This window comes from Kitasatospora sp. NPDC001540 (genome assembly GCF_042894345.1).
GTDB lineage: Bacteria > Actinomycetota > Actinomycetes > Streptomycetales > Streptomycetaceae > Kitasatospora > Kitasatospora phosalacinea_C.
Genome location: NZ_JBIAVO010000020.1, coordinates 47,531 through 102,415 on the forward strand (window position 1 = coordinate 47,531; position 54,885 = coordinate 102,415).

Consider the following 54,885-nt stretch of genomic DNA (forward strand, 5'->3'; position numbering starts at 1 on the left):
ACCGCCCAGCACGCGGGGCAGGCCCACAACACCGGGCCGCCCGGGGAGGGCCTTAATCGCAGGGGCGGACCGCCAGCGGGTGCGGGGGGTCCGGGCCGCCGCGGGCGGCCCGGACCCCCTTTCGCCGTTTTTCTCCGCCCTCCGTGTCACACCCCGGGGGATCCGCCACTCTCGGGGTGCAACCGGAAGCGGAAGACGGAGGAGACGGGCGCGATGGACGAGGCCACCGAGGTGTTCACCGACCACCGGGAACTGCTGTTCTCGATGGTCTACAACCTGCTCGGCACGGTCGCCGACACCGAGGACGTGCTGCAGGAGACCTGGCTCGCCTGGTCCCACCGGCACCGCTCCACCGGGGCCGGGCCGATCCTCCACCCGCGCGCCTACCTGGTGCGCACCGCCGTGAACACCGCCCTGGCCCGGCGCACCGAGATCAGCCGGCGGCGCGAGAGCTACTTCGGGCCCTGGCTGCCCGAGCCGCTGCTGGCCCCGGCCGAGGAGGACCCGGGCGAGCGGGCCGAGGCGGTCTCGATCGCGCTGCTGGTGGTGCTGGAGACGCTCACGCCGCTGGAGCGCGCGGTGTTCGTGCTGCACGAGGTCTTCGGGTACGGCCACCCCGAGACCGCCGCGATCCTCGGCCGCACCCCCGCCGCCGTCCGCCAGCTCGCCCACCGGGCCCGCGAGCACGTCCGCGCCCGGCGCCCCCGCTACCGGGCCGACCCGGCGGTGCGGCGGCAGGCCACCGAACGGTTCGCGGCGGCCGTCGGCGGCGGCGACCTCGACGCGCTGCTGCGGCTGCTCGCCCCCGACGTCACGCTCTGGGCCGACGGCGGCGGCAAGGCGACGGCCGCCGGGGCGCACCCGGTGCACGGCCGCGAGAAGGTCGCCCGGCTGCTGGTCGGCAACGCCGCGCGGGCCCAGGGGGTGCGGGTGCGGTGGGCCACCGCCAACGGCGACCCGTCGGCGGTGCTGTTCATCGGCGAGGCCCCGTTCGCGGTGCTGGTGCTGGACCTCGCGGCGGACGGCGAGCAGGTCGAGGACATCTACTTCGTGACCAACCCGGACAAGCTGCAGGGCGTGAACTCCGTTGCTGCGGAAGAGAACTGAGCGAGACGAGGAGAGAGCGATGAAACTGACCGTGGTGGCCGCGTCCGGAGGGATCGGACGGCAGGTGCTGGAGCAGGCGCTGGCGGGCGGGCACGAGGTGACGGCGGTGGTGCGCGACCCCGGCAAGCTCGGGGAGAGCGGCGCGCGGGTGGTGCGGGCGGACCTGGCGAGCGCCTCCCCGGACGAGCTGCGGGCGGCGGTGGCGGGGGCGGACGCGGTGCTGTCCGGGCTCGGGGCGGTCGGGAAGGCGGGCGTCGGCGTCGCGGAGGCCGGTACGCGGGCCGTGACGGCGGCGATGCGGGCGGAGGGGGTGCGGCGGCTGCTGGTGGTCAGCGCCGCGCCGATCGGCACGGTGGCCTCGCCGCAGCGGCCGCACCCGCCGCGGCACGACCCGGGCGAGGGGCCGGTGATGCGGTACGTGCTGACCCCGGCGATCAAGCGGGTGCTGCGCGCGCACTACGCGGACCTGGCCCGGATGGAGGACGTGGTGCTGGCCGGCGGGCTGGACTGGACGGTGGTGCGCCCGCCCCGGCTCACCGACGGGCCGCTGACCTGCGACTACCGGGTCGCGTACGGGCAGAACCTGCGCGGCGGGTCGAAGGTCTCGCGGGCGGACGTCGCGCACTGCATGCTGCGCGCCGTCGACGACCCGGAGACCGTCGGGCGGATCCTCGGGGTCGCCTACTGACGGCGCCTCACCAGTGGGCGCGGTCGTCGAACGGTTCGAAGACCGCGTACTCCGCCGGGTCGTCGTCCTGGTCGAAGGCGGGCAGACCGGGGGCGTGGAGGGTGCGGCGCAGCCAGGCCAGCAGGACGTCGACCAGGCCGCCCGGCAGGGGCGGGCCCTGGTCGACGTGCCGGGGCAGGACGGTCAGCGGCCAGCGGTCCGGGGCCGGGCCCTCGGTGAGCCAGCCCAGGACGTCGCCGTAGGTGCCGGTGGCGAAGGGCAGGAAGCCGCCGGGCTCCGGCCAGACCGCGAGCGGGTAGTCCTCCGGGAAGTCCTCGCGGAAGATCGGGTAGTCCTCGCAGGTGGTCCGCACGTGTGCGAGGAAGTCGTCGCCCCCCTTGCGCAGCGGGGTGTGGAAGCGCAGGTGGCCGCCCCACTGGCCGGAGCCGTACAGCTCCATCAACGTCCGGTACTCGGCGGGCAGTTCGGTGCCGAGGTCGGCGGCGAGCGAGGCCCAGGTGCGGCCGCTGCCGAGGTAGGGGCGCTCCGGCGGGGTGACCAGGACGCGCAGGGCGGCGAGGCCGGTGCCGGTCTCCAGGGCGAACCGGCGCTGCTCCGGGTCGAGCCGGGGCGGCAGCGGCGGCGGGGGCGTCCACGGGGCGGCGCCGGGGAGGGCGGCGGCCCGGACGGCGGGGCGCGGGCCGATCGGCGGGACGTCCCGTCCGGCGGTGAGGGCCTCCAGCAGGCCGCCGAGGGTCAGGCCGGTGCGGTACCAGCCGGGCGGGCCGCTCTCCCCGCTGCCGTCGTCGACGCACCGGACGACGACCGTCCAGCGCTCCGGGTCGGGGTCGGCGGTGTCCCAGAACAGCCGGCCGGAGCCCCCGGTCTCGCCGAGGGCGAGCAGTCCGCCGGGCTCGGGGTGGACGGCCGGGCGCCGTTCGCCGTGCAGCTCGCGCAGCTCGATCCGGGCGTCGCGGTGCAGCCGGTGCAGCCACTCGCCGTAGTCGAACCGCCCGCCCTGGACGTACGGCCCGAGCACCCGCAGGTGGTCGCCGAGCAGCACCGGCCCGTGCCCGTCGAGCAACTGCCGGTAGTCGGACGGCAGTTCGCGACCGAGCCAGTGCTCGACGGCCGCCCAGTCCACCGGGACCGGCCGGGTCGGGCAGCCGGGCGACTGCTCGGTGCGCGCGGTGACGTGCGCGGCGATGTCCATTCCCGTCCCCTTCCGACGCTGCCCGGCGAGGCTACGACACGGCACGGACGGCGCCTACCCTGTGGGGGTGTCAGCTCCTCGTCTGCGCCGGGTGGCCGTGCTGGTCCTGGACGGCGCCAAACCGCTCGACGTCGGGATCCCCGCGCAGGTGTTCTCCACCCGCGGCAGCATGCCGTACGAGGTGCGGGTGTGCGGGGCCGCGCCCGGGCTGGTCGCGGGCGGGGACGGCCTGTCGTACCACGTGGCGCACGGGCTGGAGGCGCTGGAGTGGGCGGAGTCGGTGTTCGTCCCCGGCTACCGGCACCCCGACCGGGACGACCCGCCGCCCGCCGTGGTCGCCGCGCTGTGCGCCGCGCACGCGCGCGGGGCCCGGCTGGCGGCGATCTCCACCGGGGCGTTCGCGCTGGCCGCGACCGGCCTGCTGGACGGCCGCCGGGCCACCACGCACTGGCACTACACCCGGGCGCTGGCCGCCAAGTACCCGAAGGTGCGGGTGGACGAGAACGTGCTGTTCGTCGACGAGGGCAGCGTGCTCACCTCGGCGGGCGCCGCGTCCGGCATCGACCTGTGCCTGCACGTGCTGCGCGGCGACCTGGGGGTGGCCGCCTCCAACCACACCGCGCGCCGCCTGGTCGCCGCGCCGTACCGCAGCGGCGGCCAGGCGCAGTACGTGCCGCGCAGCGTGCCCGAGCCGGTCGGCGAGCGGTTCGCGGCGACCCGCGAGTGGGCGCTGCACCGGCTGGACGAGCCGCTGACGGTGCGGACGCTGGCCCGGCACGCCGCCGTCTCGCCGCGCACCTTCTCCCGCCGCTTCGTCGAGGACACCGGCTACACCCCGATGCAGTGGGTGCTGCGGGCCCGCGTCGACCTGGCCCGTGAGCTGCTGGAACGCTCCGGGCACAGCGTCGAGCAGATCGCCGCCGAGACCGGCCTGGGCACCGGCGCGAACCTGCGGGCGCACTTCCAGCAGATCCTCGGGACCACGCCCAGCGAGTACCGGCGGACCTTCACCAGGGGCCGGTGACCGCCCTTCCACGGCTGGCACGATCCTTGCGAACAGTGGCACGGGCGCCACTGCCACCGGCCCTCCCGGCGAGCGACAGTGGAAGCACCACCCGGCGGGAACGCCGCGCAAGAGCCGCAGAGAAGGGCACCACCCATGACCCGCATCGCCGTCAACGGATTCGGCCGCATCGGACGCAACGTGCTGCGCGCCCTGCTGGAGCGCGACAGCAAGCTGGAGGTCGTCGCCGTCAACGACCTGACCGAGCCGACCGCGCTCGGCCGACTGCTCGCCTACGACACCACCTCGGGCCGGCTCGGCCGCCCCGTCACCGTCGAGGGCGACACCCTGGTGGTCGACGGCCGCCGGATCAAGGTCCTCGCCGAGCGCGACCCCGCCGACCTGCCCTGGGCCGAGCTCGGCGTCGACATCGTGCTGGAGTCCACCGGCCGGTTCACCTCCGCCGAGGCCGCCCGCGCCCACCTCACCGCGGGCGCGAAGAAGGTCCTGGTCTCCGCCCCGTCCGACGGCGCCGACGTCACCCTCGCCTACGGCGTCAACACCGACGCGTACGACCCGGCCCTGCACACCGTCGTCTCCAACGCCTCCTGCACCACCAACGCGCTCGCCCCGCTGGCCGCCGTCCTCGACGAACTCGCGGGCATCGAGCACGGGTTCATGACCACCGTGCACGCCTACACCCAGGAGCAGAACCTCCAGGACGGCCCGCACCGCGACCCGCGCCGGGCCCGCGCCGCCGCCGTCAACATCGTCCCGACCACCACCGGCGCCGCCAAGGCGATCGGCCTGGTGCTGCCGCAGCTGGACGGCAAGCTGTCCGGCGACTCGATCCGGGTGCCGGTGCCGGTCGGCTCGATCGTCGAGCTGAACACCACCGTCGCCCGCGACGTCACCCGCGAGGAGGTGCTCGCCGCCTACCGCGAGGCCGCGGCGGGCAGGCTGGCGGGCGTGCTGGAGTACTCGGAGGACCCGCTGGTCTCCTCCGACATCACCGGCAACCCGGCGTCCTCGATCTTCGACTCGGAGCTCACCCGGGTCGACGGCCGCCACGTCAAGGTGGTCGCCTGGTACGACAACGAGTGGGGCTTCTCGAACCGGGTCATCGACACCCTGGAGCTGCTCGCCGCGAGCTGACGCCGTTGGTGGGCGGGGGCCCGGGCCGGGAACGGTCCGGGCCCCCGCGCGTCACTTGCCCAGCAGGCCGACCGCGTTGCCGTCCGGGTCGGTGAACACCGCCAGGCGGTCGCCGCCCTGCACCGGCTGCGGCTCCAACCGGCGGGCGCCGCCCAGCTCGACGGCGCGCTCCAGGGCCGCGTCCAGGTCGTCCACCCGGAAGTAGACGGCGAAACCGGTGTACGGGGCCTCCGGCCCGGCCTGCCCGATGCCGCCGGTCGGCCGGCCCTCGCCGTCGTCGCCGACCAGCGCGTACGTCCCGTCCAGGACGTGCACCGGCCAGCCGAACAGCTCGCCGTAGAAGGCGCGGGCGCGCGGCGCGTCGGGGGAGGACAGGTCGAACCAGGCGGCGGTGTGCGGGGGGTTGGTCATCGGTAGCTCCTTCGTTCGGGAACGGAAAGCCGTTCGAAGAGGAGACCGGCGCGGTGCGGCAGAATCGTCGCCCATGAGCGAGGTTTCTCCGGAACGGGACGACCTGGCCCTGGCCCGGGCCGGGGACGGCGCCGCGTTCACCCGGCTGCTGGCCCCGCTGCGCCGCGAGCTGCACGCGCACTGCTACCGGATGCTCGGCTCGGCGCACGACGCGGACGACGCCCTGCAGGAGGCGCTGCTGCGGGCCTGGCGCGGCATCGACCGCTTCGAGGGCCGCAGCTCGCTGCGCGGCTGGCTGTACACCGTCGCCACCCGCACCTGCCTGGACGCCGTCGAGCGGCGCGGCCGACGCGCGCTGCCCGTCGACCTCGGACCGGCCAGCACCCGGGTCGTCCTGGACGGCCGGCCGGACACCGAGACCGCCTGGCTCGGGCCGTACCCCACGCCGGAGGACCCGGCCGAACGCTACGAGCGGTACGAGGCCGTCGAGTTGGCGTTCGTCGCCGCGCTCCAGCAACTGCCCGGCAACCAGCGGGCCGCGCTGCTGCTGTTCGACGTGCTCGGGTTCACCGCCGCCGAGATCGCCGCGCTGATGGACACCACCCCCGGCTCGGTGAACTCCGCGCTGGCCCGGGCCCGCCGCCACCTCGCCACCGCCGCGCCCGCAGCCGGGCAGCAGCACGTCCTGCGCACCCTCGGCGACGCCCGCGTCCGGGAGACCGTCGCCGCGTACCGCACCGCCCTGGAGCGCGGCGACGCGGACGGCCTGGTCGCGCTGCTCACCGAGGACGTCACCTGGGCGATGCCGCCGCTGCCGCACTGGTACCGCGGCCGGGACGCCGTCATGGAGTTCGCCGTCGCCGTCCCGCTCACCCGCTGCCCCAGCTGGCGGACCGTCCCCGTCAGCGCCAACTCCCAACCCGCGGTGGCCTGTTACGTGGGCACCTCGGACGCGGCCGTGCACACCGCCTGGTCGGTCACCGTCCTCGACCTGGCCGCGGACGGCCGGATCGCCGCCCTGACCTCCTTCCTCGGCGCCGAGCACGTCACCGCGTTCGGCCTGCCGGAGCAGTGGGCCTGAGCCGCCACCGGCGCGGGCTGCGGGCCCCGGCCCCGGCCCCGGATCAGGCCGCGGGACGGCGGCGGCTCGCGTACAGGGCGCCGCCCGCGGCGACGGCCAGGCCGACGGCCAGCGGCGTCGCGCGGGGCGGGACGCCGCCGGTGTCGTACGAGGAGCCGTCGACCAGCACGCAGGAGAAGCCGACCACCGGGAACAGGTCGACCCGGTAGTCGACCACCTGCTCGGCGGGCTTCCCGTCGATCCGGCAGGGCAGGGGCGGGGAGGAGTTCGTACCGCCCTCCTCCGCCGAGACGATGCTCCCCAGCAGGGGATCCAGCAGCTGGCCCAGTGCGACGACGGCCGCCCCCGACAGCACCAGGGCCGCCGCCCGCGGCCACCGCCGGTCCCAGGCCGCGCCGACGGCGAACACCAGCAGCGCCAACAGGACCATCCAGGTGGCCGGTGCGAGCAGGATCAGGGCGATGATCTCCACGGTGCGGCCTCCGGGCGGTCGGCGGGAACTCGTCGCCGACAGGACCGCGGGGGAGGGCGGTTCGGTTCCGCGCAGGGTGGCGCGGACCGCCCGGCGGAGCCCGGAACGGAACGGTGCGAGGGCTGACAACCTTTCACCGGGGCCCGGACGTCTGGTCGGTGTGAGCCGAGAAACCGAGGACGACGCCTACGCCGCTTTCGTCGCGACCGCCTGGCCCCGGCACCTGCGCACCGCGATCCTGATCGCGGGCGACCGGCACCGGGGCGAGGAGCTGCTCCAGGACTGCCTGGTCAAGCTGTACGTGCGCTGGCGACGGATGCGGACCGACGATCCGCACGCCTACCTGCGGCGGATGCTGGTCAACAACCACATCAGCTGGTGGCGGCGTCGCCGCCGGGAACTGCTCATCGCCGAACCGCCGGACGGGCCCTCCGGCGGTGCGGCGGGGACGGAGGACTCCGACGAGCTGTACCGCGCGCTGCGCGAACTCGCGCCCAGACAACGGGCGGTGGTCGTGCTGCGGCACTTCGAGGACCTGACGGAGAAGGACACCGCCGCGGTCCTCGGGTGCTCGGTCGGCACCGTCAAGAGCCAGCACTCCCGGGCGATGGCCCGGCTGCGCACCGTCCTGGCCGGCAACCCGTCCGGGGACGAGGAGAGCTCCGAGGACCCGGCGGGGAGCCACGCGCCGTATCAGCCGAAGAACCGATGGAAGAACCAGGAGAGTGCCGCCCGATGAACGACACCGAGCACCAGGAGATGTCCCGCGCGCTGCGGGAGCTGGCCGACCGGCACGGCCCCGCCGGACCCGCCCCGGTCACCGAACTGCTGCACCGCGGCCGCCGCCGCCGCGGGCTGCGCACCACCGCCGTCACCGGCAGCGTCGCCGCCGTCGCCGCGGTCGCGGTGTTCGGCGGGATCGCTCTCTCGGGCGGGCCGGCCACGACCGGCGCCGGTCCGGCCGCGTCCGCCTCCGCCTCCTCCGCCTCCTCCGCGTCCGCCTCCGCCTCCGGGGCGTCCGGCGGGGCGGTCCGGCCGGGGCCGGCCAGCGGGGCGGAGATCGCCGCGCTGCTCAAGGACCGCCTCCCGCAGGGCTACCGGGCGGACGGCGAGCCGTCCGTGATCGAGGACAGGGCCGCCGACCTGAGCCAGATCGAGAAGCAGCTCACCGAGGAGCAGAAGAAGCGGGCCGCCGAGCAGGGCGGACTCCCCGGGCGGCTCCTGGGCGGCGGTCAGATCGGCGCCGGGTACACCGTCGTCAAGGGGTCGAAGACCGGCACCGTGCAGCTCACCATCAACCGCGGGACGGGCCACCGGGCACCGGCCGCGTGCGACATCAAGGGCTGCAGCATCACGAAGCAGCCGGACGGCGGCACCGTGGTGCTCTACCTCCCGCCCGCCGCGGCGGGCGGCGAGCAGGTCTGGCAGGCGACCCTCTACCGCACCGACGGCACCATGGTCGAGGCCGGGTCGGGCACCGTCCCGCTGCCCGGCCGCGGCCAGGAGCTGTACGCCGGACCGCCCGTGCTGGACGGCCAGCAGCTCACCGCGCTCGTCCTCGACCCGGTCTGGGGCCAGGGGGCGTCCGGCCACTGATCCGGGGCCGGTCAGAGCCCCGACTCCCACCAGCGGTGGGGCGGGCCACCGGCCGGAACCAGGTACCGGCGGCGGAGGATCTCCTCGTCCAACGCCCGTACCAGCAGCAGTAGTTCATGTGCGGCACGAGTCGGCAGCGCATGCACCGCCCGCTCCAGGACATCCCGCGCCTCTGCGGGCTCGGGGCAGCAGGCCGGTTGACCGCAGCGGTCCCGGTAGAGCGGCGGCAGGCTGAGCCCGGGCGCCCGGGCGATCGACTCCCAGCGCCGCAGCGCCACCTCCACGGCACCCGCCTCCCACCGCTCCCGCTCCAGTCGGGCCGGCGCGGCGTGCGCCGGGCCGGAGAGCCGGCCGATCCGCGAGTACCCGCGCGGCGGGCCCCAACCCCGCGGCGGCACCCGGAGGTCCGAGGGGCGCCTACGCGGCACGGCCCTTTCGACGGTTCGTCATCCCCTCACCTTGTCGGACACCAGTGGTGTCGGACAAGCGGTTTGACGTGCCGTCGAAAGGGCCGGGGGCGGTGCGGGGAAGGGGGTTACTTCGGGTCGCGGTCGAACTGGGCGCGGGACCAGCGGTAGCCGAGGACGGTGAGGCCGAGGCACCAGAGCAGGGCGATCCACCAGTCGTTGCCGATGTGGGTGCCGAGCAGCAGGCCGCGCAGGGTCTCGATGGCGGGGGTGAAGGGCTGGTACTGGGCGATCGGCTGGAACCAGCCGGGCATCGAGTGCAGCGGGACGAAGGCGCTGGAGATCATCGGCAGCAGGATCAGCGGCATCGCGGCGTTGCTGGCGGCCTCCGCGTTGGGGCTGCCCAGGCCCATGCCGACGGCGATCCAGGTCAGGGCGAGGGAGAACAGGGCGAGCAGCCCGAACGCGGCCAGCCACTCCAGGGCGGTGGCGCCGTGCGGGCGGAACCCGACGGCCGCTCCGACCAGGCCGACCAGCACCACGCTGGCCACCGACTGCAGCACGCTGCCGGCCACCCGGCCGAAGAGCACCGAGTCGCGGTGGATCGCCATGGTGCGGAAGCGGGCGACGATGCCCTCGTTCATGTCGGTGGCCATCGACACGGCGGTGCCGATCACGGTCGAGCCGACGGTCATCAGCAGGATGCCGGGCACCAGGTAGGAGACGTAGGCGGAGCGGCCCGCGCCGCCGCTCATCGCGCCGCCGAAGATGTAGACGAACAGCAGGAGCAGCATCACCGGGGTGAGCAGCAGGTTCAGGGTGAGCGACGGGTAGCGGCGGGCGTGCAGCAGGTTGCGCCGCAGCATGGTGGACGAGTCGCGGACGGCGAGGGCGAGTTGGCTGCTCATCGGGCGTTCTCCTCAAAGGCGTCGGTGGCGGTGCCGGTCTGCGCGGGGATGGCGGGGGCGCCGGTGAGGGCGAAGAAGACGTCGTCGAGGTCGGGGGTGTGGACGGTGAGTTCGTCGGCCTCGGCCCCGGCGGTGTCGAGGCGGTCCAGGACGGAGCGCAGGGCGCGCTGGCTGCCGTCGCTGGGGACGTCGAGGGTCAGGGCGTCGTCGTCGCGGGCGGCCTCGGGCAGGGCGTCGGCGGCGGCGCGGTGGGTGGCGGGGTCGGTGAAGCGCAGGCGGACGTGGCCGCCGGGGACGAGGCGCTTGAGTTCCGCGGCGGTGCCCTCGGCGGCGATGGTGCCGTCGTGCAGGACGGCGATCCGGTCGGCGAGCTGGTCGGCCTCCTCCAGGTACTGGGTGGTGAGGAAGACGGTGGTGCCGTCGGCGACCAGCTGCCTGATGACCTGCCACATGGTGTGGCGGCTGCGGGGGTCGAGGCCGGTGGTGGGCTCGTCGAGGAAGATGATCCTGGGGTCGCCGACCAGGGTCATGGCGATGTCGAGGCGTCGTTTCATGCCGCCGGAGTAGGTGGAGGCGGGCTTGCCGGCGGCGTCGGTGAGGTCGAAGCGGGCCAGCAGCTCGGCGGCGACCCTGCGGCCCTCGGCCTTGGGCAGGTGGTGCAGGTCGGCCATCAGCAGCATGTTCTCGGTGCCGGTGATCAGGCCGTCGACGGCGGAGAACTGCCCGGTGACGCCGATCGCGGCGCGGACCTGCTGCGGTGCGGTGGCCAGGTCGTGGCCGCCGACGCTCACCTGTCCGGCGTCGGGGCGGACCAGGGTGGAGAGGATCTTGACGGCGGTGGTCTTGCCGGCCCCGTTCGGGCCGAGCAGGGCGAAGACGCTGCCGGTGGGGACGGCGAGGTCGACGCCGTCCAGCACGGTCTTGTCGCCGTAGGACTTGCGCAGCCCGCTCGCCGCGATGGCCAAGCCGGTCATGGGGTGCTCCCTGTGGAGGTGGGGTGGTGGGGTGGGTGGCGCAGGCGGTGCCGGTGCTGCGGGGCGGGGCGGCGCCGCCTCGGCGGGCGGCGCCGGTGCCGCGAATGGACGGATGGGGCGGGCGGGTCAGGCGGCGGTGGCGGCGGAGATGTCGCCGTGCGCGGTGGTGGCGCGGATGGTGACCGCGGGGGCGTCGTCGGCGTTGCGCAGGGCGTTGTGGATGCGGCCGTGGCCGGTGCCCGCGTCCAGCGCGGCGGAGACGCCGCGGGCCACGCCGACCGAGATCGAGCCGGACCGGGTGGTGAGGTCGAGCGGGCCGCGCACCGCCTCGGTGACGGTCAGGTCGCCGCGCTGGGTGCTGAGGCCGCCGGGGCCGGTGAGGCGGCCGACCTCGATGCTGCCGTCCTGCAGGGTGAGGCTGGCGGCGGAGGCCTCGTCGAGCTTCACGCTGCCCCGGGCGCTCTCGAAGGAGACGTCGCCGAGCCGTCCCACGCCCCGGAGCCGGGCGTCCGCGCTCTTCGCCTCGACCTTCGAGCCGGAGGGCAGCCGCACGGTGACCTCCAGCGCGCCGGACGGGCCGATCAGGCGGTGCGCGGCGGAGTCGGTGACGATCCGCAGCACGCCGTCGACGTAGCTGACCTCGGTCTGCTCGACGGCCTTCGCGTCGCGGCCCTTGGCCGGGTCGGCGGGCCGCAGGTCGACCACGGTGTCGGTGCGGTCGGCGGCGATGAAGTGGACCAGACCGGCCGGGACGTCCAGGACGACGGTGACCGGGGCGGGGGTGTCGAACTTCTGCACGGTGTGCTCCCTGTGGGTTCCGGGTGGTGCGCTGCTTCGTTTCTGACGTTGGAAACGCTACGTTGCGTTCAAGGATCAGGCAACGTGCTTGTTGCAATTGAAATGCATAACAGCAGGTGGGAGCGGGTAAATCGTTGCAATGATTCTGAAGATAACGCAACGTCAGAAGTGCGATTCGTTGCAATGGAGTGAAGCTGAACGCTATGCTGGACGCGGAAACGCCACATGTCGCAGAAGGGGGCCCCGATGCCGGGAGGCAGGCTCACCCAGCAGGAACGCCAGCAGATCGCCCTGGGCCTGGCCGAGGACCTCGCCTACGCGGAGATCGCCCGCCGGATCGACCGTCCGACCTCCACCGTCACCCGCGAGGTCATGCGCAACGGCGGCCCGACCGGCTACCGGGCCGACCTCGCGCACCGCGCCGCCGAGCGCCGCGCCCACCGCCGGGCCGCACCGGCCCGCGGCCCGCTCCCGGCCGACCGCTCGGCCGACCGTCCGGCCGACGGGCGCGACCCCGCGGCGGTGGACGCCTTCGAGGAGGCGATCACCACCGTCTTCATGCACTCCGGCATGAGCCGGATGCCCGCCCGGGTGCTGGCCGCGCTGCTGCTCACCGACTCCGGCAGCCTGACCGCCACCGAACTCTCCCGGCGCCTGCAGGTCAGCCCGGCGTCGGTGTCCAAGGCGGTGGCCTTCCTGGACGAGCAGTCGATGGTCCGCCGGGAGCGCGACGAGCGCCGCCGCGAGCGCTACCTGGTGGACGACGAGATCTGGTACCAGTCCGCGGTGGCGAGCGCCCACGCCAACACCGCGGTGGCCGCCACCGCCCGCCAGGGCGTCGCCGTCCTCGGTCCGGCCAGCCCCGCCGGGGCGCGACTGGAGAACGTGGCCCGGTTCCTCGACTACCTCTCCGAAGGACTGCTGCGGGCGGCCGAGCAGGCGCGCGAGGTGCTCTCCAGCAAGCCGGCCGGGGCGGAGCAGGCCGACCGCTGACCTCCGACACCGCGTCCGAGTGCTACCCGGCGGCTGTTCAGCGGTGGCTGCGGTGCGCGGTCGCCGGGCCGATCTCCCGCAGCCGGGCCAGTGCGTCCAGGCTGCCGGTGGCGTCGGGCGGGGGCGTGAACAGGCGCAGCCGCTGGTCCGCGGCCTGGGTCTGCAGCAGCTCGTAGTCGAACTCGATCGGCCCGACGTCCGGGTGGCGCACCCGCAGCCGACTCGTCCGGCGCACCGCGACCTCGTGCCGCTGCCAGAGCCCGGCGAACTCCTCGCTGGCCGCGGTCAGCCGGTCGACCAGGGCGCGGGCGGGCGGGTCGAAGCCGCGGCGGGTGGCGGCGGCGCGCAGCTCCGCGGCGTGCAGGCGGCCGAGCGGTTCGCGCTCGTCGGCGGGGTACGCCTCCCGGACGGACGGCTCGGTGAACCACCGCCAGACGATGTTGCGGTCCGGCGCGGCGACCGTGCACACGCAGCCGAACAGGGCCTCGGCCAGGGCGTTCTGGAGCAGCAGGTCGCCGAGGTCGGTGAGCAGTTGGGCGGGCGTGTCGCCGAGCCGGTCGAGCAGGTAGCGCAGCGCGGGGCGGACGTGCTGCCCGGCGGTCGGGCCCTCCGGCGGGCGGTGGCCCGCGAGCAGGTGCAGGTGGTCGCGCTCGTCGCCGGTCAGCTGCAGGGCCCGGGCGAGCGCGCCCAGCAACTGGGGCGAGGGCTGCGAGCTGCGGGCCTGTTCGAGCCGCATCACGTAGTCGGCCGACACCCCGGCGAGTTGGGCGAGTTCCTCCCGCCGCAGGCCGGGCGTGCGGCGCCGGGGCCCGTCGGGCAGTCCGGCGTCCTGCGGCCGCAGCCGTTCGCGGGAGCGGCGGAGGAAGTCCGCCAGTCCGACCCGGTCCATCTGCATGCCGTCCATCCTGCGCCGCCGGGGGTGCTCTCCGCAGCACTCCGGCGGAATGTGCTCCGCCGGGATTCGTTCCGGCGGGTCTTCGGCGGTGCGGGCACCGGGAGTTGCGGGGACGCGGCCGGGCCCCGGCCGCGGGGTGCGGTCGGGGCCCGGACGGTGAGCTCGGTGGCGGTCCGTCAGCAGGGGAACGTCCCGCTGTAGAGGGCGTGCCCGTACGCGGGGGTGCCGGAGCCGGAGCCGTAGATGCCGTCGTCGCTCCAGACCGCCTCGCGGAAGCCGTTCGCGCAGGTGGAGGTCGGTGCGAGGGCGAAGCCCTCCAGGTTGTCGACCGGCATCACAGCGGGGTTGGTGTAGGTCACGTCCGGGACGATCGCGCCGGAGGCGTTGACCTTCAGGAAGGTGTGGGTCTCGCCGCAGGTGTTGTCGCAGGTGGCGACGATGCGCTGGGTGCCCGCGTCGTAGGTCACGTCCATCACGCCCGGCTTGCCGGTGGAGACGGTGCCGAAGGTGGTGAAGCTGCCGTCCGAGTTGAGGCCGTAGACGTGCAGGGTGCCGTCGTACTCCAGACCGGCGAAGAACAGGCCGCCGCCGTGCAGCGGGTAGTCGGCCGGGTCGTAGGCGGCGCCGGTCAGCGGGTCGGTCCAGCCGTTGGCGGTCAGCCAGCCGTCGGGGATGAAGCCGACGCCCTCGAAGCCGAGGTTGGCGTCGTCCTTGCTGCCGGTGTTCAGCTGCGGGAACTGCGCCGTCATGTCCCACTGGTGCAGCGGGGTGAGGACGCTGCCGGTGGCGGCCGGGTCGAACTCCATGACGGTGTCCTTCGGCACGGTGTTGTTGCTGTTGTCGCGCTCGGAGGTCACGTAGAGGTGGCCGTTGCCGCCGACGGTCAGGCCCTCGGAGTCGGGCTGGCCGGTACCGCCCGCGAAGCGGATCTGCTTGCCGGTCGCGCTCCAGGTCGCGTCCGGGACCCACTTGCCGTTGATCTTGACCAGCTTGTACAGCCAGTTCTTGTTCTTGGCGGCCCACAGCACGGACGGGTCGGCCGGGTCGAAGGCCAGCCCGCTGACGTCGCGGCCCTCGGGGCCGGTGGAGGTGGTGAACGCGCAGACGTTGTCGGCGATGGTGACGTCGAGGCCGCCGGGCCAGGACAGGGTGCCGGACGGGGTGGCGCCGGTGCCGCTCGGGGCCTCCGGGGTGCAGCCGCTGGTGAGCGAGCCGCCGCCGCCGAGCAGGTGGCCGGTGCCGCCCGTGCCGCCGCCGCCCGTGCCGCCGCCGGGGGTGCTGCCGGAGCAGGAGTTCACGGCGCCGAAGGTGGCGTTCGCGGAGGTCTGGAAGCCGGTGGCGCAGCGCTCGTCGGAGGGCGAGGCGCCCGCGGCGGCCCAGGTGGTCGAGTCGACGGTGTTGCCGCTGCCGTCGAGCAGGAACAGCGAGTCGTTGCCGCCCAGGCCGATGGTCGAGTTGAACGTGACGTAGCCGCCCGCCGGGATGCTGGTCGCGCTCGGCGCGGAGGAGGAGATCGACGCCGCGCCGTGCGAGGTGTCGCCGTCCACGTACTTCCACGAGCCGATGCTGACGGCGCTGGTGCCGCCGTTGTACAGCTCGACGGTGTCGGAACCGTCCGAGCCGACCTCGTTGACCACCACCTTGCTCGCGGCCGGGACGCTCGCCGGGCAGCCCGCCGCGTTCGCCGCACCGAAGGTCGTGGCGGTGGTGGTGGTCACCCACGCGCCGGTGCCGTCGCCGCCGCAGCGCGCCATCGCGGGCTTGGCCGCGTTGGTGGCCCAGTCGACCCGGTCGACCACCGTGCCGCCGGAGGTGTAGATCACCACCTTGTCCGAATCGCCCAACCCCTTGGGCGAGTTGAAGGTGACGAAGCCGCCCGCCGGGATGCTGCTCGCGGACGGGCTGAAGGACTGCGGGGAGAAGCCGTCGTCGGCCATCTTCCAGCCGCTGATGCTCACCGCCGTCGGGCCGCTGTTGTAGAGCTCCACGGTGTCGTTGCCGGAGGAGGTGACCTCGTTGATGCGCACGTTCTGGTACCCGGCCGGGTCCGCGGCAGCGGCGGGCTGCGCGGCGAGCAGGCCGGTGACGAGCAGGCCGGAGAAGGTCAGGGACGCGGCGCACACGGAGGCGACGCCGACACGCGAGTGTGAGTTGGGCACGGGCCGGAACTCTGGCGACCCGACGTGGAAACGGCGTGTACGCGGGCTGAATCCCGGGCCCTCCCCGCCGGAACGCCAGGTGCGCGGGGAACGGTTCGCGCCAATCCTCTTCGGGAGCTTCCGCACAACTTTTGGTTGTGTAGGTGGCGGGCGTTTTCGCAGTTCGTTCCACCCGGGACCGAGCTGGCCACAACCTGGCATTGTTCAGTAGGGTGGCCGCCATGGACCTCGAAGCCGTGCGCACCTACGTCGCCGTCGCGGAGGCGGGCCAGTTCCAGAAGGCCGCGACCGACCTGGCGATCACCCAGCAGGCCGTCTCCAAGCGCATCGCGGGCCTCGAACGCGACCTCGGCGTCCGGTTGTTCGCCCGCACCCCGCGCGGCGCCGAACCTACCGTCGACGGCCAGGCCTTCCTGCCGCACGCCCGCGAACTGCTCCGGGCCGCCGAGCGCGCCGCCGCCTCCGTCCGGCCCGGCGGCCGACCGCTGCGGGTGGACGTGATCAACTCGCGCGGCGCGGCCTCCCGGCTGATGCGGGCCTTCCACCGCGCCCACCCCGGCGTCGAGTTGGACATCGTCATGCTGCTGGACATCGAGAGCGCCGTCGCCGCCCTGCGCTCCGGCGCCGTCGACGCCTCCTTCCGGGCCGTCGCCGCGCCCGGCCTCCCGCTGCCCGAGGACCTCACCGCCACCCGGGTCGTCGACGAACCGCTCGACCTGCTCACCGGCCCCGGCCACGCGCTGGCCGCCGCCCGCTCGGTCCGGCTCGCCGACCTCGCCGGGCACCGGATCTGGATGCCCGGCATCCTCCCCGGCAGCGAGTGGGGCGCCTACTACGCTGCGCTGGCCGCCGAGTTCGGCCTCACCATCGAGTCCACCGGCCCCAACTTCGGCTCCGACGCCCTGCTCGACACCATCGCCGACACCCCCGCCCTGGCCACCTTCATGGGCGAGGACACCCGCCTGGTCTGGCCCACGACGTACGGACTGCGCCGCATCCCGGTCACCGACCCCGTCCCGGTCTACCCGCACTCGCTGCTCCAGCACCGGGACAACCCGCACCCCGCCCTCCCGGCCCTGCACGCCCACCTGGCGGCGGCCGCGAGCCCGGCCGCGCCCGGCGCCTGGGTTCCGGACTGGGTCCCGAACTGGGGTCCGAACTGTGTTCCGGGCTCGGCGAGTTGAGGGCCGCTACGCGGTGGCGCCGCCTGCGCGGAGGGTCAGCAGGGTGATCTCGCTCGGGGCGAAGACCCGGAACGGCGGGCCCCAGAAGCCGGTGCCGCGGCTGGTGTACAGCTGGGTCCGCTCGCCGTGGCGGCTCAGGCCCTGCACCACCGGCTGGTCCAGCCGGACCAGGTAGCGGAACGGCCAGATCTGGCCGCCGTGGGTGTGCCCGGAGAGCTGCAGGTCGATCCCGGCGGCCGCGGCCCGCGGGACGTACTTGGGCTGGTGGGCGACCAGCAGCACCGGTAGCTGCGGGTCGGCACCGGCCAGGGCGGCGTCCAGGTCGGCCCGGTGCCCGGTGAGGCCGGAGGAGGCCGCGGTCACGTCGTCCACCCCGGCCAGGACCAGGGCGTCCCCGTCGCGCCCGACCAGCACGTGGCGGTTGTGCAGGGCCTCCCAGCCGAGCTCCGCCATCCGGTCCAGCCAGCCCTGGGCCTCGCTGCCGTACTCGTGGTTGCCGGTCACGTACACCCGGGCCAGCCGGGCCCGGACCGCGCCGAGCGGGGCGGCCTGCTCGCGGCGCTGCTCGGGCGTGCCGTCCGCGATGTCGCCCGCGTGCACCACCACGTCCGGGTCCAGCGCGTTGACCGCCGCGGTGACCCGAGCGGACCAGGCCGCCCGGTCGATCGGCCCGTAGTGGGTGTCGGCCAGCAGCACGACCCGGGTGCCGTCCAGGCCGCGGCCGAGCCGGGGCAGGTGGACGTCCAGCCGCCGGACCCGGGGCACCCGCATCGCCTCGTGGTGGCCCCAGGTCAGCAGGACGGCCGCCAGCAGGAGCACGGCCGCCGCGACCAGCCGGGCCCGGCCGGTGCCGCCGACGCCGAACCCGGCCAGCAGCGCGTCCGCCAGGGCGCCCAGCACCGAGCAGGTCCACAGCACCCACACCACGCCGAGGCTGGTGTCCGCGATCCGCGCGGCCCGGTCGTTGCGCGAGCGCGAGCGGTGCCCCGCCACCATCAGGAACGGGAAGCCCACCAGCCAGGCCGCCAGCACGGCCGTGCCCGCCAGCACCACCGGCAGCGGCCAACCGGTGCCGGCCGCGAGCAGCGTCCACCACGGCGGCAGGCACAGCACCACCAGCACGAGCACCAGCACCGCCAGCCGCCGCGCCACCGCCCGCCGGGGCGTCCCGCCGCGGCCCGGGCCCGGCCTCGCGGCGGCCGTTCGCTGCTCGGGGAGCTGCGTGGTGCCGGGGCCGGGACCGGGGCTGATGTCGGGGCCGGGGCTGGTGCCTGGGCCGTCGACGGTCTCGCTGTTCGCCACTGCGGTGCCTCCTCCTGTGCCGTGCCGTGCCGTGTCGTGTCGTGTCGTGTCGTGTCGTGCGCTGCGCCGTGCTGGGCGTTTCTTCCCGTCCTCCGGTGCGGGCCGGGTCAGAAGGGGATCCGGGCCAGTTCCGTACGGGAGGCGATGCCGAGTTTCGCGTACGTGTGGGAGAGGTGGTAGCCCGCGGTGCGGGGGCTGATGAACAGGCGGCTGCCGATGTCCTTGTTGCTGAGGCCCTCCGCGGCCAGCCGGGCGACCTGGAGTTCCTGCGGGGTCAGTTGGTCCAGCGGGCCGGGCGCGGCGGCCTGGGCGGTGCTGTCGCCGGTGGCGCGCAGTTCGCCGCGGGCGCGTTCGGTCCACGGGTGGGCGGCGAGTTGCTCGAACGCGTGCAGGGCGGCCCGTAGTTGGGTGCGGGCCTCGGTGGTGCGGCGCAGGCGGCGCAGGCGCTCGCCGTACAGCAGCCGGGTACGGGCGAGGTCGTAGGGGGAGCCGCCGCCCTGCCCGTGCAGTCGGACGGCCTCCTCGTAGTGCGCGACGGCGGTCTCGGGGTCGTCGGCGAGCAGTGCGCGGCAGCGCAGCGCCAGGGCCTCGGCCCAGGGGTGGCCGCCGAGGGCGGCGTGGTCCCGGTACCAGGTCGCGGCGTCCCGGCCGTGGTCGGGGCGGTCGAGGCGGGCGGCGGCTTCGACGAGGTCGGGCAGGGCGGCGATGATGCCCTGCCGGTCGGGGGAGGCGGCGAGGGCGGTGAGCCGGTCCAGGGCGGCTTCGGTGCGGCCGAGACCCAGGTCGAGGAGGGCCAGTGCGGTGCCCGCGTGCACGGTGGACGGGGCGATCCCGCGGGCCAGCGCTTCTTCGGTGTGGGCCCGGCAGGCGTCCTCGTCACCGCGCACGGCGGCCAGGTGTGCCAGGACGGTCGCGAGGTAGACCCGGACCCGGGTCTGTCCGCTGTCCTCGGCCGAGCGCAGTCCGTCGGTAGCGGTGCTGAGCGCGTCGCGGTGTCGTCCCAGCATCAACTGGGTTCGTGCCAACAGCATTTGGGCCACCGCCAGGACGCCGAGCGCTCCGGTCTCCCGGCAGCGGCGCTCCACCGCGGCGGCCAGGTCGCGGGCCTGCTCGATCCGCCCGTCGAACAGGTGCCACCAGCCCACCCGCACGGTCTCGCGCAGGACGGCGGGGGAGTCCGACCCGTCTGCGGCGCGAGTGGGTTCGACGTCGGTGGAGGCGGTGGGCGGGGTGCCGGACCCGTCCGTGCCGTCGAGGAGTTCGCGGACGGCGGCGGCGCTGTCGGCGAGCGGGGAGCGTTCCAGGCGGTGCTGTCCGGCGGCGAGCCGGGCGAGTGCGGCGATCCGGTCGGCGCCGGGCAGGGCGAGTGCGGCGGCCCGTTCGGCGCTCCGCTCGATCGCCTGCTGGTCGCCCGCGTGCCAGGCGGCCTGGGCGGCCTGGAACAGCAGGGCGCCCGCCAGTTCCGGGTCGGCGGTCCCGGCTTCCCGGGCGGCTTCGGTGAACATCGCGTGGGCTTCGCGGGAGCGGTCCTGCTCGTCGGCGACGAGGGCGCGCAGTCGCACCGCCCGGGCCCGGCGCACCGGGTCGGCCAGGTGCGCCACGGCTTCCAGGGCCAGGGCGTCCGCCAGTTCCAGCTGTCCGGAGTCGGCGGCTGCGGAGGCGGCCTCGAACAGGCGGCGGCCGCGTTCGGCGGGGTCGGCGGTGAGCTCGGCGGAGCGCCGGTAGGTGGCCGCGACGGTGGCGAACGCACCCCGGGAGCGGGCGTGTTCGGCGCTCCGCTCCAGCAGGCGGGCCGCCTCGGGATCGGGCCCGGTCGCGGCCGCGGCCAGGTGCCAGGCCCGCTGCCGGGCCCGGTCGGGGTCGTCCGGGTGCGTCCCGGCGGGCCCGACGGACTCGGCGAGCGCCCGGTGGGCGGCGATCCGGCGGCCCGCGGTGGCGCCCTGGTAGACGGCGGCGCGGATCACCGAGTGCCGGAACCGGACCCGTCCGTCCTCGACCGTCACCAGCCGGGCCCGTTCCGCGGCCTCCAGGTCGTCCAGTCCGGCGTCCAGTCGTCCGGCCGCGGCCAGGACGGCGTCCAGTCGGCCGTTCTCGTCGGCCGCCGCGATCAGCAGCACCGTCCGGGTGGCGGGCGGCAGGGCGGCCACGGTCTCGGTGAACGTCCGCAGCAGGCGGCTGTGCGCGGGCAGGCAGGCGACTCCGTACGGGGACGCGTAGTGCTCCGACTGCCTTTGTGCGGCGGGGAGTTCGAGCAGGGCCAGCGGGTTGCCCAGGGCCTCCCGGAGTACCAGCGCCCGGGCCGGGGCGGGCAGTTCGGCCGCTCCCGGGGCCGCGGCCAGCACCAGTTCCGCGGCGGCTCCGTCGAGCGGGCCCACTGGCAGCTCGGGGAGCCCCGGCGCGTCCGGTCCTTCGCCCTCGCGCCCGGCCAGCAGGACGGCGACCTGCTCCGCGCCGAGCCGCCGGGCCGCGAACAGCAGCACCTGCAGTGACTCCGCGTCCAGTTGGTGCGCGTCGTCCACGATCGCCAACACCGGTTGCTCGGCAGCCAGTTCGGACAGCAGGGTGAGCACCCCGAGCCCGGCCAGGAAGCGGTCGCCGGGCGCCGGGCCCGTCTGCAGGCCGAGTGCCCCCCGCAGGGCTCCGGCCTGTGCCCCGGGCAGCGAGCCGATCCGGTCCAGTGCCCCCGAGAGCAGCAAGTGCAGCCCGGAGAAGGGAAGTTCGCTCTCACCTTCGACGCCCGCGCTGCGCAGCACCCGCATGTCCCGCTGTCCGCCCCGCTCCGCGGCGTAGTCGAGCAGCGCGCTCTTGCCGATGCCCGGCTCGCCCCGTAGAACCAGCGCCCCGCCGCGCCCCTCCCGGGCGTCGTCGAGCAACCGGTCGATCGCGGCGGTCTCCGTCGTGCGTCCGTGCAGCATGCGAAGCAGCCTAGTTGGCGCTCTGCGCGGCCTTCGTGCGGTGCGTCGCGGTCGAGTGGGTGCCGGTGGCCGGGTGGGTGCCGGTGGCCGGGTGGGAGCCGGTGTTCGGGCGGCCGTCAGGGCGCAGCAGGGTGGCGACGGCGGCCAGGGCGAGGGCGACCAGGGCGGCGACGGCCCACAGGACGGTGTGCCAGGCGGAGGTGAACTGTGCGGCCAGGAAAGCCCGTTCGCCACCGGCCAAGTGGCCGGAGACCACCTCGGCGGCCACCTGCGCGGAGCCGACCCGGGAGGTGACCAGGGTGAGCAGCGCCGCCCCGAGCGCGGCGATCACCATCGCCTGTCCGCCGCCGCGCACCGTGTTGAGCAGCCCGGCGGCCATTCCGGCCCGGTCCGGGCCGACCCGGTTCATCGCCTGCCCGTCGACGATGCCGTTGGCCAGCCCGGTGCCGATGCCGACGGCCAGCAGCGGCCCGGCCAGCCGGGCGGTGCCCGCGCCCGGTTCGAGGACGGTCAGCCAGGCGTTGCCGGCCGCGACCAGCGCCAGGGCCCCGGTGATGACGGCCCGGGCCGGGACGCCGCGGTTCAGCAGCCGACCGCCCAGCAGCGGTGCGACCAGGACGGGCGCGGTCAGCCAGAGCATCGCCGTACCGGCCCGCCCGGCGGAGAGCCCGTCGACGCCCTGGAAGTACGTGGGCAGGTGGGTCAGCGATCCGGCGAACCCGACGGCCGCCGCCAGGCCCGCGACCGTCCACGCCAGGTAGTGGCGGTCGCGCACCAGGGTCAGGTCGAGCAGGGGGTGCGCGGTGCGGGCCTGCCGCACCGCGAAGGCCGCCAGCAGGGCCGGACCCGCGATGAGGGCGGCGAGCACCGGAGGGTCGGTCCAGCCGTTGGCGGGGCCCTGGGTGACCCCGGCCATCAGCAGGCCCAGTCCGAGGACGAACAGGGCGGCGCCCGCCCCGTCCAGTTTCGTCCGACCGGCCGCCCGGACCTCGTCCGCGGCCCCGGCGCCGACCGCGACCAGCAGACCGACGGCGGCGAACAGGCCGAACGCGACCCGCCAGCCCACCGACCCGACCAGGGCGCCGGTCAGGGTCGGACCGAGCGCCAGCCCCACCCCGCCGGTGGTGCCGAGCGCGGCGAACGCCCTGGTCCGGGTCGCGCCCCGGAAGGCCGAGGCGAGCAGGGCCCCGCCGCCCGCCATCACGCCCGCCGCGCCCAGTCCGGCCAGCGCCCGGGCCGCGTCCAGGAACCCGATGCCGGGCGCGAGCGCGCCCAGGCCCAGGCCGAGCGCGAACAGCACCGCGCCCGTCCGGTAGGTCCGGCGCCGTCCGACCAGGTCGCCCAGCGAGCCGAACAGCAGCATGAAGCTCGACGCGGTCAGGAAGTACCCGGTCACCACCCACTGCAACGCGGACCCGGACGCGCCGAGTTCGGCCCCGATGTCGGCCAGCGCCACGGTCGTGCCGGACATCGACATCGACAGGGTGAGCATGCCCAGCAGCACCACCCCGAGCGTCAGTGACTGCCGCCCGCTCCCGCTCCTCGTCCGGTCGGTTCCGGCGGCTCCGTCGATCCGGTCGGTTCCGGCGGTTCCGTCGGTCCGGCCGCTCCCGGCCCGTCGCATCCGTGTGGTGTCGTCCATGCCGCCGACGCTACGAACCGCCCCCGCCCCGCCGCATCCGTCGGACGACCGGGTCGCCGCCCCCGCGCCGGACCTGGTCATCCGACGGATGCGGGCCCGGCGCCCGCCTCCGTAGCGTTCTCGACGTCAACCCCGGCCGCCGCAGACGGCCCGACCACGGAGGGACCGCCCGACCATGACCGCCACCGCCACCCCCGCACTCCTGAAGCTCGCCGTCGTCATCGGCTCCACCCGCGAGAACCGCTTCGGCCCGACCGTCGCCCACTGGTTCGCCGAACAGGCCCGCGCCTACGGGGAGTTCGACGTCGACGTGATCGACCTCGCCGACGCCGACATTCCGCACCGCCTGACCGGCGAGCCCACCCCCGGCGTCGCGGCCCTCACCCCGCGCATCGAGGCGGCCGACGCCTTCGTCGTCGTCACCCCCGAGTACAACCACTCCTACCCGGCCTCGCTGAAGGCCGCCATCGACTGGCACTACAGCCAGTGGCAGGCCAAGCCGGTCGCCTTCGTCTCCTACGGCGGCATGGGCGGCGGCCTGCGCGCCGTCGAGCACCTGCGCCAGGTCTTCGCCGAGCTCCACGCCGCGACCGTCCGCGACAGCCTCAGCTTCCACATGGCCTGGGAGAAGTTCGACGCCGACGGCCGACCTCACGACGCCCCCGCCGCCAACGGCGCCGCCAAGCGCATGCTCGACCAACTCACCTGGTGGGCCCGCACCCTCCGGGCCGGCCGCGAGCACACCCCCTACACGGCCTGACCCCCCGCCCGGGGTCCCGCTGCCCCGTCACCGATCCGGAAGGGGACCGGGAGGGGACCGGGAGGGGAGCCGGAGAAGGGGAGCGGAAGGGGATCAGCCGCCGCCGTAGGTGGCCTGGGTGACCGCGAAGACGTTGCGGTTGCCCGGGGTCTCCTGCAGGGACCAGAGCAGGTCGGGTTCGGTGCTGTCCTCCCAGTAGGAGATGCTCTCGCCGCCGCCGACCCAGGCGAAGGTGGACGGGCCCGCGGTCGGCGTCCAGTAGTAGAGCTGCTTCTGGCCGGAGGAGTTGAACCACCAGCGGCCGTTGTGCGAGGCGACGCCGTTCAGCTTGTACCAGGGCAGCCGGAGGGCCTGGCTCGCGGTCGTCGTCGCGGCGAAGGTGGTGGCCCCGGAGGCGAACGGGAAGCGGACGGCCCGCGGCGGGCGGTTCGGGTAGGAGGTGCAGCCGGAGCCGGCCGGGCAGGTGTACTCCGTCATCACGATCGACTTGCTGACCCGGTCGAGCGAGATCGACGACCACGCCAGCTTGTCGGGGTCGGTGGTCTGCGCGGTCACGGTGCCGACCTGCGGCAGCACGTACGCGTAGTTGTGCGCGTAGTAGACCGAGCCGTACCGGCCGATCTGGTCGGCGGTGCCGCCGGTGTCGGTGTTCAGGATCCTGCGCATGTCGAAGACCCGCATGCCGACCCCGGTGTCGGCGACGTACAGGTGGTCGCCGTACCAGGAGACGCCGCCCGCGTGGATCGGGATGTCCTTGAAGCTCGGCGCCGCGGTGGTGCCGGTCGGCTCGACCAGCAGGACCTTGCGGTACTTGTTGGGGTAGGTGGCGTCCCAGTCGACCAGGGTGATCCGGCTGCGCTCCTGGTTGCCGCCGCAGGCGTCCTTGGTGTACCAGCTGACCAGCACCAGCTGGTGGCCGTCGTAGTTGCCGCTGTTCGCGGTGCCGACCGCGTCCCGGCTGGTGGTGATGCCCTGGGGGTAGCTCTGGCAGTCGGAGTCGTCGCCGTCGTCGAAGCGGAAGCCGGTGGACAGCCCGGCGACCGAGAAGCCGGAGGCCAGGCCCTGCCGGTCGTGGTTGGCGTTGTCCATCACCGTGTGGACCGGGGAGGTCCCGAGCGTCGAGACCAGGGCCGAGTCGAGCGCGTCGAACTGGTGGTAGTCGGCGCTGAGCGTGTACGCGGACGCGTTCAGCACGGCCGGTGCCGCGGCGGCGGCCGACGCGCCCGGCGCCCCGGCCAGCGCGCCGGTGACGAGCAGTCCGGCGGCGAGGGCCGCCCGCAGGGTCGTTCTGACGTGACGGGTCATCAGGTCGTGCCTCTCCATGCCGAATGGATCGCTCCACGTGAATGGATCAACAGCCGTTCACGCTAGGCGCGTTGTGGGCATGTCCGCAACACTCGCGGCCCCCTGTCCCGGGCGCGTCGCCAACGGCCGGAATTCGACCGGCCCCCACCCGGGCCCGCCCGGACGGTGCTTGGCTGGTGCGTGCGCGCAGCGTGGCGGGAGCGTGGGAGCGGGAGGGAGGGCGGGCGGATGGGGACGGACGCGGACGCGGACGCGGGACCGCACGTACGGGGCGACGCCTCTCGTACCGACGCGCCGAGCCGTACCGGCGCGCCGGGCCGTACCGGCGTGTCGGCCCGTGGTGGCGCGCTGGCCAGGATCGGGCAGCCGTTGCGCACGCCCGCCTTCCGCTGGTGGTTCGGCGCCCAGGTGCTGTCCGCCTCCGGTGCCATGACCCAGACCGTGGCGCTGTCCTGGCTGGTCCTCCAACGCACGCACAGCGCCTGGTGGTTGGGCGTGGTCACGATCGTCACCTGGGTGCCGCTGCTGCTGCTCGGACCGTGGACCGGTGCGCTGGCGGACCGGGCGGACCGGCGCCGGATCCTGATCGCCACCCAGGCCGCCTCCGTCCTCCTGGGGCTGACCCTCGCCCTGCTCGCCCCGCTCCGGCCCCCGCTGCCCGTCCTGCTCCTGCCGACCTTCCTCGGCGGCGTGGTGACGGCCTTCGACGCCCCCGCCCGGCAGGTGTACGTGGTCGACCTGGTCGGTGCCGGGCGGATCGCGGGCGCGGTGAGCCTCTACGAGGTGACGATGAACGCCTCCCGCGTCCTGGGCCCCGCGCTCGGCGGCGTGCTGCTGGGCACCGTCGGCGCCTGGGCCTGCTTCCTGGCCAACGCGCTGGCCTACGTCCCGCCGCTCGCCGTCCTGCTGGCCGTCCGGCCCGCCGCCGTCACCCCCGCTCCTGCGGCGCGGGCCCCCCGGGTGCGGGGCGCCGTCCGCGACGGGTTGCGCTACGTGCGGGCGGACCCGCCGATCCGGGCCTGCCTGCCGATCGCCGCCGCCTCCGGGACGCTCTTCAACCTCGGCGTCGCCCTCCCGGTGTTCGCCTCCCGGGCCCTGCACCTGGGCGGGGGCGGCTACGGGGCGCTGATGGCCGCCTTCGGCCTCGGCGCGCTGCCCGGCGCGGTGCTGGCCGCGGGCGGCGGCGACCCCACCGGGCGGCAGGTCCGGAGGCTGGCGCTGGCCACCGCCCTGCTGACGCTCCTGCTGGCCGGCAGCCCGAACCCGCCGGTCGCCTTCGCGGCCGTCGCGGCGGCCGGGTTCGCCGGGATCCGCTTCGTCACCGCGGCGAACACCCTGGTCCAGCTCCGCTCCACCGACGCCGTCCGCGGCCGCGTCATGGCGGCCTGGTCGATGGCGCTGCCCGGCACCCTGCCCGTCACCGGCCTGCTGGTCTCCGCCGCCGTCCAACTCGGCGGCCCCCGGGCCGGCCTCCTGCTGTCCGCCGCCGCCCTGGCCGCCACCACCCTGCTCGGCTGGCGCGCCCTCCGGGACGGGACCTGAGCGGGGCGGCGGCCGGGTGGTGGCGGGCCGGGTGGTGGTGGCGGGCCGGGTGGTGGTGGCGGGCCGGGTGGTGGCGGTGGCGGACGGTGCTCACGCCCGCCGCCGCCGTCGCAGGCCGCGCAGCGCGGCGCGGGCGGGGAGCCAGGTGCCGAGCGCGGCCAGGGCGGTGGTGCCGAGCAGGACCAGGGCGAGTTCGGTGAGCGGCGCGGCGGCCCCGGCGGTGCCGCGGGTGATGCCCTCGGCGTACGTGCCGAGCACCGCGAAGGCGACGGCCAGGCCCAGCCCGCCGGCGAGGACGACCGCGACCGCGGTCTCCCAGCCGAGCATCCGCCGGATCTGGCGGCGGGTGGCGCCGATCAGAGCGAGCGCCGCGAACTCCCGGCGGCGGTCGGCGATGCCCATCGCGAGGGTGTTGAGGACGGCGATCGCGACGAAGGCGACGATCAGCCCGAGGGAGACGTACCCGACCTGGGCGCCGGTCCGGTTCCCGGCGGCGGACGCGGCCGTGGCGGAGGCGTGGTCGAGCACCCCGAGCCCGGGGGCGCCGGGCAGCGCGGCGGTGAGCGCCGAGCGGGTCAACCCCTGGCCGCGGACCAGCAGTTCGTCGTCCAGCGGCACGTCGACGTGGGCGGCGACCAGGTCGTGCGCCAGGGTGAGGTCGCCGAAGCCGAGGCCGCGGGCGTACAGCGCGACGACCGTCACCTCGGTCGGCGTGCCGTCGGCCAGGGTCAGCCGGACGCGCTGGCCCAGCCGGTAGCCCAGCCCGTCGGCGGCCGCTGCCGTGCCGTCCGTCAACCGGTCGAGGTCGCCCGCGGTGACGTCCAGGTCGAGGGTGTCGGCCAGCCGCCCGGGGGTGACCGCCTGGACACTGCGCCTGGTCAGCCCGTCACGGACCTGGCTGTGCAGGACGCGGGTGACGGTCCGCACGCCGGGGGCGGCGGCGAGCGCCGCGGCGGCGTCGGCCGGGACGCGCGGACCGACCGTGAAGTCGGCGACGGTGCCCCGGTCGCGCTGGACGGCGGCCGCGTGGTCGGTGGTGGTCTGGGTGAACAGGACGGTGCAGGCCATCGCGACCAGCAGCGTCAGCGGTGTCACCACCGAGGCCAACCGATGTGCTCCGGCCCGCAGTTGGTGGACGGCCAGGTATCCACCGACCCGGGACGCCCGCAGCGGCAGGCCCAGCACGGCCGTCCCGGCCCGGGCCACCGGCGGGCCGAACAGCGCGAGCGCGGTGCACCACAGCAGGACGGCGAGGAAGCAGACCGGCGTCGCGGCCTGGTCGGAGTGCAGGACGGTCAGCAGCGCCGTGAGCACCACGGCCCCGGCGGTGGCGAGCACCCCGAACCCGGTCCGGGCCGCACCCGACCGCGGCGGCCTGAGCTCCGCCCCGCCCAGCGCCTCGACCGGCTTGACGGCGGTGGCGCGCCGGGCCGAGACCCGGGCCGCGCCCCAGCCCGCCAGCAGGGTGCTGGCCGCGGCGGCCAGCACCGGGAAGGGCGAGAGCACGACCGGCAGGTTCGCCGGGACGACGTCCAGGGCGACGAACCGCCCGTGCAGCCAACCGCCCAGCGGCAGACCGGCGGTGGCACCGAGGACACCCGCAGCCAGGCCGACCGCCAGCGCCTCGCCGCCGATCATCTTCCGGACCTGCCGACCGGTGGCGGCCACCGCCCGCAGCACCGCGATCTCCCGCTGCCGCTGCTGGATCGACAGGCCGAAGGTGCCGACCACCACCAGCAGCGCGACCAGCAGCGAGGTGCCGGCCAGCACGGCGCCGGTGCTGACCAGGCGCACCCCCGCACCCGCCGCGTCGGGGAACTCCGCCCGGCCGCGGTCGTCACCGGTGCGGACCACCGCGGTCGGAGCGGTGGCGGCCGGGCCGGACGGGCCGGCGGGGGCGTCGGCCAGCAGCGCCCGTACGTCGGCGGCGGTCCCGGCCGCGGTCGCCCCGTCGGCCGGGAAGACGCCGATCGCGCTGACCAGCCCGTCGTGCCCGGCCAGCGCCCGGGCCCGGTCGGGGGAGAAGAACACCGCGGCCTGGCTGTCGAACCCCTGGGCGGTGACGCCGACCACCCGCAGGTCCAGCGCCCCGGCGGCCGTCCGGGCGGTGGTGGTGGCGCCGGGCGCCAGGTGGGTGCGGACCGCGGTGGCGGCGTCCAGGACGACCTCGTCGGCGGCCGCGGGCGCCCGTCCGGCGGCGAGGGTGAGCCCGGCCAGCGGCGCGGACTCCCAGCCGTGGCCCCAGGAACCGTCGGTGGGACCGCCGGGCAGCAGCACCGGGAACGTCACCTCGGTGGCCACGCCGCGCACCGACGGCAGGGCCGCGATGCGCTCGGCGAGGGCGGCGGGCACCCAGGCCCGTCCGGCGATCGGCTTGGCCTTCTCCTTGGTCTTCCCCTTGCCCTTGTCGACGGTGGCGTGCACCTCCTGGTCGCCGGAGACGACGACCGGCGCGGCCGCCCAGCGCTCCGGCCGGACGGTGCCGAACAGGCCGGTGACCAGCAGCGTCCCGCAGCCGCAGACCAGGGCCGCGGCGCAGAACAGGGCGACGAAGGCGCCCGCGAAACCGGCCCTGCGGTGCCGGAGGGTGGCGAGGGCGAGTCCCAGCATCATCGGTTCCACGCTCCCAGGCGGATCATCCGGTCGGCGACCTTCGCCGCGGTCGGGTCGGTCATGGTGTCGGCGACCCGGCCGTCGGCCAGGAACAGCACCTCGTCGGCGTAGGACGCGGCGACCGGGTCGTGGGTGACCATCACGACGGTCTGGCCGAGCTCGTCGACGGTCTGCCGCAGCAGCGCCAGCACCTCGCGGGCGGTCATGGTGTCCAGCGCGCCGGTCGGCTCGTCGGCGAACACCACCTCGGGGCCGGGCAGCAGCGCCCGGGCGATCGCCACCCGCTGCTGCTGGCCGCCGGACAGCTGGCCCGGCCGGTGGCCGGTGCGCTCCTGCAGGCCCACCCGGCGGACGAGTTCGGCCAACCGCCCGGCGTCCGCCCGCCGCCCGGCCAGCCGCAGCGGCAGGGTGATGTTCTGCTCGACCGTCAGCGCGGAGATCAGGTTGAACGCCTGGAACACGAACCCGGCACGCTCGCGGCGCAGTTCGGTCAGTTCCGTCTCGCTCAGCCGGGACAGGTCGGTGTCGCCGAGGCGCACCGTGCCGGAGGACGGACGGTCGAGGCCCGCCGCGCAGTGCAGGAAGGTGCTCTTGCCCGAACCGGACGGCCCCATCACGGCGGTGAAGCCGCCCCGGGGCAGCCGCACCGTCACCTCGCGCAGGGCCGCCACCGCGCCCCGCCCCTTGCCGTAGACCTTGCTCACGGCGTCCAGAGTGATCGCTTCGCTCATGCCTCCAGCCTGCCGACCTGCGAACTCCCTTCCCAGGGACGGGAACACGCGCCACCCGTGACCTCGTCACGGGTAGGGTCGGGACATGATCAGACTCCTGCTGGCCGAGGACCACCACGTGGTGCGCGGCGCCCTGGTGGCCCTGCTCGGACTGGAGCCCGATCTGGAGGTCGTGGCGGAGGCCGACTCGGCCGACGACGTCGTCCCGCGGGCGCTGGTCTTCCGGCCGGACGTGGCGGTGCTGGACATCGAGATGCCCGGACGGCTGGACGGTATGCAGGCCGCCGCCGCGCTGAAGCAGCAACTCCCTGACTGCCGCACGCTGATGCTGACCTCGCTCGGCCGCCCCGGACTGCTGCGCAGGGCCCTGGACGCCAAGGTCGACGGCTTCCTGCTGAAGACCGCCCCGCCCGCCGACCTGCTCGCCGCCATCCGCCAAGTCGCCTCCGGAGGACGGGTGTTGGACCCCACGCTGGCCGTCGCCGCCTGGGACCTGGCGGACAACCCGCTCACCCCGCGCGAGAACGACGTCCTGCGGGAACTCGCCGAGGGCGCCGAACCGCCCGAGATCGCCGCCCGGCTGCACCTGTCCACCGGCACGGTGCGCAACGTGCTGACCGCCGTCGTCGGCAAGCTGAACGCCCGCAACCGGACGGACGCGGTACGGATCGCCCGGGACGCGGGCTGGCTCTGACCTGCCCCGTTCCGTTTCGTTTCGCCGCATTCCACCGCATTCCGCCGGGTCAGTGCGGCGGGGCCCCGGCGCGTAGTGGCATCTCGGCGCGCGGTGGTACCCCGGCGCGGAGCGGTACTTCGGCGCGCAGCAGGTACCAGCCGTCGTCCGGGCCGGCCGTCAGGGTGCCGCCCGCCTCGGCGAGCCGGACCGACAGGCCGCCGATCCCGGACCCGGGCGCGGTGACACCCTCCGGGACGCCGTCGTTCTCCACCTCCAGGCGGACCGCCCCGGCGGCCGTCGAGACGGCGATCCGGACGTGCGCGGCCCGGCTGTGCCGCAGCACGTTGGTCACCGCCTCGCGCAGCACCACACCCAGCACCGCCCCCGTCTCGGGCGGTACCGGCTCCTCCTCCAGCTCCACCGTGATCGCGGCCGCCTCCAACACCGCTGCCGCCGAAGAAAGTTCGCTGCCGAACGTCAGCCGAGGGCCGTCGCCCGCCAGCGCGCCGAGCTCGGCCCGCCCGCGTTCGGCCAGCCGCCCGATGTCCGCCAACTCGGCCCGGCAGCGCGGCGGATCGGCCTCCACCAGCCGCCGGGCCAGCTCGGCCTTCAGCAGGATCGCGGCCAGGCCGTGCCCCAGCAGGTCGTGCAAGTCCCGTGCAGCGCGCAGGCGTTCGGCGACCACCCCGGCGCGGGCCAGCCCGGCCGCGGCCCGCTGCAACTCCCGCACCAGCCGGACCAGTCGCAGCACCGCGTACACCACCGTGCAGGTGACCAGCGCGCTGACGGTGGTCAGCAGCACGGACCGGATGCCGTCCCCGCCGACCGTTCCGCCGATCACCCCGGTGGCCACCGCCACCGCACCGGCCGCCGTCGCCCCCGCCCGCAGCGGCAGCGCGAACAGCAGCGAACCGGCCAGGATCCCGGCCGCGCCGATCCAGTTCCGGCCCAGCCACGGCAGCGGCAGCAGGGCCAGCGCCGTCGAGGCCAGCAGGGCCGGGCGGGCGTACCGGGTCGCGTCCAGGATCGAGAAACGGACCTGGAAGGCGCAGAACAGCGCCGTGCACACCACGCCGAGGGCGAGCCGCGACGACGGGACGAACATCAGCACCCGGAGGCAGAACACGGCGAGCAGGAACCAGTACAGGCCGAGCGCGGTCCGCAACTCGGGCGGGTCCACGGGCGGCGGAGCGGGCGTCGCGACCACCGACGCCTCCACGGCGAAGCGCCCGTCCGCCTCCAGGCCCGCCGTCAACCGGCCACCGACCGCCCGGACCCGCTCCGCCAGACCGTCCAGCAGATCCGCACCGAGCGCCGCCGTCGGCACGCCGTCACTCACCACGCGCAGCACCACCCGCCCGGCCCGCTCCTCGGTCGCCACCTCGCACCGCCGGGCGTCCCCGACCCGCACCACCGCCGTGACCGCCTCACGCAGCACCGTCGCCAGCACCGTCCCAGCCGGACCGAGCGGCTCACGGTGCCCGATCCGCAGATCCGCCACGACACCCGCCGACGCCAGCAGCGCCCGGGCACTCGCCGCCTCCGGGGCCAGCGAGAGGCTGCGCAACTCCGCGGCGGTGGCCCGGGCGGCGGCCAGGGTGTGGCGTGCGGACGAGATCAGTTCGTCGAGCGGCGAAGTGTGGTGGCGTGCTGGCGGGCTTTGTTCGCTGGGTGGCGAAGTGTGGTGGTGTGCCGACGGGGTTTGTTCGTCGAGCGGCGAAGTGTGGTGGTGCGCTGGCGGGCTTTGTTCGTTGAGCAGCGAAGTGTGCCGGCGCGCCGACGAGGTCTGTTCGTCCGGCACCGAAGTGTCCCGGCGCGCCGCCAGGTCGCTGATCTCGGCCAGTCCCGCGTCCAGGGCGCCGACCAGCCCCGACGCGATCCGCAGCCGCTCGTCGGTGACCGCGGACGCGGCGAGGGTGAGCCGGGCGGTTCGGACGCGGTCCGCCAGTCGGGCGAGCGTGATGACGGCGTAGAGCATGGTGCCGCCGAGCGCGATCGTCAGCAGCAGGTCGACGGTGTCCCGCGGACCCGTGCCCCGGAGCGTCTCGATCAGCCCCGCCCCGGCGAACAGCAGGAGCAGTGACAGCAGTCGGCGTTCCAGCAGCAGAGAGGCGGCGGGCAGGCACAGCAGCCCGACCGACACGCCGAGCGGACCGACCAGCAGGAGGGCGACCACCAACTCCACGGCGGTCCAGCCCGCCCACCCGGGGACGTCCCGGCGGTGCCGCGACTGCAACGCCACCAGGCCGAGGCATCCGGCCACCACCGCCACCCCCGCCACCGGCTCCGCGGGTACCCGACCGAGCCCCTTCAGCAGGTGGGCCGAGGCCAGCGCGGCAGCCACCGCGACCACCAGCACCCGCACCACGCGCGGCCCGACGTCCCGCCCCCGTTCGCCCTCCACGCCGCGCATCGTACGCCGCAACGATCACCGGAGCCGGTCAGCGCGGTGAGCGGTCCAGCACCGCGAGCGAGGCCAACGCATCACGGACCCTCGGGCCGAGGTCGACCGCCCCGCTCCCGTCCGCCCCATCCACACCCGCCCCATCCACACCCGTCCCATCCCCACCCGTCCCGCTCCCACCCGTCCCGCTCCCGACCACCCGGCCCCCGTCCGCCACGGCCTCGTGGTGGGCGACGGGGAACGACACCGCGGGCGGCCGGTCCTCCCACCAGAACAGGTGGCGGGCCGCCCGCCGCACGAACACCGTCGCGCCCACCGGGTTGGTGACGAAGGCGACCTCCAGCGCGGGGAATCCGGCCGGGTCGCCGGTCGGGTCCTCCAGGTAGAAGAGCTGGGTCTGCGGGTTGCGGTGCTCGATGCCCGGTACGACCGCCCTCAGCAGTTCGGAGCCGGTGAAGTGGTAGCCCTCCGCCAGGAGCGCGTCCATGACCGCTTCGTGCAGCGGGAGCGCCGCCACGTGCAGGAAGTCGAGGTCCCGGACGTCGTCCGAGTCGTAGCCGAGGGTGGTGACCAGCGCCAGGTCGACGCCGGTGGACCGGCCGGTGAGCTCGGTGACGGGGCAGTGCCAGGGCAGTCGGCCGTGGAAACCCACCTGCCGGTCGGTGTGCCGTTCCACGTCGAACCACACGAGTTCGGGACGGAGTGCGACCTCGTGGCAGTCGATCGTGCTGCCGTCCCACTCGCGGGCCTTGCTGACCACGTCCAGGTTCAGGTCGTGGATCGGGAGCTTCCGCCAGCCGGCCCGGAACAGCACCTCGCCGTCGATCCGCTGCCCGGGCCGCGGGAGGACAGTGGCGATCACCGTGTCGATCCGCGGCCCCCGGTCGTCCCCGTCGCCGCCCCCGAACAGCTTCCGTAGCCCCATCGTCCGCCTCCCCCGGCAAAGTTCGGGCAAAGCCTAGCGCCGGACCGGCCGCGGGGGCCCGTCGGGCCGGACGGGCAGGCCCACCGCCGGGAACGCCACGCCCGGCTATGCTCGCCCCCTGACCGCACCGAGGGGGAGGGGCTGCCGGTGGCCGAGCGCAGCAGGTCCGGGGACGCGTCCGAGACGGATCCGTCCGACCTGCCCGAGCCGCCCGAGGTCGAACTGCTGCTGGACGACCCGGAACTGACCGACCGGTGGATCGCCGGACGGGTACTGGTGCGGGCCGGACGTCAGGGCCTGGTCCTGGACGACCTGGAGATGCGGTTGGTCGCCGACGCCTACAGCCACCGCGGCAAGCGCTTCGAGATGACGATCCACGGGCTCGTCGTCGACGTCACCTCCGGCACGTTGGCCCCCGGCGAGGAACGGCAGGCGGGGTTCCGGGGGTCGCTGTCCTGGGAGTGCCCGTTCACCGAGTACGACGGCCGGGCCTTCGACTTCGAGGTCGCCGTCCGGGCCTGGCTGCGCACCACCCCGCCCCGGAAGGGCGGCATCCGCCACCGGATCCCCCTGCGGGTCCCGCCGACCCCCGCGGTGCGCGCCACCGTCGCGGCCTTCGCCGGGCTCGGCTACGTGGAACGCTCCGCCCGGGTGATCGACGAGCGCATCCCGGAGTCCGAGCAGTACCACCAGGGCCACCAGTCGCTGTTCCTCACCGACCCCACCCGGGGCGACCGGGACCTCCCGCGCCTGGAGCTGTCCTTCGTCACCAACCAGGTCGGCACCTTCGTCCACCTGCGCCGGGCCGCACCGGGCAAGTACCGGTGGGAGTCCAGGCCGCGGACCGTCACCCTGGCCGTCGCCCACCACGAGGCCGACCGTACCGACCTCACCGCCCGGGCGAACGCCGCCCTGGCACGACTCCGGCTCCTGGAACGGGCTTAGGCCCTGCCCGGCGGTCAGGCGGCCGGGCCGTGGTCGTCCGGCAGGAGTTCGACGACGATCTCCAGGCCGAGCGCGTAGGACGGCGTACCGGAGGTGATGAGCGCGGTCTCCGCGACCCCGATCAGGTCGGCGATCCCGGCGCCCGCGTGGAGCGCGCCCCGGGCGTGGATCCGGGCCGGTTCCGCCCGACCGAGGGCCAGCAGCTGCCCGAAGTGGACCAGTTGCTGCACCCGACCGCCGAGCGGGCTGTCCGCCAGGACGAGGTCGCGCAGTGCCGTGAACGCCTCCTCGGTGGCGAGCCGCCCGAACGCCCGGGCCACCCGCAGCCGGTCCTCCACGGCGGGAGGGACGGCCCCGAGCGTGCTGCGGTAACGCTCCCGCAGGGCCTCGGAACGCTCGACGGCGGTGCGCTCGCCGGTCACTCCGGCCGCACCGGCCGCCGTATCAGCCATACCCGCCATACCCGCCATACCCGTGGTGTCGTTCACGCCGAGACCCGTGCGATCGAGGCCCGGACGTCCTCCAGGGCGCCCGCGGGGAAGTCCACGGCCCCGCCGATCGCCGCCGCGTCGATCTCGGCCCGGGCGCTCTCCTCGATGGCCACCACGAGGTGCCCGGCCGCCGCCGCGTCCGGACCGAACACCAGCAGCCCGTGGTTGGCCAGGAGGACCGCGGCCGTCGTCGGGCGCCGCTCCAGGACCTCGGCGATGCCCCGGACCGACACGTCCGACCCGCGCGGTCCCCAGGGCACCACCGGCACGTCCTCCGGCTGTCCGAAGCGCAGCATCGGCTCGGTGCGGCACGGCAGCGGCCGGTGGGCCACCGCGAAGGCGGTCGCGGCGGGCGAGTGGGTGTGGATGATCGCGCCCACGTGCGGACGGGCGCGGTAGACGACGCTGTGCATGGTGGTGATCTCGGCGCTGACGGAGCGCAGTTCCCCCTCCAGGACCTGCCCGTCCAGCCCGACGGTCGCCAACTGGTGCGGCTCCAGGTCGCGGACGAACCCCGGGGTCAGCAGGAAGCGGTCGGCGTCGAGCCGGACGCTCAGGTTGGCGTGGCCGGAGTGCGACATCACCCCGGCCACGAAGAGCTGCCGGGCGGCTTCGACGAGTTGGTGGGCCCGGCTCTGCGCCGCGGGCGTGCTGGTCATCTCTTCGTCTCCCGTGTCCTTCCAGCGGCGGCCCGTTCGCCCCGCTGCACGTGTCGACCACCCTGCGACTTGAACTAAGGTTCAAGTCAAGCGCCGGACGGGCGCCGCAGGAGGACGTCGAAGGGGGCCGGTACGCCGTGCTCATGACGATCGGTCAGCTCGCCGCGGCCACCGGCGTTCCCGCCTCCGCCATCCGCTTCTGGGAGCGTCACGACCTGCTGCCCGCCCCCGAACGCCGGAGCGGACAGCGCCGCTACCCGCCGCAGGCCGTGCAGCGGATCGTGCTGCTGCGCACGTTCCAGCAGGCCGGGCTGAGCCTGGCCGAGGTCAGGGAGTTCCAGCAGGACCAGCCGCGCAGGCAGGCGATGATCCACGCCAAGATCGCCGAGATCGAGCGGCGCAGGATCGACCTCGACCACGCTCAGCAACTCCTCACCCACGCCCTCCGGTGCAGCCGGACGGACATCGTCGGCTGCCCGACCTTCCGCGAGGAGATGGCGGCCTGGAACCCACCCGACTGACACCGCCAACCCCGCGCCCCCGCGCTCCCGCGCCCCCGCGACGGTTCAGGCGCGGCTGCCGTCGAGGTCGGTGTCGGGGATCCAGGAGCCGTGGATGCCGCCGGTGACGCGGCGCGGGAGGTGGACGGTGGCGATCCTGTCGAGACCGGAGGCGTCCAGGACCAGGAGCTGGGAGGCGTCCTGCTTGAGGTCGGAGACCACGGTGAGGAGGTACCCGTCGTCCTCCCGGGTGGCCCCGGCGGCGGGGACGAAGACCGCCTCGCTGGGCAGGCGGGCGTCCCCGGCCGGGTGGATGCGGCGGGCGCCGGTGGTGCGGTCGTACTTGACGATGCCGTAGCCGCCGAAGCCCTCCTGGTCGGGGAAGGAGACTGCGTACTGGTAGCGGTTCTCGACGCCGAGGAAGTCCTCGTTGAGGGTGGGGAACTCGACCGCGAGGTCGTCGACGACCTGCTCGTCGACGCGGCCGGTGGCCAGGTCGATGACCCAACGGCGGGTGTAGGAGCGGGTGTTGGGATCGGTTCCGCGGCCGGGGGCGCCGACCCACCAGTTCCAGGAGAGCTGGAAGCCCTCGCGGTCCACGGTCGGGCCCTCCAGGACGATGCGGCCCCGGGCGTCCTCGTAGGCGTTGGCGGCGTGCAGCATGCTGCCCGGCTCGATGGGGAACCAGCGGATCTTCCCGGCGCCCTGCGGGCCGCGCGGCATGACGCCGATCCGGGCGGGCTGCTCGTCCTGCCACGAGTAGGGGATGCCGGAGTGCTCGGTCGGGTCGAAGGTGACGGTGCCCTCCACGAAGACCACGTGGTGGCGGGTGAGGGCGAAGTCGTGCTTGAGCGCGGCGCTGGCGCCGGGGATTTCGGCGCTGTGGGTGATGTGCCCGTCCGCGTCGGCGACGTAGTACAGCAGGTACGGGGGGAACGGTGAGGAGCCGAAGAAGTGCAGCTCGCCGGTGACCGGGTCGGTCTTCGGGTGCGCGGTCATCGCGCTGCGCAGCTTGCCGTCGAAGTCGTGGGCGCCGACCGTCTCCAGCTCGGGGGTGAGCTCGAAGGGGAAGTTGGCCTCGCACAGGGCGAGCAGGCGCCCGGCGTGCTCGATGACGTGGGTGCCGGCCGTGCTGGCGGTCAGGTCCGGGCCGCGGTCGGTCAGGTAGGGGGCACCGTCCAGGGCCGGGGTGCGCACCCAGCGGTTGCGGTACCACTCGGCCCGGCCGTCGCGCAGCCGGATGCCGTGGACCATGCCGCTGCCCTTGAACCAGTGGGTGGGAGTGACGCCGGGCTTGGGGTTGTGGCTGTTGCGGATCAGCCGACCGGTCAGCTCCGGGGGCAGGGCGCCCTCGACGGTCAGGCCGACGGCGGTGACCTCGTCGGCGACGGGGGTGTAGTGGCCGGTCAGGTAGGGCTTGCTGGTCATGGCGGGAACCTCTCGGGTCGTTTCGAACGGCGGAGTGTGCAACAGCGGGGTACGTCGTGGGGCCGGACGGGCCGGGGGACGGCCCGTCCGGCCGTGCTGCCCGGCAGTCAGCCGTGCTGCTCGGCGCGGGCCTTGAGGGCGGCCAGCCAGGCGGTCAGGGAGTCGTGCAGGGCCCGGCGGAGCTCCTCGGCGGCGGCGTCGACGGGGGCGCCGCTCCAGGACTCCTCGGTGCGGACGGTGACCCGGTCGCCGGTCTGCTCGAAGGTCCACACGTGGACGCCGTCGATGCCGTTGGCGGGGCCTCCCCACACCAGCCGCTCGCCGGGGACGACCTCGCGGACGGTGGAGACGATGTCCAGGCCGTGGGTCCTCCAGCGGAAGGAGGCGCCGGGCCGCAGCGGGCCGGCGAGTTCGGCCCGGTCGACGTCGGCGTTCCAGGCGGCCCAGGAGTCGACGTCGGTGTGCAGGGACCAGACCGTTCCGATCGGGGCGTCGATCACGGTGGACAGGCGGACGATGACGGGGGCGGTCTCGTCGATGGTGAACACGGCGGTGGTTCCTCCGGGGTGATGTGGTGACGGGGTTGTTCTGCAGTGGGTCAGCGGGCGCGGACAGTGGCCGCTGCGGCATCGGTGGCACCGGCGGCCGCTGTGGCACCGACAGGGGCAGGCTTCGCCGGGGCGGGGACGCTGCCGCACCGGGTCAGGACCGCAGCGAGCAGGGCGGTGGCGGCCAGGACCGCGGCCGAGGCGCCGAAAGCGGTGCGGTAACCGGCGGTGAGCGCGTCCGGCAGCGGCCGGTGGGCCGCAGCGTGGGCGGTGACGGTGCCGGCCAGGGTGGTCAGGACGGCGAGGCCGATCGCGCCGCCGACCTGGCGGGTGGTGTTGACCAGGCCTCCGGCGAGTCCGGAGTCCTGTCGTGCGACGCCCTCGACGGACAGCGCGGTCAGTTGGACGAACGCGACGCCCAGGCCCAGGCCGATCAGGACGCTCGGCCCGAGGACGTCGGCGACGTAGCCGCCGTGGGCGCCGAGTCGCGACAGCCACAGCAGGCCGGCCGCCTCGGTGAGCAGTGCGCCGGTGACGGTGGCGGTCGCGCCGATCCGGCGGGAGACGCGCGGAGCCAGCGTGGAGCCGAGCATGTTGGCCGCGGCGAGCGGGAGTTGGCCGAGTCCGGTGAGCAGCGGGCCGGAGCCGAGGACCTGCTGCTGGTAGAGCGGCAGGAAGAAGAACAGGGCGATCCAGACCGAGCCCAGCAGCGCCATCAGCACGTTCCCGGCCGCCACGCGCCCGGTGGCGAACAGGCGCGGGGGCAGGAGCGGGTCCGGGTGGCGGCGCTCGACCGCCACGAGCGCGACCGTCAGCACCGAGGCCAGCGCGAAGGCTCCCAGGACCCGGGCGTCGGTCCAGCCGGAGCGACGGGCCGTGGTCAGGCCCCAGACCGAGGAGGTCAGCGCGAGCGTGACGGCGGCGGTGCCGAGCAGGTCGAACCGCCCGCGCTCCCGCGCTCCCGACTCCGTGACGGACCGGGCGGCCGCGGCCAGGGCCAGGAACGCGCCGATCGCGACGGCGTGGAAGGTCCACCGCCAGCCGAGGGCCTGGGTCAGGGCCCCGCCGAGCAGCACCCCGCCCGCGGCGCCCGCGCCGGAGACCGCCCCCCACACGCCCAGCGCCCTCCCGCGTCCGGGGCCCGGTGGGAACAGGGCCATGACCAGGGCCAGTGCGGCGGGGGCGATCGCCGCGGCCCCGAGGCCCTGGACCGCGCGGGCCGCGATCAACGCGGTGGCGGAGGACGTGAGGCCCGCCGCCAGTGAGGCCGCGCCGAACAGGGCGAGGCCGGTCAGCAGGACCGTCCGCCGGCCCAGCAGGTCCGCGGCGCGGCCGCCGGCCAGGAGCAGCGCTCCGAAGGCCAGCCCGTAGGCGTTGATCACCCAGGTCGTACCGCTGTCGGACAGGCCGACACCCGCCCGGATCCGCGGCAGGGCCACGTTCACGATCGAGGTGGCCAGCATGACGGTGAACTGGGCCCCGGCCAGGGCCGCGAGCGCGGCGCCGGGGCTCTTCGTGGCGCCGGAGCGCTTTCCCATCCCATCCTCCATGAATGGTTGACCACTCACTCTCGTGAGCCGGAAATATGAGTGGTTGACCACTCATTGATTGGGCCGAAGGCGGGGCGGGGCGCACCCCGCCGACCGTCCTGCTCAGTAGTGCGTGATGCCCGCCGACAGCGTCCGCATCCAGGGCCCGTCCGCCTCGTCCGCGCCCATCGAGACGATGAGGTGGCAGAGCATGCCGACGGCGAAGAACTGCTGGACCTGCTCCTCGCTGCCGCCGGAGGCGCCCCGCACGTACTCCACCAGGCGCGCGTAGCCCCGGCGGACCACCTCGCGCACGGCGGGCTCGGAGACCGCCGCAGCCTGGGCGTGCAACTGGATCAGCATCAGGTCGTTGTTGCTGATCAGCCGGGCGTAGGAGTCGCCCATGGCCCTCAGTACCAGCTCCGGCGAGCTGCCCGTGGCCTCGGCCGCCGCGCTCTCCAGACTGGCGCGCACCTGGACGAAGCAGTGCTCGACCACGGCCGCGAACAGCGACTCCTTGCTGGGGAAGAGCCGGTAGACGTAGGCCTGGGAGATGCCGGCCGCCTTGGCCACTTCGCTCGTGGTGGTCCCCCAGTAGCCCCGCGCCGCGAAGGAGCCGATGGCGGTGCGCAGCACCGTCTCGCGACGCTCCTCGGCGGTGGACAGCTGACGGGTTCGTTCCTTGCTCATGTGAGTATTCAACCACTCACACTTTTCGCCGTCAACGGCCCGCCGCAAGCCGGGCCGCGAGGACACCCACCGCCTCGGCGCCTCGGCCCGGCGGTCGTCGGCCCGGCGGTCGTCAGGTCGACGGTCGTCAGGTCGGCGGCTGATCGTCCGACGCCCGCCGTGGCGCGTTCCCGGTGAGGTCCCCGTGCGGTCTCCGACGTGCCCTCCCAAGCCGTTCTCCTCGGCCGCCGGGAACGGCGGAGATCCGTCCTGGCCTGCGGCGGGGCAGGCCGCTGGACGGAGCCCGAACCCGGCCGGGGCGGGGCGGAGGGGACCGCGACGGTTCCCGGGTGGTTTGAAAACCCCGGTACGGCGAAGACGAATCCCGTCATTGACAGGGCTCGTTGAGAAGGAGAGGCACATGAGCATCCTCGCCTGGATACTGATCGGCTTGATCGCGGGCGCCATCGCCAAGGCACTGATGCCGGGCAAGGACCCGGGCGGCATCATCGTCACGATGCTCATCGGCATCGCGGGCGGCCTGCTCGGCGGCTGGCTCGGCAAGGTCATCTTCGGCGTCGACTCCATCGACGGCTTCTTCGACCTCTCGACCTGGGTCGCCGCCATCGCGGGCTCGGTCATCCTGCTCGTCCTCTACCGGCTGGTCACCGGCAACAAGCACCACCACCGCCATGCCTGAGCGTCCTGACGCACCCGCGAACGGCTCCTCCACCGGAGGGGCCGTTCGCGTCACGGGCCGCCCCGCCCCCGCCACGCCGGCTCCGGACCGCCGCGCCTCCCAGGAGGACCGGACCCCGGGCCCGGACGAGTCCGGGTCCGCGCTGAAAGCGATGGGCTGGGCCCGCACCCTGCCCCTCTCCAGCGGCGTCCGGGCCGGTCGCGCCTGGGCCCGCCGCCACCTCGACGAACTCGGCTGGACCGAGCACGCCGCCGAGACCGCGGACGACGTCCTCCTCACCGTCTCCGAACTCCTCACCAACGCCCACCTGCACGCCCACAGCGACGCCCACATCGTCCTCACCTGGGACGGCTCCTGCCTGTACGTCAGCGTCCACGACGATTCCCCGGACCTGCCCCGCCCCCGCGAAGCCGGGCTCGACACCACCTCCGGCCGCGGCATGGCCCTGGTCGACGCCCTCGCCGACAACTGGCAGGCCCGCGCCGACGAACGGGGCAAGACCGTCACCGCCTGCTTCCACCCCCCGGGCCGCCCCGCCCACTGAACCACCCACCGCGCCACGGGAGCGGCCCCGGCCGGACGGTCGCGGACGGCTCGGACCTTCCGCACCACGACGTGGTCCGGCAACAGCCCCTCCCGGTCTTCGACAGCACCCGGCCCCATGCCCGCGGGTGGCCGCGCCATCGGCGCGGCCACCCGCGCCGGATCGCCGTGGTGGTCGACCGGCGCCGCCGGCCGCGCCTCCTCCCGGTGGGCGGCGGGCTTGACGCCGACCCGGGCCGGCACGCGGCCCGGATCGTCGGAGTTCGCGCCCGCGAGCAGCCGCACGGACGGCGCGGCGAGCCCCAGTGGCGAGCCCCACGCGTTCCGCAGCGCCGCCGCCAGGTGCAGCCGCCCGTCGCCGACCGGCCACACCAGGGCGTGGTCGGCCGGCGCCCCCAGGGCGGCCGCCAACCCGTCGGCGCGGGCGCCGTGCCCCGCGTCCAGCAGGTCCGCCAGCTCACCACCGGGACGGTCGACGACCGCACCGGGGTCGTCGTCAAGGAGGTGGGCCCGTACGCGTCCTGGCCCGCCTTGAAGGGCGTCACCCGGATCGACACCGTCCTGCCCGTCTTCGACGAGCAGGAGGTCAACGGGAAGAGCGCGTACTGGGTCTTCCACACCGTGGACGGCAACCAGTTCCACCGCTACGTCACGATCGGCGCCGCCGAGCCCCACCCCGGCCAACTGGTGGCCGACGACCAGCCGGTGAGCAGGTGGCGATCGTTCGGCGGCTCCACTCCCGTCACCCACGTCGACGCCTTCCTGCCGGTGCCCGACCAGCGGCCGGCCGCCGACGGCTCGTTCTGGTGCTGGATGTTCCACCACACCCCGGTCGGCCAGCGCTACCGGCTGAGCTACTCGTCGACAGAGTCGCGGCCTGGCTGCGGCACCACGAAGAACTCCGTCACGAAGCCGGTGATCGTGCCGTCGACGCTTCGGCCGACCCACGTCGGGTAGTGGCCGTCGCCCCAACCCGAGGAGAAGGCAACGAGGCTGTGGCCGCTCTCGGGGTCAGTGAGAACGGCCGGGGCGCGCACCATGGAGTTCTCCTCACCGAACAGGGCCGCCGCCAGGAGTTCGTAGTCCTTAGCGAGCAGGTCGCCGAGCGGGGTGCCGGCGGTGGCGTCGACGAAACAGCCGGTCCCGGCGTCGACGCCGTAGCCGAAGAACTCCGTGTCGTCGAGGTCATCGAGGGCTTGGCCGTCACTCAGGGCCAGCGTCCACTCCACAGTCGGCTTGTCGCTCACCTGCAGCCAGGCGGCGGCGACACGTTCATCCACGACCTCGCGGACTTCGCCCCGAGCGATCTCGACGACCGAGAGAACGACCGGGTGGGTGCCCGGATCCACTTCAGCCGTGAAGGGCTCCAGGTCGTCATCGAGGCCGATGAACGGATCGCAGGCCGCGACCTTGCCCGAGGGCAGGGCGAGCGCGGTCTCGGGCAGTGCGGTCACTGTGGCCGTCGTGCCTTGGCCGCAGTCGTACGCACTGCCAGCTGTGAACAGGCGCACCACATCAGGGGCAGCAAGCGGCATCGGGGCTCAACCTCGTGGTGGGGGAACAGGTGGCCGGCCGGTCGGGGCTTCAACGGGACTGATCCCTTGAAGGTCGGTCTGGCCTTGCTCGCCAGACGGTAGCTCGTCACACGGACAGGTGGGGGTGGGACCAGGAAGGCTGCGACGGCTGTCGAGGTGGGCTCGCGGCGGGGGGACGGTACCCGGTCCGTCCCGTACAGGAGAAGGCCTCCAGCCCGCCCAGCGACGTCGCCGCCTCGGCGTGCGCGGCCGGTTCCCCCAGGGCCGGAGCGAACAGGGCGGCGGCCGCCAGGGCCATGGACGGGCGGCGCCGCGCATCGTCCTCCTCGGCAGCGGAAGTGCTCGTCAGCGTAGCCGGGCTGGGCTTCCGCGGGCGTGATCCCGGTCGGTCAGCAGCCGGTTGCGGCAAGGCGATCAGCTCGGCGAGGCCGCCCTCCAGGACGTCGGCGAAGCACCAGCTACAGGACGCTACCGCACCGAGCTTCGCGGGAGCGAGCACCAGAAGAGCGCGCACATCCGTCGTTCGGTAGCCGGACGCGACGTTGTCGGGGGTCCAGGAGCGGTTGCTCGAAGGCCGGGTTCGTTCGTCCCCGGGGCCGATAGGCTCTCCCCGCCTGTTGCCCCGCTCTGGAGGAGCTGACGTGACACAGCGAACTGCCGAAGACCGTCTGGGGATTGCTGCTGCGATCGTGGTCCAGGAAGGCCGCCTCCTCATGGTCCGGCGGCGGATCGGCGAGGGTCAGCTCTCGTGGCAGTTTCCGGCCGGCGAGATCGAGTCCGGTGAATCGCCCGAGCAGGCGGCCGTCCGTGAGACCGCGGAAGAGACCGGGCTCGGAGTGGTGGCGGTCAAGCTCCTCGGCGAGCGCGTCCACCCGAAGACCGGTCGGCTGATGACCTACACGGCCTGCGAGGTCGTCAGCGGCACCGCCGAGGTGGTGGACACCGAGGAGTTGGACGCGCTCGCCTGGGTGGCTCTCGCCGAGATCCCCGAGTACGTGCCGTACGGGCTCTTCGAGCCGGTGCAGGAGTACCTGAACGTCACGCTCCCTTCATGATCACGCTGAACCGAAGGACGCCTGCTTCGTGAATCCGGTCCGTCTGTCCGGCCCGCGCTTGACGCTGCGGGAAGTCGATCCCGGAGACGCCGATGCCCTGCTGGCCATCTACGGCGATCCCGAGGCCACCCGGCACCTCAGCTTCGAGCCCCGCACCGTCGAGCAGGTCCAGGCGATCGTCGACCGCTCCATCGCCTCCGCGGCCGAAACGCCGAGGACCGAGTACGGCCTCGCCATCACCCACCACGGCGACCAACAGCTCATCGGCTACGCGCGGTTGGCGACCGAGCCCCAGCAGGCGGCCACGATCGGATTCGCCCTCCACCCGGCCGAGTGGGGAAGGGGACTGGGCGTGGAGACCGTCCACCTGCTCTGCGCGCTCGGCTTCGACGTCCTCGGCCTGCACCGCATCTGGGCCGCCCGCTCACCCCTCAACGAGACGTCCGCCCGCACCCTCCTGCGGGCGGGCATGACCGAGGACGGCCGGATCCGCGACCACGTCTTCGTCCGCGGTGCCTGGCGGGACTCGATCACCTACTCGATCCTGGAGCACGAGTGGACGCCGCCCGACGGGCTGGGGGCCGTTGCCGTCCAGGACTGAGTTCTGGAGTTCCGAGAAAACCCGGTCGGGAGTGCAGATGGGGCCTTCGATCAGGCGGAGGTTACGAGATTCGAACTCGTGAGGGGTTGCCCCCAACACGCTTTCCCATTCTTCCGAACGGTGCCCGCCGGGGTTCGCCCCCGTCCTGACCTGCGGCGCAGCGCACGGCTGGGCGGCGGCTGAACTTGGTTGGACGGGGGTGAACGAGACCGGAGTTGAGACCACGCCGCCTGTCGCCGGCAGCCGGATCGATCCGCTCCGCTGCCAGTCAGCTGTCCGTGTCTTTGGGATGCCGGGGCGAGGCGTAGACGAGGTGGACGGTCCGGCCCGGCTCGTCGACGAGGTAGCGCACGCGCCCGCCGGCGGTCACCTCGTACTCCCACTGCGGTAGCTCGTCCCCTCCGAGGACGCGGGTGGCGAGGCGGCCCCGGAGTCGGTGCTGCCGATCGGGGTCACCCGCGGACAGGGGATTGGTGCGGAGGGCCTCGAAGCAGCGCCGAGTGTTTCCCGGCGCCTCCGCGTAGAGGTCGCCCCATCCCTTGGCTGCTTCGTTGGTGGCGAACCGCAGCCGCCACTCGTCACCGACCGGTGGCGGCGGGACGTCGCCTCCGCGCTTGGGGCTCACGGGGCGGGTACCTCGCCGTGGTCATCGCCGGGGAGCGGTTCGGTGAGCCGGGCGCTCAGTTCGGGGTCCGCCAGGATCCTCGCGGTGGCCCGCCACTCGACGATCACACGGTGCAGGTTGGCGTGTACGTCCAACTCCACCACATCGCGGGTGGCGTTCACGAGGTCGACGACGAACTCGCGCACCTCCTCGGCCGACAGGTGCCGGGTCCAGGGAAAGACTTGGGGAAGGGCGAGGAGGACCGCGCGCGCACCCTCGTCGCTGGTGATCAGGGCCGCGAACAGGCGCGCGGTGACATCCGCGGTCTCCTCGCGCTGACGGTCGTGACGTTCGGTGGTGAGGTACAGGTCCTCGCCGTCACGACGGGTGACGTGGACGCGCTGCGCCTGCTCGACGGTGTCCGCGACGCGCTTCGAGTTCTTCGACAGGTCGGAGAACGACACGGTGAGAGTGGACATGCGGCCACGCTACTTCGGAATACGTTCCGAAGTCAACGCGCGGGTGCACCTGACTGGGTGCAGACTCCCGCGCCATGCTGCTCCGATCAGCGAGGGTGGTCCTGCGACCGGCGGCCGACGTGGTGTGCTCCTGGTGCGATCTCCGACCTGCCCTCTCAAGCCGTTCTGATCAACCGCCAGGAAACGCCGAAGGCCCGGACCGCAAGTGCGGTCCGGGCCCTCGATCAGGCGGAGGATGCGAGATTCGAACTCGTGAGGGGTTGCCCCCAACGCGCTTTCCAATTCTCCTCGGTGCCGCCCGTCGAGGTCCGTACCTGTTCTGACCAGCAGCGGAGAGAAGCTTCGGGCGGTGCTTGAACCCAGCCGGGCCGGGGTGAACGAGACCAGGAATGAGACCACGGGGCCTCGTGTCTCACTTGCCGTAGTGGTAGCGGCAGGCGATGACGCACAAGGTGTCGGCCTGCTCGTCCAGGACGTAGATCAAGCGGTGCTCCTGGTCGATTCTGCGGGACCAGGCGCCGGCGAGTTCGTGCCGCAGGGGTTCGGGTTTGCCGATGCCCTCGTTGCCGTTTCGACGGATGTCGTCGATCAACAGGTTGATGCGCTTGAGGAGTCGGCGGTCGTCCGCCTGCCAGGACAGGTAGTCGGCCCAGCCGTGTTCGGTGAACTGGACTTTCACGCGCTCTGCTCGGCGAGGTCCTCGGGGTCGATCAGTTCGCGGGTCGCCGTACGGCCTTCCCGGTACTCCTGCAGGGAGCGGCGAAGGTGTTCGGCGTTGGCCGGTGACCGCAGCAGGTAGTCGGTCTCGCGGAGCGAGGCGTACTCGGCCAGCGAGACGACGACCAGCGGCTCGTGGCCGGCGCGTGTGATGACGAGCTCTTCGGCGTCGCTTTCGACGGCGTCCAGTGCGGCGGCAAGGTTGCCGCGGAGCTCGGTGGCACTCATCGTCTTCATGGCGTACAGAATAACGTACATCCGCTGAGCGGGCCAGGGTGATGACGAATGCGGGTCGCTGATGGGACGTGGATCAAGGGGCGGCGCCCTCGGTGGCTCGTTCTTGGTTCTGCTTCAACGTGCGGCCGTAAGCATCCTTCCACTCGTCCCGGCCGTTCTTGCTCCCGCCCGACAGTACGCTCGCGGCGCTCGAAGGGCTGTCGAAGATGTGGGTCCTGGTCAGCCTCACCTGCTCAGTTCCGTGGTCGACCAGGATGCCGTCTGCGATCAGCCTGTCCCGCTGTGCTTCGTAGCCCCGACTCATGACTTTCTTCTCCTTGCGGCCGTATGCGCCCTCGATGACGGTGAAGCCCCGGGGGTCGTCCCGCCCGGTGGCCTCGGTCAGCACCGTTTTGAGGAAGTAGGTGCTGCCCTCCGGGGCTGCCACTGCCACAGCGGTCTCAGAAGTGGCGGAACTGCTCTCGAGGATCTCGAAGTAAGGCGCACCGACCATGGGAAGGAGCGTCAGGGCGTTCTCCAGGTACCACTCCATGTCTGCCTGGTCCGGTTCGCTCAGGTAGGGCAGCTGAGGGGCCGTTCCATTGTCCAGGGTTGCCGTGCCGGCCTCCATGGCGATCTGGAGCAGTCTGGCTTCGAGCCACCGCACGTGTGCCTTGTTGAGGGAGTCGTCCTTCGTGGTCAGCACGTAGCCCTGGCTCCAGAAGTCCTTTTCCCGGTGGTGGTTGTCGAGGCGAACGCGGACTTCGTCTCCCTCTCCGACGTAGAGGCGGGGCGTGTCATTCTCGTCCCGCCCCACGAGCACGTAGACGCCTGTCCGTTTGACCTCGGGGCGCTGCCGAGCCTCGGCGTAGCCGGGCCGGGCAAACGTGAGGCACGTGCCCGTCCATCCGGTTCGATCCACGGTACGAAGGCCCTGAGGGGTCCCGTCGATCAAGAAGATCCGTACGGTGACGCCGCGAGCTCCGGAAGCATTCGACATGGCAGGCATGCTGACACGGCCTGACAGGTCCGCGTGCCTCTTCGGAGTGGATGCTTGTGGGGGCGGCGGGTTGGAAACGCCGAAGGCCCGGACCGCTGGTGCGGTCCGGGCCTTCGATCAGGCGGAGGATACGAGATTCGAACTCGTGAGGGGTTGCCCCCAACACGCTTTCCAATTCTCCCGAACGCTGTCCGCCGGGGTTCACGCCCGTCCTGACCTGCGGCGGAGCGAACCGCTGGGAGGCGGCCGAACCCGGCTGGACGGGGGTGAATGAGACCAAAACTGAGACCAGCCCTGGGCCTCACGGCCAGGCGCCGACCATCGCTGGCTCAGGCTGCAGTGCGATCCCGGTCGCGATCTCGACCTGGGCCGAAAGCTCGGTGAGGGCCTGGACGAAGCCCGTCGCGGTCGCTCCGTCGTGGGTGGTGAGAGTGAGGGTCCGGCGGTCTGAGCAGCGGATGCCGTCTGCGATCTTGTAGCCGGGGCGGTAGCCGATGTGTTCCAGCAGCCAGCCGGCGCTGGCTCGGAGCTGCCCGTCGCTGTCGGTGTGGGTGGGGCATCCGGCGGCGGACAAGCGGGTGGCCTGGGTGGCGGTGACGGGCGGGTTGAGGAAGACCGATCCGGCCTGGCGGGCGGCGGGGCCGTGCGGGTCGAGGAGAAGTCCGCGGCGGTGGCGGTTGGCGAGAACGGCGGCTGTCACCTCGGCGACGGGCGGCCGGGTGCCGATGGATGTGCCGAGTTCGTCCGCGAGCGGCTGGTAGGTGATCGGGGCGGCCGGTGAGCGGGTGAGGTGGAACGTCGCCGTGAGGACGGTCCAGCGGCCGGGGTTGCTCTTGAACCTGCTGTCACGGTGGCGCAGGCGGCACGCCTCGGCGGGCAGAGTCCGCATGCGGCCCATCTCCCAGTCCCACACGGTCAGGTGGTCGAGGGTGTCGGAGATCTGCTGACCGTAGGCGCCGGCGTTCTGAACGGGGGCCGCCCCGGTGGTGCCGGGGATGCCGGCCAGGCACTCTATCCCGGCCAGGTGCTCGGCGGCGGCCCAGGCGGTGAGGTCGGTGAGCGGGTGTCCGGCCTGCACGGTGACGTCGACCGTGATGTCGTCCACGCGGGCGGCGGTGATGCCCCGGGTGTTCATGACTACGACGGTGCCGGGGTGTCCGGCGTCGGAGGCGATGACGTTGCTGCCGTAGCCCAGCACCACGGGTGCCTGTTCGTGGCGCTGCCCGATCGTCCTGACGGCGTCGGCCCAGTCGGCGGGGGTGGAGATCGTCAGAACGTGCTCGGCGGGGCCGCCGAGCCGCAGGGTGGTGAGGGACGCGAGCGTGGTGCTGGGCACGGGTGGCCCTCCTAGGGTTCGTCGGTGATCGCCTTCAGGGCGAGGGCCCGCAGCGGGGCGAGGCGGGCGCGGTTGTCCTGGTGGTGGTAGACGGCATTGGTGCAGATGGCCAGGTAGCGGCCGGTGGCCGGGGCGAGGTAGAGGCTGGTACCGGTGAAGCCGTGGTGGTAAGCGATCCGGCCCTCGTCGGCGAGGATCCAGGCCAGGCCACGATCGAGGCCCGGCTCGATCTCGGCCTGTGGCTGCATGCTGTGGGCGAGCCAGCGGCCCAGGGGCCCGCCGGTGGCGTGCGAGGACAGCAGGTGGGTGGCGAAGGTGGCGAGGTCGGCCGGGGTGGTGAACACCCCGGCGTGGCCGGCGACTCCGCCGAGCAGGGCGGCGTTGTCGTCGTGCGGCATCCCCCACAGCCGGGGCCCGCCGGTCAGCCGCTGCTCGGTCGGGGCGACGCGGGCAGAGCGGGCGACGGGCCCGTAGGTGGTGGCCGTCATGCCGATGTGCTGCCAGAGCTCGGCCGCCAGCTCGTCCAGGCGCTGGCAGCGGTAGTGGGCCAGGGCCAGGCCGACGAGGATGAAACCGCGGTTGATGTAGCGGTGTCCGGCTCCGGGTTCGGCGATCAGGTCCTCGCCGCAGATCAGTTCGGCCAGCGGCTCGGTGCGATTGCGGTACTGGTCGAGGCGGGTGTCGGCCCGCAGGCCGGAGGTGTGGGCCAGGATCTGGCGAATCGTCACCTGGCCTCCGGTGGCCTGGGCCGGGATGCCGGTCAGCAGTTCGCGGATCGGGGTGTCCAGGGTGAAGCCGTCCATGAGGGAGGTGCCGACCAGCGGCCAGGTGGCCAGGACCTTGGTCAGCGAGGCTACGTCGTACACCGTGTCCGGCCCCGGCCGGGCGTCGCCGCACTCGGGGGCGACGACGCCGGAGGCCAGGTAACCGGGCTCGGTGTCGAAGGTGCCGTGGGCGATGACGCCGCCGGGCACGGTGCCGTCTGCGGTCATCAGGTCCAGGCACTCGCGCAGGTCGGCGAGCGCGTTCGGGGTCCACGGCACGGTGTTGGTCACGGCTACTCCTGGTCGATCGTCAGGTTGGCACCGAGCGCGGCCAACTTCGGCAGCAAGCTGCCGTATCCGCGCCGCAGGTGATACATCCCTCGGATCGTAGAGGTGCCCTCGGCGGCCAGGGCGGCGATCACGAGAGCGGTCACCGCCCGGATGTCCTCCCCGGCCATGTCGGCGCTGGTGAGGGCGGACCGGCCCCGGACGGTGATCACTGAGCCGGTCGCGTTGACGGCGGCGCCGAACGCGGCCAGGGCCGACAGGTGGGTGTCGCGCTGGGTGTAAATCCGCTCGTCGATGCGGGAGGTGCCCTCGGCCTGGGTGAGGAAGGCGGTCAGTTGCGGCTGCACGTCGGTCGGGAACCCCGGGTGTGGGCCGGTGGCCATCTGTACCGGCCGAGGCCCGGCCGGGGTGCTGACGGCAGTGCCGCCGTCCATCGGGTCGAGCTGGATTCCGGCGTCGGCGAACACCGACACCAGCCCGTCCGGGAACGCGGCCGGCGGGAAGGCGTCCAGGTGGACGGTGCCACCGGTGATGGCGGCGGCCAGTGCGAGGGTGGCGGCCTCCAGCCGGTCCGGCGGCACGGTGAACACCCCGCCCCGGATGCGGTCGGTGCCAGTGACGTTCAGGGCCGTCCTGCCCCGCCACTCGATGCCGACGCCGGCCTGCGAGAGCAGGGCGGCGGTGTGGGTGACCTCGGGCTCCACACTGGGGTTGAGGATCGCGGAGGTGCCCGGGGTGCGGGCGGCCAGCAGCATCGCGGTGACGGTCGCACCCAGGCTCGGCCCCCACGAGCGGGTCTCGGCGTCGGTGATGAACGGCAGCCGCTTGCCGGTGAAGCGGGCCCGCACCCGGCCTCGGTTCACCTCGACCTCGGCCCCGGCGGCTTCCATCGCGGCCAGGTGCCGGTCGATGTAGCGGGCGCAGAAGGCGTCCCCGCCAGGGGTGGGGAAGGTGACCTTGCCGGCGCGGGCCAGCAGGGCGCCGCCCATCACCGCAGTGGTGCGGATGCGCCGTCCGAGGTCGTCCGGGATGACGGGGAAGTAGGCGTCGGCCGGGCGGGTGGCGAACTCGTCGCCGGTCACGGTGGCGCGGGTGCCGGTGCGGTGCAGGATGTCGGCGACCACGGCGGTGTCGAGGATCGCGGGCGCACGGAGGAGGGTGATCGGTTCGTCGGCGAGGATCGCGGCGGCGTACAGGTGCAGGGCGATGTTCTTGCTGCCCTGGACGGTGGCGGTGCCGGTCAGGCGGCGGCCTCCGGTGATCCGTACGGCCCGCTGGTCGGTCGTCGAGGTGGTGTCGGTGGTGGGCATGGTCACCTTCCCTGGCTTCCGGCCGGGAAGAAGCCCCCGACCTGGGTCTTCGGGTAGAGCAGGGTGTGCGCGCCGATGAGGGTGGCGGGCTGGAGTACGGTGCCGGCGGGAACGATCACGCCGTCGCCGATCACCGCGCCGAACTTCGTCTGGCCGGTGGCGATGCGCCGGCCGTCGAGGTGGGCGCAGACCTCGTCGGTGGCCGGTTCGGTGACCGGTCCGGAGGTGACCCGCAGGCCGGTGGTGGACACGAACGCGCCGATGTTGACGCCGAGGCCGAGCACGGAGTCCCCGACGAAGCTGGTGTGCTTCATGAAGACGCCACCGGTCAGCAGGGAGCGGGTGACCTCGGCGCCGAAGCCGATCTGGCAGCCGGGGCCGACGACGGTGTTGTCGCGCACCCGGGCGCCGGCCTCGATCACGGCGCCGGGGCAGACCAGCACCGGGCCGGTGACGAACGCGCCTTCGGCGATGACGGCCCCGGGCGCCACGATCACGTGGCCCCGAACGGTGGCGCCGGGCTCGATGGTCCCGGTCGCCTCCGGCAGGGGGACGTCCAGGTTGCCGGCCAGCAGGTCGGTGATGGCCTTCTTGAGGCCGAACACGGTCGGGCAGCAGTTCAGCAGGTGCAGCACGACCGGGTCTGTGACGTGCTCGGTGTCGAAGTAGTACGCGGGCGTGGTGCGGTAGTCGATGCGCTCCATTTCGGCGTGCAGCGCAGGCGCGTCGGTCAGACGGTGCATGGCTGGATCTCCTCTCGGGCGAGCGAGTGGAAGAAGGGGAGGGGCCGTCGCGACGGCCTCCGGGTGCCTCAGGAGGCAGGCAGGTCGGGCGCGGTCGCCGCAATCTGGGGGCTGGCCTCGGCCGGCTGGTTATGAACAGCCAGGCCAAGCAGGGCGAGCACGGGAAGGTGCAAGGCGGCCCAGGATGCGGTGAGGAAGGCGCCGAGCCGGTCACGATCGGCTGGGGCGGCGTGCCGCCGGTTGGCGGGCGGCGGGGAGGTGCTGGGCGTTGGCATGGGAGGGCCTTCGGCAGCAGGGGGAGGAGTGGACGTTCCCCAGTGAACTGCCGGGCGGAAGGCTGGATCCGTAGCCGGACTACGGCCCGTAGTCCGGCTACGGGTCAGACGATCTGAACGCCCGCTCGGGCGGCGAAGCCCCGTACGCCGGGCAGCTTGCGATCGTGCCGGAGCAGGGGGGTGACGAGGTCGCGGACGGCACCCCGGCGGATTTCCTGCGGGGCCGCCTCCTCGGCGGCCAGCAGAGCCCGGTAGCACTGCTCCGGCTTGCCCCACTGGTCGAACGCACGAGCCACGTCGGTGAAGAAGCGGGCCTGCCGCTCGGCGGTCGGCAGCGCGGTGGGGTCGATCGTGGAGGCCAGCTCGATTGCCCGGCCAGCGTCGCCGAGCTCGTAATGCACCGACAACTCGTGCAGGGCGACGCCCTGGATGCCGTCCACCAGGCCGGAGGCCCGGCCGGCAGCTGCGGCGCTGTCGGCAGCCTCACGGATTAGCGAGTGTGCGTAGGCGCGGTCGCCGGTCTTCGCGGCGGTGTAGGCCGCAGTGGCGTACAGGTCGCCGCGGGCGGCCAGGCGGGCGGACTCGGGCACCGTGGTGTCGGCGAGGAGCTCTTCGGCGGCGACCACCACGATGTCGGTTGCCCGGGCCAGGCTGCCCTGGCGTCGCCAGGCGCTGGAGACCATCCGCTGTGCCTCGGCGACCACCAGCGGGTCGCCGCCGTCCCGGGCGGCGGTGAGCGCACGGTCGGCGGTGATGGCCACCAGGTTGTTGTCGCCGATCTTGATGCACAGTCGGACCGCGAGGTTGTAGAGCCGAGCGACGTTGCGAGCCTGCTCTTCGGTGCTGCCGACCATCTGGGCTGCAGCGATCCGGCTCGGCAGAGCCTCGGCGAGTGCGTCGTACTTGGCTGCCTTGAATTCACGACGGGACGTCAGGAGGTAGGCAGAGACGGTCTCGTGGGTGGGCTCGCTGCGGGGCGCCGGAACCCGCCCTGTCCCGTAGAGCAGCAGGTCCTCCAGGCCGGCTAGCGGCGAGGCTGCCTCGGCGTGCGCGGCCTGCTGGCCGGCGACCGGGGTGAACAGGGCGGCAGCCGCCAGGGTCAGGAACGGGCGGCGTCGCACATCGTCCTCCTCGGCAGCGGAACTGCTCGTCAGCGTAGCCGAGGTGGACCTGCGGGGGCGGGACCTCGGCCGGTCTGCGGCTGGTTGCGGTAAGGCCATCAGCTTGTTGAGCTCGCAGCTCAGTACCTCCGCGAGGCGCCGGAGCAGGGTCAGGTCTTTCACCTGCTGCAAGTCCCGTTCGACCAGCGACATCCAGACCTCGCTGCGGTCGAGCTCAGCGGCGAGGCGGAGCTGGGTCCACTCCATCTCGGCGCGACGGAGCGCGATGAACTTGCCGAACGTGATGCCGTTGCCCCCCACGCTGGCCCCCGGTGCCGTGTTGAAGCCACTACGGATCGCTACCGTACCGATGCTGGGGGCCACGGTGTAGTGCTTTCGGACCGGAGCTGGCATTGACCGTGTTGTTCGGGAAGGGGTGGCGCTGCTGGTTCGTGGGCTGGCCCTGAAATGCCTGAGGTCCGCCGGGTAGGCGAACCTCAGGCTGTGGGTCATACCGGCGGAGATCACTTATCCCTGACGTGCCGTATTCCTGCCACCACCCATCAGGTGTGTCCTTCCTGCAGTCGGTTCGCTGAAGGCCGAGGTTGGAGAGTGCGGAGAGGACGTCGGCCGTGCTGCGCAGGTGGTGCGACCGGAGTAGCCTGGCTGGCCCCTACTGCCGAGGTCCGCTCCGGTCGGGCCCGGGGGTGGCCTGCCCAGGGCGGTGGAATTCTTCGCGGCTCTGCTGGACCTCGGGCCTGATCGTGCAGTCGCGGGCGTGGTCGTTGATCAGTCCCATGGCCTGCATGAACGCGAACACGGTGGTGGGCCCGACGAACTTCCAGCCGCGCTTCTTCAGGTCCTTCGACAGGGCGATCGAGGCGGGTGAGGTCGAGGCGGTCTGCGGCTCGGTCAGGTCGGCTGCGCCTGGTTCGTAGCGCCAGACGAACGCCGCCAACGACCCCTCGCGCTCGATGAGTTCCTCGGCCCGGCGGGCATTGTTGATCACCGC

The 54,885-nt window shown here is 73.9% G+C and carries 54 protein-coding genes (1 of these 54 running past the window's edge); 19 read left to right on the plus strand and 35 right to left on the minus strand.

Features of this window, described 5'->3' with window-relative positions; translation table 11 throughout:
* Positions 1–213 precede the first annotated feature (213 nt).
* Positions 214–1,107 carry a sigma-70 family RNA polymerase sigma factor gene (locus ACFY00_RS22935; RefSeq protein WP_388033336.1) on the plus strand — a complete coding sequence of 298 codons (894 nt, stop codon included), beginning with the start codon at positions 214–216 and terminating at the stop codon, positions 1,105–1,107.
* 19 nt (positions 1,108–1,126) lie between these two features.
* Positions 1,127–1,795 (plus strand): NAD(P)-dependent oxidoreductase, encoded by a 669-nt coding sequence (locus tag ACFY00_RS22940; RefSeq protein WP_388033337.1) that lies wholly within the window; start codon positions 1,127–1,129, stop codon positions 1,793–1,795.
* A gap of 7 nt (positions 1,796–1,802) precedes the next feature.
* Here the strand turns inward: ACFY00_RS22940 and ACFY00_RS22945 are convergent, their stop codons facing one another.
* Entirely contained in the window at positions 1,803–2,987 is a 1,185-nt protein-coding gene (locus ACFY00_RS22945) for an SMI1/KNR4 family protein (protein ID WP_388033338.1), read from the minus strand.
* A gap of 67 nt (positions 2,988–3,054) precedes the next feature.
* Here ACFY00_RS22945 and ACFY00_RS22950 point away from each other — a divergent pair, with 67 nt between their 5' ends.
* On the plus strand, positions 3,055–4,011 hold the full coding sequence (locus tag ACFY00_RS22950) for a GlxA family transcriptional regulator (protein WP_388033340.1): 957 nt from the start codon (positions 3,055–3,057) through the stop codon (positions 4,009–4,011).
* 135 nt (positions 4,012–4,146) lie between these two features.
* Positions 4,147–5,145 carry a type I glyceraldehyde-3-phosphate dehydrogenase gene (gene gap / locus ACFY00_RS22955; RefSeq protein ID WP_388033342.1) on the plus strand — a complete coding sequence of 333 codons (999 nt, stop codon included), beginning with the start codon at positions 4,147–4,149 and terminating at the stop codon, positions 5,143–5,145.
* A gap of 51 nt (positions 5,146–5,196) precedes the next feature.
* Here the strand turns inward: gap and ACFY00_RS22960 are convergent, their stop codons facing one another.
* On the minus strand, positions 5,197–5,556 hold the full coding sequence (locus tag ACFY00_RS22960) for a VOC family protein (RefSeq protein ID WP_285734252.1): 360 nt from the start codon (positions 5,554–5,556) through the stop codon (positions 5,197–5,199).
* Between the two features lie 73 nt (positions 5,557–5,629).
* Between ACFY00_RS22960 and ACFY00_RS22965 the strand changes: the two genes are divergently transcribed.
* Positions 5,630–6,637, plus strand: coding sequence for a sigma-70 family RNA polymerase sigma factor (locus ACFY00_RS22965; protein ID WP_388033343.1), 1,008 nt, complete (start codon positions 5,630–5,632; stop codon positions 6,635–6,637).
* 43 nt (positions 6,638–6,680) lie between these two features.
* Here the strand turns inward: ACFY00_RS22965 and ACFY00_RS22970 are convergent, their stop codons facing one another.
* On the minus strand, positions 6,681–7,109 hold the full coding sequence (locus ACFY00_RS22970; RefSeq protein WP_388033344.1) for a hypothetical protein: 429 nt from the start codon (positions 7,107–7,109) through the stop codon (positions 6,681–6,683).
* Positions 7,110–7,269: 160 nt separating this feature from the next.
* Here ACFY00_RS22970 and ACFY00_RS22975 point away from each other — a divergent pair, with 160 nt between their 5' ends.
* Entirely contained in the window at positions 7,270–7,848 is a 579-nt protein-coding gene (locus ACFY00_RS22975; RefSeq protein WP_388033345.1) for a SigE family RNA polymerase sigma factor, read from the plus strand.
* Positions 7,845–8,705 (plus strand): hypothetical protein, encoded by an 861-nt coding sequence (locus ACFY00_RS22980; RefSeq protein ID WP_388033347.1) that lies wholly within the window; start codon positions 7,845–7,847, stop codon positions 8,703–8,705. The genes ACFY00_RS22975 and ACFY00_RS22980 overlap by 4 nt, the downstream gene beginning before the upstream one ends.
* 11 nt (positions 8,706–8,716) lie before the next feature.
* Here the strand turns inward: ACFY00_RS22980 and ACFY00_RS22985 are convergent, their stop codons facing one another.
* The 4 genes from ACFY00_RS22985 to ACFY00_RS23000 all read right to left on the minus strand — a co-directional run bounded on the left by ACFY00_RS22985 (position 8,717) and on the right by ACFY00_RS23000 (position 11,792).
* Positions 8,717–9,103 carry a hypothetical protein gene (locus ACFY00_RS22985; RefSeq protein ID WP_388033348.1) on the minus strand — a complete coding sequence of 129 codons (387 nt, stop codon included), beginning with the start codon at positions 9,101–9,103 and terminating at the stop codon, positions 8,717–8,719.
* Positions 9,104–9,240: 137 nt separating this feature from the next.
* Positions 9,241–10,020 (minus strand): ABC transporter permease, encoded by a 780-nt coding sequence (locus tag ACFY00_RS22990; RefSeq protein ID WP_388033349.1) that lies wholly within the window; start codon positions 10,018–10,020, stop codon positions 9,241–9,243.
* Positions 10,017–10,994 carry an ATP-binding cassette domain-containing protein gene (locus ACFY00_RS22995; protein ID WP_388033350.1) on the minus strand — a complete coding sequence of 326 codons (978 nt, stop codon included), beginning with the start codon at positions 10,992–10,994 and terminating at the stop codon, positions 10,017–10,019. Before ACFY00_RS22995 ends, ACFY00_RS22990 begins: the two co-directional genes overlap by 4 nt.
* A 126-nt stretch (positions 10,995–11,120) precedes the next feature.
* Positions 11,121–11,792, minus strand: coding sequence for a DUF4097 family beta strand repeat-containing protein (locus ACFY00_RS23000; protein ID WP_388033351.1), 672 nt, complete (start codon positions 11,790–11,792; stop codon positions 11,121–11,123).
* 246 nt (positions 11,793–12,038) lie between these two features.
* Here ACFY00_RS23000 and ACFY00_RS23005 point away from each other — a divergent pair, with 246 nt between their 5' ends.
* Positions 12,039–12,785 carry a helix-turn-helix domain-containing protein gene (locus ACFY00_RS23005; RefSeq protein ID WP_388033353.1) on the plus strand — a complete coding sequence of 249 codons (747 nt, stop codon included), beginning with the start codon at positions 12,039–12,041 and terminating at the stop codon, positions 12,783–12,785.
* Between the two features lie 37 nt (positions 12,786–12,822).
* Here ACFY00_RS23005 and ACFY00_RS23010 read toward each other — a convergent pair whose 3' ends face one another.
* Entirely contained in the window at positions 12,823–13,680 is an 858-nt protein-coding gene (locus tag ACFY00_RS23010; protein ID WP_388033354.1) for a helix-turn-helix transcriptional regulator, read from the minus strand.
* 176 nt (positions 13,681–13,856) lie between these two features.
* Positions 13,857–15,839, minus strand: a complete 1,983-nt coding sequence (locus ACFY00_RS23015) for a lamin tail domain-containing protein (RefSeq protein WP_388033356.1) — start codon at positions 15,837–15,839, stop codon at positions 13,857–13,859.
* A gap of 221 nt (positions 15,840–16,060) precedes the next feature.
* Between ACFY00_RS23015 and ACFY00_RS23020 the strand changes: the two genes are divergently transcribed.
* Positions 16,061–17,023, plus strand: coding sequence for a LysR family transcriptional regulator (locus tag ACFY00_RS23020; RefSeq protein ID WP_388033357.1), 963 nt, complete (start codon positions 16,061–16,063; stop codon positions 17,021–17,023).
* A gap of 6 nt (positions 17,024–17,029) precedes the next feature.
* Here the strand turns inward: ACFY00_RS23020 and ACFY00_RS23025 are convergent, their stop codons facing one another.
* From ACFY00_RS23025 to ACFY00_RS23035, 3 genes are all read right to left on the minus strand, one after another.
* A complete protein-coding gene (locus ACFY00_RS23025) occupies positions 17,030–18,274 on the minus strand; it encodes a metallophosphoesterase (protein ID WP_388033465.1) in 1,245 nt (414 codons plus the stop codon).
* 158 nt (positions 18,275–18,432) lie between these two features.
* Complete coding sequence (locus tag ACFY00_RS23030; protein WP_388033359.1) at positions 18,433–21,240, minus strand: ATP-binding protein; 2,808 nt, start codon at positions 21,238–21,240, stop codon at positions 18,433–18,435.
* Positions 21,241–21,250: 10 nt separating this feature from the next.
* Complete coding sequence (locus tag ACFY00_RS23035) at positions 21,251–22,882, minus strand: MFS transporter (RefSeq protein ID WP_388033360.1); 1,632 nt, start codon at positions 22,880–22,882, stop codon at positions 21,251–21,253.
* Between the two features lie 175 nt (positions 22,883–23,057).
* On the opposite strand from ACFY00_RS23035, the gene ACFY00_RS23040 reads away from it, so the two are divergent.
* Positions 23,058–23,642 (plus strand): NADPH-dependent FMN reductase, encoded by a 585-nt coding sequence (locus ACFY00_RS23040; RefSeq protein WP_388033361.1) that lies wholly within the window; start codon positions 23,058–23,060, stop codon positions 23,640–23,642.
* Between the two features lie 93 nt (positions 23,643–23,735).
* Here ACFY00_RS23040 and ACFY00_RS23045 read toward each other — a convergent pair whose 3' ends face one another.
* Positions 23,736–24,965 (minus strand): hypothetical protein, encoded by a 1,230-nt coding sequence (locus tag ACFY00_RS23045; RefSeq protein WP_388033363.1) that lies wholly within the window; start codon positions 24,963–24,965, stop codon positions 23,736–23,738.
* 210 nt (positions 24,966–25,175) lie between these two features.
* Here ACFY00_RS23045 and ACFY00_RS23050 point away from each other — a divergent pair, with 210 nt between their 5' ends.
* Positions 25,176–26,489 (plus strand): MFS transporter, encoded by a 1,314-nt coding sequence (locus ACFY00_RS23050; protein ID WP_388033365.1) that lies wholly within the window; start codon positions 25,176–25,178, stop codon positions 26,487–26,489.
* A 90-nt stretch (positions 26,490–26,579) separates the two neighbouring features.
* On the opposite strand, the gene ACFY00_RS23055 is transcribed toward ACFY00_RS23050, so the two are convergent.
* The gene (locus ACFY00_RS23055) at positions 26,580–29,102 is read right to left on the minus strand and encodes an FtsX-like permease family protein (RefSeq protein WP_388033366.1); all 2,523 of its coding nucleotides are present in this window, start codon (positions 29,100–29,102) and stop codon (positions 26,580–26,582) included.
* Positions 29,099–29,833 carry an ABC transporter ATP-binding protein gene (locus tag ACFY00_RS23060; RefSeq protein WP_388033368.1) on the minus strand — a complete coding sequence of 245 codons (735 nt, stop codon included), beginning with the start codon at positions 29,831–29,833 and terminating at the stop codon, positions 29,099–29,101. Before ACFY00_RS23060 ends, ACFY00_RS23055 begins: the two co-directional genes overlap by 4 nt.
* Positions 29,834–29,918: 85 nt before the next feature.
* Between ACFY00_RS23060 and ACFY00_RS23065 the strand changes: the two genes are divergently transcribed.
* Entirely contained in the window at positions 29,919–30,527 is a 609-nt protein-coding gene (locus ACFY00_RS23065; protein WP_388033369.1) for a DNA-binding response regulator, read from the plus strand.
* 49 nt (positions 30,528–30,576) lie between these two features.
* Here the strand turns inward: ACFY00_RS23065 and ACFY00_RS23070 are convergent, their stop codons facing one another.
* Both ACFY00_RS23070 and ACFY00_RS23075 read right to left on the minus strand, forming a co-directional pair.
* A complete protein-coding gene (locus tag ACFY00_RS23070; RefSeq protein WP_388033370.1) occupies positions 30,577–32,913 on the minus strand; it encodes a histidine kinase in 2,337 nt (778 codons plus the stop codon).
* A gap of 37 nt (positions 32,914–32,950) precedes the next feature.
* A complete protein-coding gene (locus ACFY00_RS23075) occupies positions 32,951–33,838 on the minus strand; it encodes a sporulation protein (RefSeq protein ID WP_388033372.1) in 888 nt (295 codons plus the stop codon).
* A gap of 147 nt (positions 33,839–33,985) precedes the next feature.
* Between ACFY00_RS23075 and ACFY00_RS23080 the strand changes: the two genes are divergently transcribed.
* Complete coding sequence (locus tag ACFY00_RS23080; protein ID WP_388033373.1) at positions 33,986–34,783, plus strand: sporulation protein; 798 nt, start codon at positions 33,986–33,988, stop codon at positions 34,781–34,783.
* Positions 34,784–34,797: 14 nt separating this feature from the next.
* Here the strand turns inward: ACFY00_RS23080 and ACFY00_RS23085 are convergent, their stop codons facing one another.
* Entirely contained in the window at positions 34,798–35,235 is a 438-nt protein-coding gene (locus tag ACFY00_RS23085; protein ID WP_388033375.1) for a carboxymuconolactone decarboxylase family protein, read from the minus strand.
* Positions 35,236–35,267: 32 nt separating this feature from the next.
* Positions 35,268–35,933, minus strand: coding sequence for a class II aldolase/adducin family protein (locus tag ACFY00_RS23090; RefSeq protein WP_388033376.1), 666 nt, complete (start codon positions 35,931–35,933; stop codon positions 35,268–35,270).
* 143 nt (positions 35,934–36,076) lie between these two features.
* On the opposite strand from ACFY00_RS23090, the gene ACFY00_RS23095 reads away from it, so the two are divergent.
* On the plus strand, positions 36,077–36,454 hold the full coding sequence (locus ACFY00_RS23095; protein ID WP_388033378.1) for a MerR family transcriptional regulator: 378 nt from the start codon (positions 36,077–36,079) through the stop codon (positions 36,452–36,454).
* Between the two features lie 45 nt (positions 36,455–36,499).
* Here the strand turns inward: ACFY00_RS23095 and ACFY00_RS23100 are convergent, their stop codons facing one another.
* The 4 genes from ACFY00_RS23100 to ACFY00_RS23115 all read right to left on the minus strand — a co-directional run bounded on the left by ACFY00_RS23100 (position 36,500) and on the right by ACFY00_RS23115 (position 40,628).
* The gene (locus ACFY00_RS23100; RefSeq protein WP_388033380.1) at positions 36,500–37,861 is read right to left on the minus strand and encodes a carotenoid oxygenase family protein; all 1,362 of its coding nucleotides are present in this window, start codon (positions 37,859–37,861) and stop codon (positions 36,500–36,502) included.
* 107 nt (positions 37,862–37,968) lie between these two features.
* Entirely contained in the window at positions 37,969–38,409 is a 441-nt protein-coding gene (locus ACFY00_RS23105; RefSeq protein WP_388033382.1) for an SRPBCC family protein, read from the minus strand.
* Between the two features lie 50 nt (positions 38,410–38,459).
* Positions 38,460–39,947, minus strand: coding sequence for an MFS transporter (locus ACFY00_RS23110; protein WP_388033384.1), 1,488 nt, complete (start codon positions 39,945–39,947; stop codon positions 38,460–38,462).
* Between the two features lie 114 nt (positions 39,948–40,061).
* Positions 40,062–40,628 (minus strand): TetR/AcrR family transcriptional regulator, encoded by a 567-nt coding sequence (locus ACFY00_RS23115; protein ID WP_388033386.1) that lies wholly within the window; start codon positions 40,626–40,628, stop codon positions 40,062–40,064.
* A 400-nt stretch (positions 40,629–41,028) separates the two neighbouring features.
* Between ACFY00_RS23115 and ACFY00_RS23120 the strand changes: the two genes are divergently transcribed.
* The 3 genes from ACFY00_RS23120 (at position 41,029) to ACFY00_RS23130 (ending at position 42,807) form a co-directional block, all read left to right on the plus strand.
* A complete protein-coding gene (locus ACFY00_RS23120) occupies positions 41,029–41,307 on the plus strand; it encodes a GlsB/YeaQ/YmgE family stress response membrane protein (RefSeq protein ID WP_388033387.1) in 279 nt (92 codons plus the stop codon).
* Between the two features lie 151 nt (positions 41,308–41,458).
* Positions 41,459–41,851 (plus strand): ATP-binding protein, encoded by a 393-nt coding sequence (locus ACFY00_RS23125; RefSeq protein WP_388033466.1) that lies wholly within the window; start codon positions 41,459–41,461, stop codon positions 41,849–41,851.
* Positions 41,852–42,018: 167 nt separating this feature from the next.
* The gene (locus ACFY00_RS23130; protein ID WP_388033389.1) at positions 42,019–42,807 is read left to right on the plus strand and encodes a hypothetical protein; all 789 of its coding nucleotides are present in this window, start codon (positions 42,019–42,021) and stop codon (positions 42,805–42,807) included.
* Here the strand turns inward: ACFY00_RS23130 and ACFY00_RS23135 are convergent.
* Positions 42,705–43,385 carry a DUF4241 domain-containing protein gene (locus tag ACFY00_RS23135; protein WP_388033390.1) on the minus strand — a complete coding sequence of 227 codons (681 nt, stop codon included), beginning with the start codon at positions 43,383–43,385 and terminating at the stop codon, positions 42,705–42,707. The two genes, ACFY00_RS23130 and ACFY00_RS23135, sit on opposite strands and share 103 nt — an antisense overlap.
* A 641-nt stretch (positions 43,386–44,026) precedes the next feature.
* On the opposite strand from ACFY00_RS23135, the gene ACFY00_RS23140 reads away from it, so the two are divergent.
* Together ACFY00_RS23140 and ACFY00_RS23145 are read left to right on the plus strand one after the other, a co-directional pair.
* Positions 44,027–44,440: an NUDIX hydrolase gene (locus tag ACFY00_RS23140; protein ID WP_388033392.1), complete on the plus strand. Its 414-nt coding sequence runs from the start codon at positions 44,027–44,029 to the stop codon at positions 44,438–44,440.
* 28 nt (positions 44,441–44,468) lie between these two features.
* Positions 44,469–45,041 carry a GNAT family N-acetyltransferase gene (locus tag ACFY00_RS23145; RefSeq protein ID WP_388033394.1) on the plus strand — a complete coding sequence of 191 codons (573 nt, stop codon included), beginning with the start codon at positions 44,469–44,471 and terminating at the stop codon, positions 45,039–45,041.
* Positions 45,042–45,309: 268 nt separating this feature from the next.
* On the opposite strand, the gene ACFY00_RS23150 is transcribed toward ACFY00_RS23145, so the two are convergent.
* The 11 genes from ACFY00_RS23150 to ACFY00_RS23200 all read right to left on the minus strand — a co-directional run.
* Positions 45,310–45,666, minus strand: coding sequence for a hypothetical protein (locus ACFY00_RS23150; RefSeq protein ID WP_388033395.1), 357 nt, complete (start codon positions 45,664–45,666; stop codon positions 45,310–45,312).
* On the minus strand, positions 45,663–46,124 hold the full coding sequence (locus ACFY00_RS23155; protein ID WP_388033397.1) for a prevent-host-death family protein: 462 nt from the start codon (positions 46,122–46,124) through the stop codon (positions 45,663–45,665). The genes ACFY00_RS23150 and ACFY00_RS23155 overlap by 4 nt, the downstream gene beginning before the upstream one ends.
* A gap of 412 nt (positions 46,125–46,536) precedes the next feature.
* Complete coding sequence (locus tag ACFY00_RS23160; RefSeq protein ID WP_014136783.1) at positions 46,537–46,803, minus strand: Txe/YoeB family addiction module toxin; 267 nt, start codon at positions 46,801–46,803, stop codon at positions 46,537–46,539.
* Positions 46,800–47,078, minus strand: a complete 279-nt coding sequence (locus ACFY00_RS23165; protein ID WP_388033399.1) for a type II toxin-antitoxin system Phd/YefM family antitoxin — start codon at positions 47,076–47,078, stop codon at positions 46,800–46,802. Before ACFY00_RS23165 ends, ACFY00_RS23160 begins: the two co-directional genes overlap by 4 nt.
* 73 nt (positions 47,079–47,151) lie before the next feature.
* Positions 47,152–48,057: a GIY-YIG nuclease family protein gene (locus ACFY00_RS23170; protein WP_388033400.1), complete on the minus strand. Its 906-nt coding sequence runs from the start codon at positions 48,055–48,057 to the stop codon at positions 47,152–47,154.
* A gap of 301 nt (positions 48,058–48,358) precedes the next feature.
* A complete protein-coding gene (locus tag ACFY00_RS23175) occupies positions 48,359–49,393 on the minus strand; it encodes a UDP-N-acetylmuramate dehydrogenase (RefSeq protein WP_388033402.1) in 1,035 nt (344 codons plus the stop codon).
* An 11-nt stretch (positions 49,394–49,404) separates the two neighbouring features.
* Positions 49,405–50,448, minus strand: a complete 1,044-nt coding sequence (locus ACFY00_RS23180) for a serine hydrolase domain-containing protein (protein WP_388033403.1) — start codon at positions 50,446–50,448, stop codon at positions 49,405–49,407.
* A 2-nt stretch (positions 50,449–50,450) separates the two neighbouring features.
* Positions 50,451–51,755, minus strand: coding sequence for a UDP-N-acetylglucosamine 1-carboxyvinyltransferase (locus tag ACFY00_RS23185; protein ID WP_388033405.1), 1,305 nt, complete (start codon positions 51,753–51,755; stop codon positions 50,451–50,453).
* Between the two features lie 2 nt (positions 51,756–51,757).
* Positions 51,758–52,498, minus strand: a complete 741-nt coding sequence (locus tag ACFY00_RS23190) for a hypothetical protein (protein WP_388033407.1) — start codon at positions 52,496–52,498, stop codon at positions 51,758–51,760.
* Between the two features lie 379 nt (positions 52,499–52,877).
* Positions 52,878–54,257 (minus strand): multiprotein-bridging factor 1 family protein, encoded by a 1,380-nt coding sequence (locus tag ACFY00_RS23195; protein ID WP_388033409.1) that lies wholly within the window; start codon positions 54,255–54,257, stop codon positions 52,878–52,880.
* A 289-nt stretch (positions 54,258–54,546) separates the two neighbouring features.
* A protein-coding gene (locus ACFY00_RS23200; RefSeq protein ID WP_388033411.1) for a DNA-3-methyladenine glycosylase I crosses the window boundary here: on the minus strand, positions 54,547–54,885 show its 3' portion. It continues 309 nt past the right edge of the window; only the last 339 of its 648 coding nucleotides appear in the window; the start codon falls outside the window, past its right edge; its stop codon occupies positions 54,547–54,549.

Excerpts from the sequence above, each read along its gene's own strand:
- ACFY00_RS22935 (WP_388033336.1), top strand. The coding sequence starts at position 214 with ATGGACGAGGCCACCGAGGTGTTCACCGACCACCGGGAACTGCTGTTC.
- ACFY00_RS22940 (WP_388033337.1), top strand. The coding sequence starts at position 1,127 with ATGAAACTGACCGTGGTGGCCGCGTCCGGAGGGATCGGACGGCAGGTG.
- ACFY00_RS22945 (WP_388033338.1), bottom strand. The coding sequence starts at position 2,987 with ATGGACATCGCCGCGCACGTCACCGCGCGCACCGAGCAGTCGCCCGGC.
- gap (WP_388033342.1), top strand. The coding sequence starts at position 4,147 with ATGACCCGCATCGCCGTCAACGGATTCGGCCGCATCGGACGCAACGTG.
- ACFY00_RS22960 (WP_285734252.1), bottom strand. The coding sequence starts at position 5,556 with ATGACCAACCCCCCGCACACCGCCGCCTGGTTCGACCTGTCCTCCCCC.
- ACFY00_RS22965 (WP_388033343.1), top strand. The coding sequence starts at position 5,630 with ATGAGCGAGGTTTCTCCGGAACGGGACGACCTGGCCCTGGCCCGGGCC.
- ACFY00_RS22980 (WP_388033347.1), top strand. The coding sequence starts at position 7,845 with ATGAACGACACCGAGCACCAGGAGATGTCCCGCGCGCTGCGGGAGCTG.
- ACFY00_RS22990 (WP_388033349.1), bottom strand. The coding sequence starts at position 10,020 with ATGAGCAGCCAACTCGCCCTCGCCGTCCGCGACTCGTCCACCATGCTG.
- ACFY00_RS22995 (WP_388033350.1), bottom strand. The coding sequence starts at position 10,994 with ATGACCGGCTTGGCCATCGCGGCGAGCGGGCTGCGCAAGTCCTACGGC.
- ACFY00_RS23005 (WP_388033353.1), top strand. The coding sequence starts at position 12,039 with ATGCCGGGAGGCAGGCTCACCCAGCAGGAACGCCAGCAGATCGCCCTG.
- ACFY00_RS23010 (WP_388033354.1), bottom strand. The coding sequence starts at position 13,680 with ATGCAGATGGACCGGGTCGGACTGGCGGACTTCCTCCGCCGCTCCCGC.
- ACFY00_RS23020 (WP_388033357.1), top strand. The coding sequence starts at position 16,061 with ATGGACCTCGAAGCCGTGCGCACCTACGTCGCCGTCGCGGAGGCGGGC.
- ACFY00_RS23030 (WP_388033359.1), bottom strand. The coding sequence starts at position 21,240 with ATGCTGCACGGACGCACGACGGAGACCGCCGCGATCGACCGGTTGCTC.
- ACFY00_RS23035 (WP_388033360.1), bottom strand. The coding sequence starts at position 22,882 with ATGGACGACACCACACGGATGCGACGGGCCGGGAGCGGCCGGACCGAC.
- ACFY00_RS23040 (WP_388033361.1), top strand. The coding sequence starts at position 23,058 with ATGACCGCCACCGCCACCCCCGCACTCCTGAAGCTCGCCGTCGTCATC.
- ACFY00_RS23045 (WP_388033363.1), bottom strand. The coding sequence starts at position 24,965 with ATGGAGAGGCACGACCTGATGACCCGTCACGTCAGAACGACCCTGCGG.
- ACFY00_RS23050 (WP_388033365.1), top strand. The coding sequence starts at position 25,176 with ATGGGGACGGACGCGGACGCGGACGCGGGACCGCACGTACGGGGCGAC.
- ACFY00_RS23055 (WP_388033366.1), bottom strand. The coding sequence starts at position 29,102 with ATGATGCTGGGACTCGCCCTCGCCACCCTCCGGCACCGCAGGGCCGGT.
- ACFY00_RS23060 (WP_388033368.1), bottom strand. The coding sequence starts at position 29,833 with ATGAGCGAAGCGATCACTCTGGACGCCGTGAGCAAGGTCTACGGCAAG.
- ACFY00_RS23065 (WP_388033369.1), top strand. The coding sequence starts at position 29,919 with ATGATCAGACTCCTGCTGGCCGAGGACCACCACGTGGTGCGCGGCGCC.
- ACFY00_RS23075 (WP_388033372.1), bottom strand. The coding sequence starts at position 33,838 with ATGGGGCTACGGAAGCTGTTCGGGGGCGGCGACGGGGACGACCGGGGG.
- ACFY00_RS23085 (WP_388033375.1), bottom strand. The coding sequence starts at position 35,235 with ATGGCTGATACGGCGGCCGGTGCGGCCGGAGTGACCGGCGAGCGCACC.
- ACFY00_RS23090 (WP_388033376.1), bottom strand. The coding sequence starts at position 35,933 with ATGACCAGCACGCCCGCGGCGCAGAGCCGGGCCCACCAACTCGTCGAA.
- ACFY00_RS23095 (WP_388033378.1), top strand. The coding sequence starts at position 36,077 with ATGACGATCGGTCAGCTCGCCGCGGCCACCGGCGTTCCCGCCTCCGCC.
- ACFY00_RS23100 (WP_388033380.1), bottom strand. The coding sequence starts at position 37,861 with ATGACCAGCAAGCCCTACCTGACCGGCCACTACACCCCCGTCGCCGAC.
- ACFY00_RS23110 (WP_388033384.1), bottom strand. The coding sequence starts at position 39,947 with ATGGGAAAGCGCTCCGGCGCCACGAAGAGCCCCGGCGCCGCGCTCGCG.
- ACFY00_RS23115 (WP_388033386.1), bottom strand. The coding sequence starts at position 40,628 with ATGAGCAAGGAACGAACCCGTCAGCTGTCCACCGCCGAGGAGCGTCGC.
- ACFY00_RS23120 (WP_388033387.1), top strand. The coding sequence starts at position 41,029 with ATGAGCATCCTCGCCTGGATACTGATCGGCTTGATCGCGGGCGCCATC.
- ACFY00_RS23125 (WP_388033466.1), top strand. The coding sequence starts at position 41,459 with ATGGGCTGGGCCCGCACCCTGCCCCTCTCCAGCGGCGTCCGGGCCGGT.
- ACFY00_RS23135 (WP_388033390.1), bottom strand. The coding sequence starts at position 43,385 with ATGCCGCTTGCTGCCCCTGATGTGGTGCGCCTGTTCACAGCTGGCAGT.
- ACFY00_RS23155 (WP_388033397.1), bottom strand. The coding sequence starts at position 46,124 with ATGTCCACTCTCACCGTGTCGTTCTCCGACCTGTCGAAGAACTCGAAG.
- ACFY00_RS23165 (WP_388033399.1), bottom strand. The coding sequence starts at position 47,078 with ATGAAGACGATGAGTGCCACCGAGCTCCGCGGCAACCTTGCCGCCGCA.
- ACFY00_RS23170 (WP_388033400.1), bottom strand. The coding sequence starts at position 48,057 with ATGTCGAATGCTTCCGGAGCTCGCGGCGTCACCGTACGGATCTTCTTG.
- ACFY00_RS23185 (WP_388033405.1), bottom strand. The coding sequence starts at position 51,755 with ATGCCCACCACCGACACCACCTCGACGACCGACCAGCGGGCCGTACGG.
- ACFY00_RS23190 (WP_388033407.1), bottom strand. The coding sequence starts at position 52,498 with ATGCACCGTCTGACCGACGCGCCTGCGCTGCACGCCGAAATGGAGCGC.